The sequence below is a fragment of the Streptomyces sp. LE64 genome, assembly GCF_052606915.1.
Genome location: NZ_CP199708.1, coordinates 5918872 through 5974863 on the forward strand (window position 1 = coordinate 5918872; position 55992 = coordinate 5974863).

The 55992-nt window shown below is 70.8% G+C and carries 50 protein-coding genes, 1 tRNA gene and 2 pseudogenes; 13 read left to right on the forward strand and 40 right to left on the reverse strand.

Annotated features, from left to right (window positions below):
* Positions 1–94: 94 nt before the first annotated feature.
* Both ACSMX9_RS26455 and ACSMX9_RS26460 read left to right on the forward strand, forming a co-directional pair.
* Positions 95–1681 carry an MFS transporter gene (locus tag ACSMX9_RS26455; RefSeq protein ID WP_445397633.1) on the forward strand — a complete coding sequence of 529 codons (1587 nt, stop codon included), beginning with the start codon at positions 95–97 and terminating at the stop codon, positions 1679–1681.
* Between the two features lie 228 nt (positions 1682–1909).
* The gene (locus ACSMX9_RS26460; RefSeq protein ID WP_445397635.1) at positions 1910–2821 is read left to right on the forward strand and encodes a zinc-binding dehydrogenase; all 912 of its coding nucleotides are present in this window, start codon (positions 1910–1912) and stop codon (positions 2819–2821) included.
* A 58-nt stretch (positions 2822–2879) separates the two neighbouring features.
* On the opposite strand, the gene ACSMX9_RS26465 is transcribed toward ACSMX9_RS26460, so the two are convergent.
* Both ACSMX9_RS26465 and ACSMX9_RS26470 read right to left on the reverse strand, forming a co-directional pair.
* Positions 2880–3800 carry a transketolase family protein gene (locus ACSMX9_RS26465; RefSeq protein WP_445397636.1) on the reverse strand — a complete coding sequence of 307 codons (921 nt, stop codon included), beginning with the start codon at positions 3798–3800 and terminating at the stop codon, positions 2880–2882.
* Between the two features lie 18 nt (positions 3801–3818).
* Positions 3819–4460: a transketolase gene (locus ACSMX9_RS26470; RefSeq protein ID WP_445403107.1), complete on the reverse strand. Its 642-nt coding sequence runs from the start codon at positions 4458–4460 to the stop codon at positions 3819–3821.
* 235 nt (positions 4461–4695) lie between these two features.
* Between ACSMX9_RS26470 and ACSMX9_RS26475 the strand changes: the two genes are divergently transcribed.
* Positions 4696–4769, forward strand: a tRNA-Pro gene (locus ACSMX9_RS26475).
* Between the two features lie 183 nt (positions 4770–4952).
* Here the strand turns inward: ACSMX9_RS26475 and ACSMX9_RS26480 are convergent.
* The 3 genes and pseudogenes from ACSMX9_RS26480 to ACSMX9_RS26490 all read right to left on the reverse strand — a co-directional run.
* Positions 4953–5789 carry an SAM-dependent methyltransferase gene (locus ACSMX9_RS26480; protein WP_445397638.1) on the reverse strand — a complete coding sequence of 279 codons (837 nt, stop codon included), beginning with the start codon at positions 5787–5789 and terminating at the stop codon, positions 4953–4955.
* Entirely contained in the window at positions 5786–6166 is a 381-nt protein-coding gene (locus ACSMX9_RS26485) for a hypothetical protein (RefSeq protein WP_445397640.1), read from the reverse strand. The genes ACSMX9_RS26480 and ACSMX9_RS26485 overlap by 4 nt, the downstream gene beginning before the upstream one ends.
* Before the next feature lie 308 nt (positions 6167–6474).
* Positions 6475–6603: pseudogene (locus ACSMX9_RS26490) on the reverse strand (VOC family protein); the annotation flags it as partial.
* Positions 6604–7021: 418 nt separating this feature from the next.
* On the opposite strand from ACSMX9_RS26490, the gene ACSMX9_RS26495 reads away from it, so the two are divergent.
* Positions 7022–7813, forward strand: coding sequence for a class I SAM-dependent methyltransferase (locus ACSMX9_RS26495; protein WP_445397642.1), 792 nt, complete (start codon positions 7022–7024; stop codon positions 7811–7813).
* Between the two features lie 127 nt (positions 7814–7940).
* Here ACSMX9_RS26495 and ACSMX9_RS26500 read toward each other — a convergent pair whose 3' ends face one another.
* Together ACSMX9_RS26500 and ACSMX9_RS26505 are read right to left on the reverse strand one after the other, a co-directional pair.
* Entirely contained in the window at positions 7941–9053 is a 1113-nt protein-coding gene (locus tag ACSMX9_RS26500; RefSeq protein ID WP_445397644.1) for a fatty acid desaturase family protein, read from the reverse strand.
* A gap of 7 nt (positions 9054–9060) precedes the next feature.
* Positions 9061–10116, reverse strand: coding sequence for a ferredoxin reductase (locus tag ACSMX9_RS26505; RefSeq protein ID WP_445397646.1), 1056 nt, complete (start codon positions 10114–10116; stop codon positions 9061–9063).
* A gap of 86 nt (positions 10117–10202) precedes the next feature.
* On the opposite strand from ACSMX9_RS26505, the gene ACSMX9_RS26510 reads away from it, so the two are divergent.
* Positions 10203–11342 carry a PucR family transcriptional regulator gene (locus ACSMX9_RS26510; RefSeq protein ID WP_445397648.1) on the forward strand — a complete coding sequence of 380 codons (1140 nt, stop codon included), beginning with the start codon at positions 10203–10205 and terminating at the stop codon, positions 11340–11342.
* 183 nt (positions 11343–11525) lie between these two features.
* Here the strand turns inward: ACSMX9_RS26510 and ACSMX9_RS26515 are convergent, their stop codons facing one another.
* From ACSMX9_RS26515 to ACSMX9_RS26555, 9 genes and pseudogenes are all read right to left on the reverse strand, one after another.
* Complete coding sequence (locus ACSMX9_RS26515; protein ID WP_445397650.1) at positions 11526–13058, reverse strand: cation:proton antiporter; 1533 nt, start codon at positions 13056–13058, stop codon at positions 11526–11528.
* A 1-nt stretch (position 13059) separates the two neighbouring features.
* Positions 13060–14268, reverse strand: a complete 1209-nt coding sequence (locus tag ACSMX9_RS26520) for an acyl-CoA dehydrogenase family protein (protein WP_445397652.1) — start codon at positions 14266–14268, stop codon at positions 13060–13062.
* Positions 14265–15905, reverse strand: a complete 1641-nt coding sequence (locus tag ACSMX9_RS26525) for an amino acid adenylation domain-containing protein (RefSeq protein ID WP_445397654.1) — start codon at positions 15903–15905, stop codon at positions 14265–14267. The genes ACSMX9_RS26520 and ACSMX9_RS26525 overlap by 4 nt, the downstream gene beginning before the upstream one ends.
* A complete protein-coding gene (locus ACSMX9_RS26530; RefSeq protein WP_445397656.1) occupies positions 15902–16666 on the reverse strand; it encodes a thioesterase II family protein in 765 nt (254 codons plus the stop codon). The genes ACSMX9_RS26525 and ACSMX9_RS26530 overlap by 4 nt, the downstream gene beginning before the upstream one ends.
* Positions 16667–16677: 11 nt before the next feature.
* Entirely contained in the window at positions 16678–16944 is a 267-nt protein-coding gene (locus ACSMX9_RS26535; protein WP_445397658.1) for an acyl carrier protein, read from the reverse strand.
* Positions 16945–16965: 21 nt separating this feature from the next.
* Entirely contained in the window at positions 16966–17919 is a 954-nt protein-coding gene (locus ACSMX9_RS26540) for a chlorinating enzyme (RefSeq protein WP_445397660.1), read from the reverse strand.
* Between the two features lie 1377 nt (positions 17920–19296).
* Positions 19297–20562 carry a benzoate/H(+) symporter BenE family transporter gene (locus tag ACSMX9_RS26545; protein ID WP_445397662.1) on the reverse strand — a complete coding sequence of 422 codons (1266 nt, stop codon included), beginning with the start codon at positions 20560–20562 and terminating at the stop codon, positions 19297–19299.
* Between the two features lie 290 nt (positions 20563–20852).
* Positions 20853–22190: a glutaminase gene (locus ACSMX9_RS26550; protein ID WP_445397664.1), complete on the reverse strand. Its 1338-nt coding sequence runs from the start codon at positions 22188–22190 to the stop codon at positions 20853–20855.
* 396 nt (positions 22191–22586) lie between these two features.
* A pseudogene (locus ACSMX9_RS26555) lies at positions 22587–22811 on the reverse strand (3-deoxy-7-phosphoheptulonate synthase); the annotation flags it as partial.
* A 393-nt stretch (positions 22812–23204) separates the two neighbouring features.
* Here ACSMX9_RS26555 and ACSMX9_RS26560 point away from each other — a divergent pair.
* On the forward strand, positions 23205–24023 hold the full coding sequence (locus ACSMX9_RS26560; protein ID WP_445397666.1) for a mycofactocin-coupled SDR family oxidoreductase: 819 nt from the start codon (positions 23205–23207) through the stop codon (positions 24021–24023).
* Between the two features lie 14 nt (positions 24024–24037).
* On the opposite strand, the gene ACSMX9_RS26565 is transcribed toward ACSMX9_RS26560, so the two are convergent.
* A complete protein-coding gene (locus ACSMX9_RS26565) occupies positions 24038–24679 on the reverse strand; it encodes an HAD family hydrolase (protein WP_445397668.1) in 642 nt (213 codons plus the stop codon).
* Between the two features lie 77 nt (positions 24680–24756).
* Here ACSMX9_RS26565 and ACSMX9_RS26570 point away from each other — a divergent pair, with 77 nt between their 5' ends.
* The gene (locus ACSMX9_RS26570) at positions 24757–25620 is read left to right on the forward strand and encodes a MaoC/PaaZ C-terminal domain-containing protein (protein ID WP_445397670.1); all 864 of its coding nucleotides are present in this window, start codon (positions 24757–24759) and stop codon (positions 25618–25620) included.
* A gap of 21 nt (positions 25621–25641) precedes the next feature.
* On the opposite strand, the gene ACSMX9_RS26575 is transcribed toward ACSMX9_RS26570, so the two are convergent.
* Both ACSMX9_RS26575 and ACSMX9_RS26580 read right to left on the reverse strand, forming a co-directional pair.
* Positions 25642–26619, reverse strand: coding sequence for a GDP-L-fucose synthase family protein (locus ACSMX9_RS26575; protein ID WP_445397672.1), 978 nt, complete (start codon positions 26617–26619; stop codon positions 25642–25644).
* Positions 26620–26627: 8 nt separating this feature from the next.
* Positions 26628–27896 carry an acyltransferase domain-containing protein gene (locus ACSMX9_RS26580; RefSeq protein WP_445397674.1) on the reverse strand — a complete coding sequence of 423 codons (1269 nt, stop codon included), beginning with the start codon at positions 27894–27896 and terminating at the stop codon, positions 26628–26630.
* 126 nt (positions 27897–28022) lie between these two features.
* On the opposite strand from ACSMX9_RS26580, the gene ACSMX9_RS26585 reads away from it, so the two are divergent.
* Positions 28023–28574, forward strand: a complete 552-nt coding sequence (locus ACSMX9_RS26585; RefSeq protein WP_445397676.1) for an AAA family ATPase — start codon at positions 28023–28025, stop codon at positions 28572–28574.
* A gap of 62 nt (positions 28575–28636) precedes the next feature.
* Here the strand turns inward: ACSMX9_RS26585 and ACSMX9_RS26590 are convergent, their stop codons facing one another.
* The 17 genes from ACSMX9_RS26590 to ACSMX9_RS26670 form a co-directional block, all read right to left on the reverse strand.
* Positions 28637–29752: a hypothetical protein gene (locus ACSMX9_RS26590; RefSeq protein ID WP_445397678.1), complete on the reverse strand. Its 1116-nt coding sequence runs from the start codon at positions 29750–29752 to the stop codon at positions 28637–28639.
* A 4-nt stretch (positions 29753–29756) separates the two neighbouring features.
* A complete protein-coding gene (locus tag ACSMX9_RS26595) occupies positions 29757–31007 on the reverse strand; it encodes an MFS transporter (protein WP_445397680.1) in 1251 nt (416 codons plus the stop codon).
* Positions 31008–31064: 57 nt separating this feature from the next.
* Positions 31065–32189 carry an inositol-3-phosphate synthase gene (locus ACSMX9_RS26600; RefSeq protein WP_445397682.1) on the reverse strand — a complete coding sequence of 375 codons (1125 nt, stop codon included), beginning with the start codon at positions 32187–32189 and terminating at the stop codon, positions 31065–31067.
* Positions 32190–32263: 74 nt separating this feature from the next.
* Positions 32264–33256 (reverse strand): Gfo/Idh/MocA family protein, encoded by a 993-nt coding sequence (locus ACSMX9_RS26605; RefSeq protein WP_445397684.1) that lies wholly within the window; start codon positions 33254–33256, stop codon positions 32264–32266.
* Entirely contained in the window at positions 33253–34548 is a 1296-nt protein-coding gene (locus tag ACSMX9_RS26610) for a glycosyltransferase (protein WP_445397686.1), read from the reverse strand. The genes ACSMX9_RS26605 and ACSMX9_RS26610 overlap by 4 nt, the downstream gene beginning before the upstream one ends.
* Positions 34549–34573: 25 nt before the next feature.
* Complete coding sequence (fabG, locus tag ACSMX9_RS26615) at positions 34574–35314, reverse strand: 3-oxoacyl-ACP reductase FabG (RefSeq protein ID WP_445397688.1); 741 nt, start codon at positions 35312–35314, stop codon at positions 34574–34576.
* Positions 35311–36354 (reverse strand): hypothetical protein, encoded by a 1044-nt coding sequence (locus ACSMX9_RS26620; protein WP_445397690.1) that lies wholly within the window; start codon positions 36352–36354, stop codon positions 35311–35313. The genes fabG and ACSMX9_RS26620 overlap by 4 nt, the downstream gene beginning before the upstream one ends.
* Positions 36351–36641, reverse strand: coding sequence for an acyl carrier protein (locus ACSMX9_RS26625; RefSeq protein ID WP_445397692.1), 291 nt, complete (start codon positions 36639–36641; stop codon positions 36351–36353). Before ACSMX9_RS26625 ends, ACSMX9_RS26620 begins: the two co-directional genes overlap by 4 nt.
* A 53-nt stretch (positions 36642–36694) precedes the next feature.
* The gene (locus tag ACSMX9_RS26630) at positions 36695–38053 is read right to left on the reverse strand and encodes a class I adenylate-forming enzyme family protein (protein WP_445397694.1); all 1359 of its coding nucleotides are present in this window, start codon (positions 38051–38053) and stop codon (positions 36695–36697) included.
* On the reverse strand, positions 38050–38805 hold the full coding sequence (locus tag ACSMX9_RS26635) for a 3-oxoacyl-ACP synthase (protein ID WP_445397696.1): 756 nt from the start codon (positions 38803–38805) through the stop codon (positions 38050–38052). Before ACSMX9_RS26635 ends, ACSMX9_RS26630 begins: the two co-directional genes overlap by 4 nt.
* Positions 38805–39929, reverse strand: a complete 1125-nt coding sequence (locus tag ACSMX9_RS26640) for a beta-ketoacyl synthase N-terminal-like domain-containing protein (protein WP_445397698.1) — start codon at positions 39927–39929, stop codon at positions 38805–38807. The genes ACSMX9_RS26635 and ACSMX9_RS26640 overlap by 1 nt, the downstream gene beginning before the upstream one ends.
* Complete coding sequence (locus tag ACSMX9_RS26645; RefSeq protein WP_445397700.1) at positions 39926–40183, reverse strand: acyl carrier protein; 258 nt, start codon at positions 40181–40183, stop codon at positions 39926–39928. The genes ACSMX9_RS26640 and ACSMX9_RS26645 overlap by 4 nt, the downstream gene beginning before the upstream one ends.
* On the reverse strand, positions 40183–41418 hold the full coding sequence (locus ACSMX9_RS26650; RefSeq protein WP_445397702.1) for an aspartate aminotransferase family protein: 1236 nt from the start codon (positions 41416–41418) through the stop codon (positions 40183–40185). Before ACSMX9_RS26650 ends, ACSMX9_RS26645 begins: the two co-directional genes overlap by 1 nt.
* 73 nt (positions 41419–41491) lie before the next feature.
* Positions 41492–43231, reverse strand: a complete 1740-nt coding sequence (locus ACSMX9_RS26655; RefSeq protein ID WP_445397704.1) for an N-acyl-D-amino-acid deacylase family protein — start codon at positions 43229–43231, stop codon at positions 41492–41494.
* Positions 43224–44168: an FkbM family methyltransferase gene (locus ACSMX9_RS26660; protein ID WP_445397706.1), complete on the reverse strand. Its 945-nt coding sequence runs from the start codon at positions 44166–44168 to the stop codon at positions 43224–43226. The genes ACSMX9_RS26655 and ACSMX9_RS26660 overlap by 8 nt, the downstream gene beginning before the upstream one ends.
* A gap of 14 nt (positions 44169–44182) precedes the next feature.
* Positions 44183–45217: a GDP-mannose 4,6-dehydratase gene (gmd, locus tag ACSMX9_RS26665; protein WP_445397708.1), complete on the reverse strand. Its 1035-nt coding sequence runs from the start codon at positions 45215–45217 to the stop codon at positions 44183–44185.
* 46 nt (positions 45218–45263) lie between these two features.
* A complete protein-coding gene (locus tag ACSMX9_RS26670; protein ID WP_445397710.1) occupies positions 45264–45803 on the reverse strand; it encodes a hypothetical protein in 540 nt (179 codons plus the stop codon).
* Positions 45804–46150: 347 nt separating this feature from the next.
* On the opposite strand from ACSMX9_RS26670, the gene ACSMX9_RS26675 reads away from it, so the two are divergent.
* The gene (locus ACSMX9_RS26675; protein WP_445397712.1) at positions 46151–47299 is read left to right on the forward strand and encodes an ISAs1 family transposase; all 1149 of its coding nucleotides are present in this window, start codon (positions 46151–46153) and stop codon (positions 47297–47299) included.
* Between the two features lie 197 nt (positions 47300–47496).
* Here ACSMX9_RS26675 and ACSMX9_RS26680 read toward each other — a convergent pair whose 3' ends face one another.
* Positions 47497–47649 (reverse strand): hypothetical protein, encoded by a 153-nt coding sequence (locus ACSMX9_RS26680; RefSeq protein WP_445397714.1) that lies wholly within the window; start codon positions 47647–47649, stop codon positions 47497–47499.
* A gap of 132 nt (positions 47650–47781) precedes the next feature.
* Positions 47782–48648: a streptomycin biosynthesis protein gene (locus ACSMX9_RS26685; protein WP_445397716.1), complete on the reverse strand. Its 867-nt coding sequence runs from the start codon at positions 48646–48648 to the stop codon at positions 47782–47784.
* A gap of 545 nt (positions 48649–49193) precedes the next feature.
* On the opposite strand from ACSMX9_RS26685, the gene ACSMX9_RS26690 reads away from it, so the two are divergent.
* From ACSMX9_RS26690 to ACSMX9_RS26705, 4 genes are all read left to right on the forward strand, one after another.
* Positions 49194–50405 carry a 4-hydroxybenzoate 3-monooxygenase gene (locus ACSMX9_RS26690; protein ID WP_445397718.1) on the forward strand — a complete coding sequence of 404 codons (1212 nt, stop codon included), beginning with the start codon at positions 49194–49196 and terminating at the stop codon, positions 50403–50405.
* 338 nt (positions 50406–50743) lie between these two features.
* Positions 50744–51829 (forward strand): S-(hydroxymethyl)mycothiol dehydrogenase, encoded by a 1086-nt coding sequence (locus ACSMX9_RS26695; RefSeq protein WP_351243995.1) that lies wholly within the window; start codon positions 50744–50746, stop codon positions 51827–51829.
* On the forward strand, positions 51829–52458 hold the full coding sequence (locus ACSMX9_RS26700) for an MBL fold metallo-hydrolase (protein ID WP_445397720.1): 630 nt from the start codon (positions 51829–51831) through the stop codon (positions 52456–52458). The genes ACSMX9_RS26695 and ACSMX9_RS26700 overlap by 1 nt, the downstream gene beginning before the upstream one ends.
* A 244-nt stretch (positions 52459–52702) precedes the next feature.
* Entirely contained in the window at positions 52703–53722 is a 1020-nt protein-coding gene (locus ACSMX9_RS26705) for a carbon-nitrogen hydrolase family protein (RefSeq protein WP_351243991.1), read from the forward strand.
* Positions 53723–53952: 230 nt separating this feature from the next.
* Here the strand turns inward: ACSMX9_RS26705 and ACSMX9_RS26710 are convergent, their stop codons facing one another.
* Positions 53953–54753 carry an endonuclease/exonuclease/phosphatase family protein gene (locus tag ACSMX9_RS26710; protein ID WP_445403108.1) on the reverse strand — a complete coding sequence of 267 codons (801 nt, stop codon included), beginning with the start codon at positions 54751–54753 and terminating at the stop codon, positions 53953–53955.
* A gap of 456 nt (positions 54754–55209) precedes the next feature.
* Complete coding sequence (locus tag ACSMX9_RS26715) at positions 55210–55974, reverse strand: nicotinamide mononucleotide transporter family protein (RefSeq protein WP_445397722.1); 765 nt, start codon at positions 55972–55974, stop codon at positions 55210–55212.
* Positions 55975–55992 lie beyond the last annotated feature (18 nt).

The window sequence follows — 55992 nt, forward strand, 5'->3', positions numbered from 1 at the left end:
CCGCGGCCACCTGGCATCATCCGCACAGGGGTCGGAGGACCCCAGGGGACAAGGGACCGCGGACCCGGGGGAACTGGGGAGGGCACGGACGGCGATGTCAGCGATATCGATCGGGTCCGACGCATCGGGTTTCTCCACGGGCGGAGGGCGACGAGGGAAACCGTCCGCCCGCCGAAGACGGGCGGACGGCCCGGCGCTCCGCCGTCCCGCGCCCGGACGACTGCACCGGACGGCCGGGGACGGAACGCCCGCCGGTGGTGACCGACCCGCCGCGGAGGACGCCACCGGGCCGGGCGCGCCCGTCCCCACCCGGCGCCCTCGCCCCGGTACCGGCCGCGGAGCCGGAGGCGGCCCCCACCAGGGCGGCGAGTCGCGCCCCCGCCTCTGGTCCTGGAACTTCAACCTCTTCTTCACCGCCCGCGCGGTCGCCAAGCTCGGCGACACCATGCTGCCCGTCGCCCTCGCCGCCGGTCTCCTCCAACACGGCTACGGAGCGGGGGCGGTGGGCCTGGCGATGGCGGCCTCCGTGGCCTGCTTCGCCGGCCTGGTCATCTTCGGTGGGGTCTTCGCGGACCGCTTCAGCCCCCGGTTGCTGATGATCGGCTCCGACGTGCTGCGCCTGGGCACCCAGGCCCTCACTGCCGGCCTCTTCTTCGCCGGGCACGTCGTCCTGTGGCAGATCTGCGTCATCGGCGCGGTCAACGGCGCCGCCGCGGCGATCTTCCAGCCCGGCGTCGCCAGCACGGTCCCCCGGCTCGCCGCCGACGTGCAGGCCGCCAACGGCGCGATCCGCGTCGCCGAGTCCACCGCCCACCTCGCCGGCCCCGCGCTGGCAGGGCTGCTGGTCGCCGTCTCCTCGGCCGGTGGGGTCTTCGCGGCCCACGCCACGACCTACGGGGTGAGCGCCCTCTGCCTGGTGCTGATGCGCCTCCCCGCGCCAGCCCCGGACGACCGCGGCCACCCCCACGGCTTCCGTGCCGACCTGGTCGAGGGCTGGCGGGAGTTCCGGGCCCGCACCTGGCTCTGGGGCGTGATCGCCATCTGGTGCGCCTACTCCGTCGCCGTCGCCGGTCCCGCCATCCCCCTGGTGGCCACCGAGGTCATCCAGGACCACGACCCCCGCGCCTACGGCCTGGTCAACTCGGCGCTCGGCGCCGGCACGGTCATCGGCGGACTGATCGCCCTGCGGCTGCGTCCCCGCCGCATGCTGCGCGCCGGGTCGATCGCCCTCTTCGGGTTCGCCGCCCACCCGGCGACCGTCGGCGCCAACCTGCCGGTGTGGGCCATGTGCCTGGGCGCCGCCGTCGCAGGTGCCGGCGGTTCGTTCTGGGCCGTGATGTGGGCCACCAGCGTGCAGACCCAGGTCCCGCCCGACGTGCTCAACCGCATCCACGCCTACGACGTGGCGGGCTCCCTCGCCATGATGCCGGTCGGCCAGGCCCTCGCCGGCCCCGCCGCCACCGCCACCGCCGCGGGCGGGGACGGCGTCCTGCTCTTCGGCGCGGCCATGGCCGTGGCCGTCCCCGCGACCCTGTTGCTCGTCCCGGCGATCCGGGGGCTGGTCCGCGCCGATCCGCGGCCCGCACCGGTGATCGCCGGCGGCCCCGGCAGCCTGCCCGACCAGCCCCCGGCGGTCCGCCCCGGGGGCGGTGCCGGCCGTCGGGGGCCGGCAGAGGGCTAGGCGGCGCCGGCCGGTGGCCACAGGAGTGCCCGGCCGGCCCAATCCGTCAACTGCGCCCAGGGGGCGTAGGGTTGATCGGTGTAGGGGAGGGCGGGCGCGACGTGACCTCGACGCCTCGGCCCTCATCCGTTTCGTTGCACCGGGTGCCGAGGTCCGTGCGGGCGACGTCCACGACGTCGGTGGTACCGGCGCGGTCACGGTGTCCGACCGATGAGGAGGCTGAGCCCGATGCGCGCGCTGGTCGTCGACCGAGAGGCACCCGGAAGGTTGCGGCTGACCACCGTCCCGGACCCGGCCCCGGGGCCGGGCGAAGTCCTGGTGAGAGTCCACGCGACCTCCCTCAACTACGGGGAGATCCCCACGGAACTGAACACGGCGCCGGAAGGCGCCGTCCCCGGCTGGGACGCGGCGGGCGTGGTCGAGCGGGCCGCCCCTTCGGGCGGGGGCCCCGCCCCCGGTGCCCGGGTCGTCACCTGGGGGCGGTCGGGAGGATGGGCCGAACTCCGCACGGTCCGCGTGGACGACCTGGCGGTCCTCCCGTCCGAGGTGTCCTTCGCACAGGCCGCGGCCGTGCCCGTCGCGGGGTTGACCGCGTTGCGCTCCCTGCGCCAAGCGGGCGTGATGCCCGGGCAGCGGGTGGCGATCACCGGGGCGTCCGGCGGCGTCGGGCACTTCGCCGTGCAACTGGCGCGCCGGCTCGGTGCCGAGGTCTACGCCCTGGTGGGCAACCCCGCGCGGGGAGCCGGCCTCGTCGAACTGGGGGCGCACCACGTCCTCGTCGACCCGAAGGAACTCGACGCACCGCTCGACGTGGTGCTGGACAACGTGGGCGGACCGCAACTGGCCGAGATCCTGGGGCACATGGCCCAGGGCGGCACGGTGGTGTCCATCGGCGCCACCTCCTGGCAGGACACGCCCCTCGCGCCCTACCAACTGGTCAAGGGACAGTTGAGGCTCATCGGCTTCCAGCCCGGTGACGGCTTCGCGGCCGACCTCTCCCACCTGGTCGGCCTGGTCGCCGCGGGGCAACTGGACCCGGGAGTCGGCAGCGTCACCTCGTGGCACGAGGCGGGGTCGGCGATCGACGACCTCCTGGCGCGCCGGCTACGCGGGAAGGCGGTGCTGACGCTCGGACCGTGAGGTCGCCCCGCCGCCCCTGCCGCGGCGCGCTGCGCCGGTGCCGAACACCCGACTCGGGTCACCGACCGTCGCCCAGGAAGCCGGTGATCCGCTCGCGCAGCGAGCGGGGGTCCAGCCCGTGCGCGGCCACGTGCTCCTCGACCGTTCCGTAGCGGCGCAGCTCCCGGCGGCCCACGCCGAGCCCCAGCACCCGGTGGGGTACGTCGGCCAGTGCGTCGTTGGCGGCGGTCGTGGACGTACCGGCGAGGTACGGCTCGACCAGGACGACGTCCGGCGTGCCGTGCGGTCCCGCGGCGGCCAGCGCCGCCCGGTGCAGCGCCGTCGCGTCGAAGGGGCGCACCGTCGTCGCGTACAGGACGGTGACGTCCAGGCCCTCGGTGGCGGTCAGCACGTTGCCGAGGGTCGGTCCCACCGCCACCACGACCCCCCGCCCACCGTCGCGCACGGTGAGGAACCGCTCCCCGTCGACGTCCCACGCCCGCGGGTTGGACTGCACGGACAGGCGCACGTACACCTTGTCGTCGCCGGCGGCGACGGCGTGCCGCAGCAGGGTCTCGGCCTCGTCGGGGTGCCCGGGGACGTGGACCGTCCAGCCGTCCAGCGTGTCCAGCAGCGCCACGTCGCCCGGCGACATGTGGGTGAAGCCGCCCGACGGCCAGTCGAAGGAGGCCGCCGCGCTCACCAGCACCCCGCCCACCCCCTGGTGGCCGAAGTCCAGCTTGATCTGCTCGAACGGCCGCTCCACCAGGAAACTCGCGAAGGTGTGCACCACCGGCCGCAGTCCGGTCAGCGCCAGCCCCGCGCCCGCTCCCACGAGCAACTGCTCGCGGATGCCCACGTCGATCACCCGCTCCGGGTGCCGGCGTGCGGCCTCCGCGAAGCTGTCCGAGCCGATCACGGCGAGCACCACGGCCACCCGGGGGTCCTCGTCCAGCAGCTCGGTCAGCACGGGTGCGAAACGGTCACGCATCGTGTCCATCGATCAGCCTCTCCGTGCTCAGACGTCGACCCGGGCGACGACCGCGTGCGGGCGTCCCGGGTGCGGGGCGGTGAAGGCCGCGTACAGGGCGGCGTGGTCGCGTCCGTCGACGGTGACGGTGGACCAGCCGCCCGCCTCGAACCGGGCGGCGATCCCGCCGGGGCGGGACCGGCTCGCCGAGGCGTTGTCGATCACCACGGTGTGGAGCCGGTCCAGGGCGGCCGGCCCGGCGAAGGCGATGGCCTCGTGGTTGCTCCCCTCGTCCAGCTCCCCGTCCCCGATCAGCACCCACACCGCGGGGTCGGCCAGCCCCTGGGCGCGCAGCCCCAGCGCGGTGCCCACGGCCAGCGGCAACCCGTGCCCCAGGGAGCCGCTGCCGATCTCCACCCCCGGCACCAGCATCCGGTCCGGGTGGTGCCCCAGCGGGGACGCGTACTCCCCGAAACCGGGCAACCACCCCTCGGGCACGAACCCCTTCGCCGTCAGCACCGCGTAGTACGCCATCGGCCCGTGCCCCTTGGACAGCAGGAACCGGTCCCGGCCCGGCGCTTCTATGGTGGCCGGGTCCACCCGGAGCACCCGGTCGTACAGCACCCAGAGCACGTCCAGGGTGGAAGTCGCCGCAGTGTCGTGCTTCTCGTCCCCGGCCAGCAGCCCCATGAGCCGCTCCAGATCCCCGTACCCGTGCGTTCCCCCCTGCACCCCGGTCTGCTTCCCCGCCCGTTCCCCGGGCCTCTCACGCCAGCTGGCGTCGGTCGCCTTGGTCATGCGTCCCACTGTGCAACCTCAAGTGGGCTTGTGGTCAACCGGGCGCGACGTGCACGACCAGGGCACGGAGTGCGGTATGGTTTCCCTGCACGTTCGGCCGGGGGAAACCCCAGGTCAGGGCGGGCACCGGGACGTGGCGCAGCTTGGTAGCGCACTTGACTGGGGGTCAAGGGGTCGCAGGTTCAAATCCTGTCGTCCCGACTTGTGTTTTCGCAGGTCGTAGGCGGTATCGGAGGAATCCGGTACCGCTTTTTCGACCTTTCGGTGTTCTTGGGGACCGGTCGGCGGGGTCGCGGGCGTGCTGAGGGTGCCACCGGGCGAGCGCTGCAAGGCCGAGCAAGGTGTCCGGGTGGCCGCGCTCGCCGTCACGGCAGTCCGTTCTTCTCAGGACGCGGCGGTGATGCGCTCCAGGTGGTCGGCGTTGAAGGCGTCGTGGAGGATGTCGGGGTTGCTGATCGGCCGTTCCTTCAACGGCGGAATGTAGAGGGTCCCGACCTGGAGGCCGCGAGCCAGCAACCGAGCGAGCTCCCCCAGGGGAAAGGTCTCCTTCAACGGTTCCAACAACGCGTAGGTGGAGCTGAGGACCATGGTGACCTCGTGGTCCGCCGGATATGTGCGCAGCAGGTAGTCCTGGAGCCGCCGGTACCGCTCGGCGTTGCCCCGCTTCGTGGTGTACATGGCCGTCTCGACGGCTGACACCTGCCACAGCAGACAGGGCACCTCCGGCTGCAAGGGCCGCTCGCGCGCCAGGAGGTCGGTCGCCTCGTACATCTGGAGGCCGTGCGGACCCGGGTCGAGGCTCAGGTCGGTGATGATCGTGTCCAGGGCCGAGATGCCCGGCAGGACCCTGACCGTCAGACCGAGCAGTGACGCCGCCTGCTCGATCAGTTGACTGGGATACACGTAGATCTTCGGGTGCCCGTAGGTGGCGAAGCAGACCGGAGCGTCGTCCACCGCGGCGTCCACGACCTCCGCCGCCATCGCCCGGTAGGTGCGCAGCCGGTCGCCGCCCTCCTCGTAGTGGTCCAACATGCTGCGCACGTCCGGACACAAGGTCCTCAGGAACTCGTCGATGCCGAAACCGGCGTCCACGGTGAAGACCTTCTTGCTCAGGCGCACCGCCTGCTCGGCCTCGCGGGTGATCTGCTGGACGTTGCGGATGCCGAGGCCGACGATGTAGATGTCGACCGGCCGACGCACGCTCTTCTCCTGGGCGTTCACACGTACTCCATCAGTTCTTCGAGCTTGGCGCGGCGGGCCGAGCCGCTCAGCGTCTCGATCTCCGCCACCAGGTCCCGGCGTTTCGCCTCCGCTTCGGGGCCCTTCGGGCCGCGGACCAGCTCCGAGAACGAGTGGTAGGTCAGGTGCATGGGCTCGGTGAGTGTGGTGGGCGGGAGCGTCATGGACAGATCTCCGCCAGCGAGCGCGGGGACCAGATACCGGTAGAGGTCCCAGTCGAGGCGCCTCAGGCTCTCCAGCTCCCCGGTGCTCAGGTCGTAGTCGGCAGCGGCGCTGTCCGGGTCGGTACGTGCCAGTTCAGCGAAGGCCGCGTCGCGTTGCGCACGCAGCAGCAGGTCCCTCATCGAGTGCGCGGTCATGGCGCCAATGTGGCCGGGCCCCGACCCGGATGTGCGCAGGCGTGTCTGTGGGCATCCGGTGATTCCCTCCGATGGTAGACACGGGACCACCCCGCATCCGCGGGAGCGGGCCGCGCGGCGGGTGTCCTCGACTCCACCGTGCCGTGGCCGAGGGGGAGGAGCCCCTGGTGACGCCGGCCGAGGTCCGGAGGGCGATCGTGTACGAGGCGATGAACCGGGCGCTGGACGCCCCGGGAAACGCGGGGCGCGGCCAGTCGGCCGCCCGGTCGGGCGCGCTGCTGCGGGCGCCCGACCAGGTCCTCCCTCCGCTACAGATACGGGCGGGTGATCAGCTCGATCGCGTGACCGGCGGGGTCCTTGACGTACACGCCTCGACCGCCGTGCTCGTTGTTGATCTCGCCTGGACGGCGCATCTGAGGGTCGGCCCAGTGCTCGATGCGGACTCGCGGTGCGCGAGTGCCGGGAGGTCCGCGTGCCGAACTGAGGGGGTGCGTCCTCTGCACCCGTCGTGCGATCAGCCCCCCACCGGGTGGCCAATCCGTGCGTGGCGTAGCGCCGGTCCGGTGTTCACGTCGGGCGACCCTAATCGATCGGACCGACTGTCACAACAGCGAAGCGAGGGGCTGTAGTTGGCTCGTCAGGCGGCCTGGGTCGGGTAGCCGGTCGATGCATCGGATCGGCGAGTCCTCGCCCGGCTGCCCGGCTCTCGGCGGGGTCCGTGTGGCGAACGGAGGGATTCGTCGAGGTGCGGAGGTCCGGCAAATCCTGTTGAGCCGCGCTCAGTGATCGTGTTGGCTGGCGACGTCGAACTGTCAGTACCGCGGGTGTACGCCCGGCCGAAGCAGGGAGTCGCACGTGCAGGACGTGGTGGCCGACCCCGCTGCCCACAATCGGGCAGCCTGGGACAAGTACGTCGAAGAGGGTAGCGAGTGGACGAGGCCGGTGAGCGCTGAGGTCATCGAACGCGCCCGCGCGGGAGACTGGTCCATCGTTCTCATCGGGCATGAGCCGGTCGACCGCTCCTGGCTGCCGGCGGATCTGACCGGCAAGGAGGCGTTGTGCCTGGCCTCCGGCGGTGGCCAACAGGCTCCGATCCTCGCCGCCGCGGGGGCGCGGGTCACCGTTTTCGACAACTCACCCCGGCAGCTCGACCAGGATCGGTTGGTGGCGGCGCGCGACGGGCTCGAACTGCGCACCGTCCTGGGCGACATGCGCGACCTCGGCGCCTTCGACGACGCGACGTTCGACCTCGTGTTCCATCCGGTCTCCAACCTGTTCGTACCGGACCTGGCGCCGGTGTGGAGTGAGTGCTTCCGCGTCCTGCGACCGGGCGGAACCCTGCTCGCGGGCTTCCTCAACCCCGATGCGTACTTGTTCGACCAGGACGCGCTCGACGAGCGCGACGAGTTGATCGTCGTGCACAAGCTGCCCTACAGCGATGTCACGCACTACTCCGCCGAGCAACGCGCCGCGAAGTTCGGTGCGGATGCCGCTCTTGAGTACGGCCACACCCTCACCGACCAGATCGGCGGGCAACTCGCCGCGGGGTTCGTCCTCACCGGCTTCGCGGAAGCGCCGCACCACTCCGACGCGTCCGCCCCGTACATGTCGAGCTACTTCGCGACGCTGGCGGTCAAACCGGGTTGACCGCGGGGGACGACGTCGGCCGCGCGCGCTCGTGGACCGCGGGGGCGGCGGCGCGGTCAGCGACCCACCGCGTCCACGCCGCCCACGGTCCGGTGCCGCGGCCGACAGGTCCGCACCCGTACCGGGATCAGGCCGCGAGGAGCTCGCGGTCCGGCGTCTTGACCTTGGGCTTCCTGTTGGGCAGGGAGAGCCGGAAGACCTTGCACCACGCGGAGAACACCTGCTTGGGCAGCGGCCCGGTGACGTACTCCAGCTCGTACTTCTCGAACAGCGCGCGCACCTTCACGGCGACCTCGGCGTACCGGTTGCTCGGCAGGTCGGGGAAGAGGTGGTGCTCGATCTGGTGCGACAGGTTGCCGGTCATGAAGTGCATGGCCCTGCTGCCGCTGATGTTCGCCGAGCCCATCATCTGGCGCAGGTACCACTGGCCGCGCGTCTCGCCCTTGATCGACCGGCGCTCGAAGACCTGCACGCCCTTGGGGAAGTGCCCGCACATGATCACCGAGTGGGACCAGAGGTTGCGGACCAGGTTCGCGGTGAAGGTGGCGGCGAGCGTGGAGAGGAACGACGGGCCCGACAGCAGCGGGTGGATCACGTAGTCCTTGAGCACCTGCTTGCGGATCTTGCGGCCCACGGCCTTGGCCCGCGCGCGGAACTCCGGGTCCTTGCGGCGACGCTTGTGCAGGTTCTTGCCGAGCTCCAGGTCGTACGCGGCGATGCCGTACTCGAAGAAGCAGGCGTTGATGAAGTTCCACAGCGGCTGGCCCAGGTGGAACGGGTGCCACCGCTGGTCCTCGTCGACGCGCATGATGCCGTAGCCGAGGTCGTTGTCCTTGCCGATCACGTTGGTGTACGTGTGGTGCAGTTCGTTGTGCGAGTGCTTCCACTGGTCGGCCGGCGAGACGTGGTCCCACTCCCAGGTGGTGGAGTGGATCTTCGGGTCCCGCATCCAGTCCCACTGGCCGTGCAGGACGTTGTGGCCGATCTCCATGTTGTCCATGATCTTCGCCACGGACAGACCGACGGTTCCGATCACCCACGCGGGCGGGAAGAGGGAGAACAGCAGCACGCCCCGGCTGACCAGCTCCAGCCTGCGCTGCACCGAGATGACCTTGCGGATGTAGGCGGCGTCCTTCTCGCCGCGGCTGGCGAGCACCTCGTCGCGGATCGCGTCCAGCTCGCGGCCGAGCTCCTCGATCTGCTCCGCGGTCAGGTGGGCGGTGGGGTCGATGGCGGTCACGGTGCTCCTACCGTTCGATGTCGCAGGGGCCCGCCGCGGCGGACACGCAGGTCTGGATGAGGACGCCCGGCGCGGACTCGGTGATCTCGCCGGTGCGCAGGTCGCGGACGGCGCCCGCCTTGAGCGGCGTGACGCAGCCGAAGCAGATGCCCATGCGGCACCCGGAGGGCATGAGCACGCCGGCCTCCTCGCCGACGTCCAGCAACGGCGTGGCGCCGTCCGCGTCGACGCTCTTGCCGGTGGTGCTGAACGTGACCTCGCCGCCGTCACCGACGACGGTGACGGTGGGGCGGAAGCGTTCGGTGTGCAGGCGCTCGGAGAGGCCGTGCCCGGCCCAGTGCTCCTCGGCGGCGTCGAGCAGGCCCGCGGGCCCGCAGGCCCAGGTCTCGCGCTCGGCCCAGTCGGGCACGAGTGCGTCGAGACGGGCGATGTCGAGCATGCCGTCCGTGTCGGTGTGCACCTCGGTGAGCCGGAGTTTCTTCTCCGCGACCAGGTCGTGCAGATCGCTGCGGAAGATCACGTCCTGCGACCGTGGCGCGCAGTGGACCATGACGGCGTCGTCGAACTCGGTGTCGCGCAGCATGCCCATCACCGGCGTGATGCCGCTGCCCGCCGTCAGGTAGAGCACCTTGGCGGGCCGGGACTCCGGCAGCACGAAGTCACCGGTCGCCTGGTCGAGCTGGACCAGCGTGCCCGGTTTCGCCCTGCGCACCAGGTGGTTGCTGACCTTGCCGTCCGGGATCGCCTTCACGGTGATCGTGACGCGGCCGTCCCGACGGTTCGTCGGCGAGGTGAGGGAGTACGCGCGCCACAGGCGCACCCCGTCGACGTCGACCCCGATCCGCACGTACTGGCCGGCCGTGTGGCCGCGCCAGCCCCGTCCGGGCCTGATCACGATGGTCGCGGCGTCACTCGTCTCGGGGTGCACGGCCTCGATGCGCCCCCGCAGGTCGGCCCCCGTACGCAGGGGGCTGACCAGGTCGAGGTAGTCCGACGGCAACAGCGGCGTCGTGACCATCTCCAGCAGTTTCCACGCCCTACTGCGGAGGGCTGCACTCGTCATGGCTCCAGCTTGATGTGCCTCCGCGCGTAAAGTCTTACCCGTAGGACGTGAATCTGGTCGGCTGATTTGTTTGCTGGGAACAAAACATGGGGTACACCATCCGGAGGGCCACCGAGCTGGCCCTGGACGAGGCGACGGTCACCGCACTTCGGGCCGCGCTGAAGAGCACGGCCGACGAGGTCGTCCAGGCGATCATTGATGAGGTTCCGCCGTACGCCAACGCCCTCTCGGGCCGGATGGGCGGCACCATCCGTCGATCGGTCCGCACCGCCCTCGGGCACTACCTGGACCTCGCGAGCGGGAACGTCACGGGCGGCGACGCCGGTGACGCGGCCTACGAGCTGGGCCGCGGCGAGGTGCGCGACGGCCGTTCGATGGACGCCCTGCTCAGCGCCTACCGCGTCGGTGCCCGCGTGGCCTGGCGATGCCTGGCTGCGGGTGCCGTTCCCGCAGGTCTGCCCGCGGCCGAGGTCGCCAAGTTCGCCGAGCTGACCTTCGCCTACATCGACGAGCTCTCCGCTGCGAGCGCCGCGGGCCACGCCGACGAACTGGCCGCCCGCGGCCGGGCCCACGAACTCCACCTGGAACACCTGGCCCGCGACCTCCTCGCCGGCGCCAGCCCCGACGTGCTGCTGGCCTCCGCCCAACGCGCGGGGTGGCAGCCTCCGGTGTCGCTGACCGCGGTCCTGCTGCCCGCCGCCCAGGCCCGGCCCGCCTACCGCACGCTCGACCCGAGCACCCTCGTCCTCGACGACGTGCCGGACGCCACCGGTGTGCTGCTCGTCCCCGATGCCGACCGGCCGCACCTCCTGAACCAGCTGACCGACCGCACCGCCGTGGTCGGTCCGGCCCGTCCGTGGACCCGGGCGTCCGCCTCGTACGCACGGGCCGTGCGCGCGCGCTCCCTCTCCCCGGACGTTCGCGACACCGAGGACCACCTGCCCGAGCTGGTGCTGAGCGCCGACGCGGACGCGTTCGCGGACCTGCGGGCCCGAGCCCTCGCACCGTTGCGGGCCTTGCCCGTCGCGACGGCACGGCGGCTGGAGGAGACCTTGCGGGCGTGGCTGCTGCACCAGGGCAGACGGGAGGAGGTGGCGGCGGCGCTGTTCGTCCATCCGCAGACGGTCCGGTACCGGATGTCGCAACTGCGGGAGCTCTTTCCGGATCTCGCATCGCCGCATCGGGTCCTCGAACTGACGCTGGCGGTCGGTCTCCGGGCCGACTGACGCCGACGTCGACCTTCCACGACCGCGTCCGTGAACGATCCGGGGACGTGCGGGGGCCTGCTCCGGCTTCCTGCCGCCCGCCGAACGGGCGCCGAACGCCACCGGACGGCGGCGCACGACCCCCCCGGCCCGTCGCCGGGAGTCGGAGGGCGTGCGCCGGCGGGCCGGGGCGTCAGCGCCTGGTCACCGGGTGCGGGCGGGGCCGGGCGAGGGGCCCGTGACGGGTCCTTCCACGGCGGACGTCAGTTCCTGGGACGGCGGGCCCGGTCCGTCGCCCGGCGCTGCCGTCCCCGACGAGGTCCGGGCGCGGCCGCCGGGCCGCTCGTCCCCGCCCGCCTTCAACAGGTGCAGGAGGGGACTGGCCATCATGGTGGTGCTCAGGGCGACGAGAGTGAGGACGGCCTGCATCCGGGAGTCGATGATGCCGGCGTCGTAGCCGATCTGGATGACGATGAGCTCGGTCAGTCCCCGTGCGTTGAGCAGCACGCCGAGCACGATCGCGGGGCGCGGCTGCATGCCGGACAACCACGCGGCGAGGCCGGGGCCCGCGACCTTGCCGAAGACGGCCAGCGCCAGGAGCGCCAGGAACACCACGACGAGCGGGGCGCCCCACTCCAGCGCACTGAGGTCGACGGTGAGGCCGAATCCGAAGAAGAAGAACGGCAGCAGGACGGTTCTGGCCGTATCGATCAGCTGCTCGATGCCCGGGCCGATCCCGGACGCCCCCTCACGGCGGACCGGCCAGGCGAGTCCGACCAGCAGGGCTCCGATCAGTTGGTGCACCCCGATCGCGGCGGTGAGGGCCGCGATGGCGGTCACCCCGACCACGACCATCAGCACGCCGACTTCACCACTGCGCTTCCGCTCCGCCCAGTGGGCGAGCAGACGCTTCACGGGCCCGAGGAGCAACGCGACCACGGCGACCGCCATCACCCCGTTGAGCAGCAGCGCCGTGGGGTCCCCGCCGTGTGTCACGGCCAGGATCGCGGCGAGGACCAGCCAGATCGCGCCGTCACCCACCGCCGCCGCGAACAGGCTCAGCCGCCCGGCCTCGGTGCGGGTGATGCCCAGGTCGGCGAGGAGCCGGGCCAGGACGGGGAACGCGGTGATGCTCAGCGCACAGCCCATGAACAGGACGAACACGATGCCGTCCCCGTGGGGTCCGGCGTAGTGCGCGACCAGGGGGACGCCGACGGCTGCGCCCAGGGCGAAGGGCACCAGCGTCGACGACTGGCTGACGATGAGCATGCGCGTGGCCGCGCCGCGCAGCCGCATGCCCGCCAACTCCTGCCCCACGCCGAACATGAAGAGGACCAGACCGATCTGGGCCAGTCCGTTGATGGGACCGAGCACGCTGTCAGGGAACAGCCAGGCCATGGTGCCGGGAGCCAGATTCCCGAGGAGGGTCGGCCCCAGCGCGAGGCCGGCGCATATCTCGCCCACGACCCGGGGTTGGCCGAGCCGCTTCAGCAGCGCGCCTCCGAGGTGGGCGGCGGCCACCACGACGGCCGCGGCGAGGAGGAAGTGCCCCGTGGCCCCGAGGTGCGGGCCGGTGGCTCCGTCGCGTGCCGTCGAACCGGACGCGTCGCCGGAACTGCCCTCGGCGATCACCATGACGAGGACGATGACGACGAGCGGCAGCACACCGGTGAGAGCGACGGCCGCCCAGGACCGGCGACGCGTCGAACGCTCGGGTGCGGAGGAGCGTGCGGCCATGTCAGTTCCCCTCGAAGATCATGTCGCGCAGCAGCTCGCTGGCTCCCGCGGCGATCGTCCCGGCCGTCGCGTCACGGTGCACACGGGCGGCGTCGGCCCCTTCCTGCTGGCCGAGCGCCCCGTGGTACTGGGCGCACACCTGTGCGGCGGTCACCGCCAGCTCCGTGGAACGCAGCTTCAGCACCGACGCCGTGCGGGTGTCCAACCGCCCCTGTGCGTGCAGCCACGCCGCGTGGTGGGCGTACCGGTGCACCATGTCGAACTCGCCGTAGAGTTCCGCGAGTCGATGTCGCACCGCTTGGTGAGCCCCCAGGGGCACGCCCTTGACGTGCCGTGTGCAGACGTGGGTGTCGAGCAGTTCGAGGGTGTACCGCACCCCGCCGACCGCCAACAGGCCCGCGACCAGGCGCTCGAAGTCGAGTGCGCGCATGAGCTGGAGCAGGGCGCGGTGGCGGCGTCCGAGCAGCCCCGTCTCGGGGACCTCGACCTGGTCGAAGTCGATCTCCGCGATGTCCGCGGCCCGCCAGCCGGCCATGGGCTGGGGCCGGCGGGTCACACCGGGACTGTCGGCGTCGACGAGCAGCATGCTGGCGTTGGCCAGCCCGCGTCCGCCGCCCGTACCGGCGGTCGCGCCGTCCGGGTGCCGGGTGCGGGCCAGGACCACGAGCAGACCGGCCCGGGTGCCGTTGGCGACGTAGCTCTTGCGTCCGTCGAGCACGAAGCCGTCCGCCCCGTCGGACGGCCGGGCACGGGTGCGCAGGTCGCGCAGGTCCGATCCCGAGTTCCGCTCGCTGATGGCCAGTGCGGTGACCGACTCGCCGCGGTGGGCGGCCGGAACCCACGCTTCCCGCTGTTGCGGAGTGCCGAACAACAGGACGTACGAGAGCGCCATGTAGGCGTGCACCCCGACGGACGCCCTGATGCCCGCGTACCCGGTGGCCCCGAGTTCCTCCAGGAGGACGGCGCTGTGCAGGAAGTCGTCGCCGCTGTGGCCGACTTCGAGGAGGCCGGCCGCGCCGAGGGCCTTCCAGCCCTCCGCGGCGATGCGTCCCTGCCGTTCCCACGCCTCGGCGTGCGGCAGGACGTGCTCCGCGAGCCGGGCGCGGACCAGCGCCCGGAAGGCATCGTGCCCGTGGTCGAAGAACGGGAAGTCGTGGGCGAGCGCGCGCTCGGTGAGGAGGCGGCCGACCGGGGGCGGGGAGACGCTCATGACGCTCCTTCCACGGCGGCGGAGGGGGCGTCGAGGTCGGCGAGGAGCGCACTGCGGTCCACCTTGCCCGTGGCGGTCAGCGGCAGGTCGGCCCGGAGCCGCAGGACGGTGGGGACGAGGTAGTGCGGCAGGCGCTGGCGCAGGCGGGCGCGGAGGGTCTCGGGGTCGCAGTCGGCCGTGTCCGGCACGACGAAGGCGACCAGTTCCCGACCGCCCTGCCGGTTCGGCCGGGTGGTGACGAAGCTGCGGCGCACGGCGGGTTGCGCGTCCAAGTGGTAGGCGACCTCGCCGAGTTCGACACGGAATCCGTTGATCTTGACCTGGTCGTCGAGGCGGCCCTGGAACACCAGGTGCCCGTGCTCGGAGAGGAAGGCCCGGTCACCGGTGCGGTAGAGCCGTTCCGGCACGCCGTCGACCTCCGCATCCACGAAGTGGCGCGCGGTGGCCTCCGGCAGCCCCAGGTACCCGGGGGAGAGACCGGGGCCGGCGAGCAGCACCTCCCCCGGATCGCCGGGCGGGCACAGGTGCCCGTCCCGCACCACGTAGGCACGGGTGTTCTGGATGGGCCGGCCGATGGGGAGGCTCGACTCGTCCCGGTCGAGGGCGCGGACCGGGTGGTAGGTCGCGAAGGTGGTGCACTCGGTCGGTCCGTAGACGCTGACCACGCGATCCGGCCCGTAGATCCGCAGCGCCGCGGCCATGTGGGTGAGCGAGTGCGCCTCGCCGCCGGTGAGGACCGTGCGCACGTCGGCGAGGGTGTCCGGCGCCTCGTCGACGACGGTGTTGAACAGCGCGGTGGTGAGGAAGACCGCGGTCACCCGGTGCTCGGTCAGGACGCGGTGGAGTCGGCCCAGGCGCACGAAGGACGACGGGTACAGCACCAGGGTGGCGCCGTGGAGCAGGGCCCCCCAGATCTCGAAGGTGGCCGCGTCGAAGGAGACCGGGGCCAGTTGCAGGAGGACGGACTCCTCGTCCAGGCGGCAGTACCGGGTTCGGTGGACCAGACGCACGATGCTGCGGTGGCGGATCGGAACGCCCTTGGGGACGCCCGTGGAGCCGGAAGTGAAGTTGATGTACGCGATGTCGTCGGGCGAGCCGCGGTGCGCAGGGGCTTGCTCCCGCTCGGTCAACCGGTCGCGTTCGACGGGCAGGAACCGCCGACCGGGCAGCCGCGCGGCGAGGGCGTCGAGATCGCCGGCCCGGCCGAGGACGTGTACGGAGCCGGTGCGGTCCAGGAGGGCGCGCAGTCGTTCGTCCGGCCAGTCCGCGTCCGCGGGCAGGTAGGTGCCGCCGCACTTGATGGTCGCGAGCAGGGCGATGATCAGCTCGGCCGAGCGGCCGATCAGCACGGTGACGGTGTCACCGGGACGGACGCCCGCGCTCCGCATCGTCTCCGCCAGGTCGTTGGCGAGGCCGTTCAGCGCGGCGTAGTCGAGTCTGCCGCCCTCGTGGACCAGGGCGGTGGCACGGGGGCGGCGGGCGGCCTGTGCTTCGAACAACTCCTTGACGCCGAGGTCCGGGTAGGGGGTGTCGGTGTCCTGGTTGAGGGCCCGGTGGGCGGCCAGGGCGGCCGGCCCGGCCTCGATCCGCAGGGGTGCCGCTGTCGGCGCGGCCGACCGGTCGGGCGCGGTGGTCATACGCTGCTCACCAGCCTTGCGTTGATCGTTTCCAGTAGGAGTTCGCGGTGCGTGTCCAGGAAGAAGTGGCCCGCGGGCAGTTCCAGCAGCTCCGCCTCCCGGCGGGTGTAGAGCGTCCAGTCGCGCATCGCCGTCCGTCCGTCGACGGGGTCGTCCCGCCCGTACAGCGCCGTGATGGGCACGTCCAAGGGGGAGTTCCCGGGACGGTCGCCCCACAGTTCCGCCAGGCGCATGTCGCTGCGCATGGTCGGCAGGAACAGCCGCATCATGGCCCGGTTGTCCAGGACCTCGGCGGGGGTCCCGCCCATGGCACGCACGGCTTCGACGTACCGTTCCTGCGGGAGTTGGTGCAGGTACGGCCGGTGCTGGGGGCGATTGGGACTGCGGCTGCCGGCGACGAACAGCCGCCGGGTGGCGCCCGGCCGGGCGTCGGCCGCCAGGCGGGCCGTCTCGTAGGCCAGCCGGGCGCCGAAGCTGTGACCGAAGAAGGCGTGCGGGTCGGTGAGGCAGCCGGCCTCGGACAGCGCCCGGTAGGTGTCCCTGACCAGCGGTTCCCAACTCTCGTAGAGCGGTTCCCGTAGCCTCGGTCCCCGGCCGGGCAGCCTGACGGCGAACAGTTCGACCCCGTCGTCCAGGCCGTCCGCCCAGGTTCTGAAGAGGTCGGGGCCGCCGCCGGCGTACGGGAAACAGATCAGTCGGATGCGACGGGTCCCCGAGGCGGGCCGGATCAGCGGTACCCACGTGTCGCCGGCAGACTGCACGGCCGGTCGCCTCATGTCCGCGTGCTGCGGAGTATCGTGGCGGCGATCTCCCGGATGCTGCTGCGGGCGAAGAGGTCCTCCGGGTCGAGGGCGTCCTCACCGAAGCCCTCCTCCGCCTTGGCGATCAGTCGGATCGCCGTCAGCGAGGTGCCGCCCGCCCCGAAGAAGTCGGAATCGGCGTCCTCGGCACCGAGCCCGATGTCCCGGCAGGCGCTGAGGACCCACTGCTCCAGTTCCTCCTGGCTCGGAGTCCTGCTGCTCTGCGTGTTGTTCGACACCGTGGTAGTCCTTTCGGCGGGTCAGCGGGTCCGGAACGGGTGGCCGGTGACCGTGCGGTCGACGAAGCGGTTGTGGCCGTGGGTGTCCTGACCGGTGGTGAGGACGTTGCCGAACTGGGCGAGGCTCGCCTGGCCGCCGAACTCCTCCAGATCGGTGGAGTACGGGTAGACCTTCACCGAAGTCGGCAGGTAGCGGGCGGCGAAGCCGAGACGCATCTGATCGGTGAGGCCCGAGTGCGGGTGCGAGGCGTGCATCAACGTCGACCAGAAGACGATGAACTGGCCCTGGCGCATGACCTGGGACACCGCCTTGGACTCGTCGGGGCTCCAGTTCGGGTCCTTCTGGAGCTGACGGTAGTCATGACCGAAGAACCCCCGGCGGACACCGTTCTTCTCCGTCCGGTTGATGGCGTCCGGGTCGTAGTCCATGGTCTTGGACTCGTCGTAGTTCATCGTCTTGTGCGAGCCGGGGATGAACTGGAGGCAGCCGTTCTCCACGCTGGCTTCGGTGAACGCCGTCCAGACCGTGATGGTGCCGCCGAAGTCCGCGTCCTCGGGCCAGACGATCTGCGGATGCTTGGAACCGGCGACGTTGGAGAAGTTGTCGGCCTGGTGCCAGTCGGTGCCCTCGTCGCCGGGGTACTTCGGGAAGAACTCGCTCCGCCAGCACAGGGTGTCCGGGCCGAGGATGCTGGAGACCCGGTCGACGATCTCGGGCCGGGTGATGTGGTCCGCGAGGAAGTCGACGTCGAGGTGCCGGTCGTAGTTCGCCAGGTTGGTGTTTCCCGAGACCGCCTTTCCGCTGCTGTAGATGGCCCTCTTCGTGTTCAGCAGCTTGGGGCGCAGGGCCTGGAGGTTCGCCTCCATCTCGTCCTTCTCGTAGAGGTCGAACGGGCCGATGTAGCCGTCCTGGTGGAACTTCCTGAGCTCCTCGGGGGTGAGGGAGAACGTCTTGGTCCGCGTGGGCTGACTCATGTCTCGACTCTTTCTCTCGGTGGTCTGTCGGGTTGGGGGCACCGGGAAGGCGTGCGCGGACCCGGTGACACCGGTCGGTGGGTTTCGGACGCCGGGTGGGAGCGCGTCTGAGGTGAGGTGGGACGGGTTCCGGCCGGCGGCGCTGCCGGCGGCACCCGTGACGCGGTTGGTCGGCTCCTGGGTGCGGGGTGGGGCGGGCCCGTTCCGGGCACGGTGATGCCGAGCACCACCGGCACGGCGCCCCTGCCTGCCGCGGGCAGGAGGTGCCGAGGTGGACCTGGGAGACGTGGAAGACGCGGGAAGACGGACACGTGTAGGTGGGGGGACCCCGGGCGTCGGTCCGGGAGTACGGGGAAGCGGGCTCAGCGCTGCGTGGAAGGGGGAGGCGGTACCGGAGCCGGGGCGTCGCGAGGTGCGGGGGTCATTCCCCTCCGTGATCCGTGCGTCCGGGCAGGGGCGTCACGAGCGGCGGGAAGAGCGCAGGTGGAGGCCGTGGTGCGACGGTTCAGCGGTGGGCGGCGAGGTGGGGCGGCTCCTCCGGGTGCGGCGGGGGAGCGGGGCGGGCTCGACCGGGCCCGGGACTCCTGCCGGCACCGGGCGACCGCCACGGCCGCGGACTCGCGACCCGATGCCCGGGCGGTGCCGCGCCGACGGTGGCGACGGCGCGGGACGACGCGCCGGTCGAGGAGTGAGGCACGAGGGCCTGACTGCCGGCGCGGAACGGGGGGAGCAGTCCGCCGCGGAAACATCGGTGGAGCTTCTGGAAATCGACCGGGCAATGACGGATCGGTCCAGCGATGGACGCCGACCGGCTACCCGGGGGAATGTGTTTGCGTCCTGACGTGAATGCGCCTAAGCCGTGCATGGGGCTCCCTCTGCTGAAATAGCCATGGAGCAATGACGGACGACCAGCCCCGTGACGGGGCCACGCACTGACCCATCCGGGTTTCGGATGGGGGGACTTGAGACGACTGCACGACCACCGTCTGCGGGGTTACGCTGCGGCTCGTGTCATCGACGCATGACATTGGCATGTGATCGACACGCTTTTCAAGGGGGTCTACTGGGGAGTTCGCCGAAATTCTCGAACACTCGCACGTCAGAGGGTGTTCAGGGGCTCCGGGAGGCGTCCAGATGGTGAGACATCGCCCCATTGGGTCGTCATGTGCGTCGCCGTAGGAAGTCGTGTGAAGTGCCTTGTTCTATAGGGGAGTTGTCTCCGCTTCTCGCTCCCGACGAGGACGACCGCTCACCCCTCGCGGAAGAAAGTGGCGCGTTCCTTTCCACGCGCGAGGCGGGAGAGGTGGAGTGTGGCGGCCGGGCGCACTCTTCCTGCCGCCGGCTCGGGGGCGGTGCTCCTGCCCTCCGTGCGCCGTCTCAGCTCGACGGGCGGTGGGCGGAGTCCTGCGGCGGGCGGGAAGGAGTGGTGGAGGGGGACGGCGCGGCGGGGGGACGGACGGGGCGTCGACCCCGGTGCGTCACCGCGAAGGTCAGCACCCCGGCGAGCAGGCCCCAGAACGCCGAGCCGATTCCCCACAGCGTCACGCCGGACGCGGTGGCCAGGAACGTGACCGCGGCGGACTCCCGGAAGTCCTCGTCCGACAGCGCGGAGAGCAGGGAGTTTCCGATGGTGCCGAGCAGGCCGAGCCCGGCGATGCCCAGGACGAGCGCCGGGGGCAGCAGGGTGAGCAGGGAGCTGACGGTGCCGCCGAGCACGCCCACGCACAGGTAGAAGACACCGGCCCAGACGCCGGCCAGGTAGCGCCGGTCCGGGTCCTCGTGCGCCTCGCGGCTGGTGCATATCGCCGCGGTGATGGCGGCCAGGTTGAGGCCGAAGCAGCCGAAGGGCGCCAACACGGTGCTGACGGCTCCCGTGGTGGTGATCAGCGGGGACACCGGCACCCGACCGTATCCGTCCGCTGTGAGCACCGCCACGCCCGGGAGGTTCTGGGAGGCCATCGTGACGACGAACAGGGGCAGCGCCACGCTCAGCACGACCGACCAGGAGAAGTCGGGGGCGGTGAAGACCGCCTCGGCGAAGCCGAGTTGGATGCGGCCCGGTTGCAGCGAACCCTGAACGGTGGCGACCAGGACGCCCACGGCGAGCGAGGCCACGATCGCGTACCGGGGCACCAGTCGACGGCCCACGAGGTACGCGGCGAAGAGGGAGAACGCGACGGCGAAGTCGTTCTCCATGCTCGCGAAGAGCCCGGTGCCGAACTGTACGAGAACGCCGGCCAGCAGCCCCGCCGCCAGCGGCACCGGAATCCTGCCCATCGCCCGCTCGAACCAGCCCGTCAGCCCGCTGAGCACGATCAGCGCCGAGGAGACCAGGAACGCGCCGATGGCCTCCGGCAGGGTGACGCCGTCCAGTCCCGTCGTCAGCAGGGCCGCCCCGGGCGTGGACCAGGCGGTCACGACCGGCGCCCGGTAGCGCAGGGACAACCAGATGCAGGTGACTCCCATGCCGACCCCGAGGGCCAGCATCCAGGAGGTGATCTCCTTCGGCCCGGCACCGGCCGCCTTCGCGGCGGTGAAGACGATAGCGGCGGAACTGGTGACTCCCACCAGTACGGCGATCAGTCCGGCGGTGACGGCGGAAGCCGGTGCGAACCGGCGTACGTACCCGTGCTTGTCGCTCATCGGAGCGATTGTGGTGATGGCTGTCGGCTCCCGACAACCCGCGTTCCAGGATCCGAGACCGGGTGGACCCGTCGCCGCCGCGAACGGGGCGTCATGGCGGCGCAATGTCCTGATGAGCCATCAGGAACGTTTCTCGTCAAGGGGGTTGGTGTGACCGATGCGGTCCTCCCTTCCCTCCGGTCGCACGAGGACATCCCGCCCGCTGGTATCCGGCACCGCACCGCGACCGCCGCGGGGCACCGGCGGCGGACGCGCTGATGTCACGAACGCGGCGACCTGCTCGCCGCACATCATGAGCCAGGCACCCCTCCCCCCTCTTCCGGACGGCCTCTGCGCGGGGCCGCCTCGCGCGGCGGAACCACGCCCTGTCCCACCTCGCTGACGACGGTGACTCGGCCGCCGTCGCCCGGATCGGGATCGGGCATGATCGCATCCGGGTCGACGAGGTAGACCTGGTGACCGTCCAGCGTGAGTCGACGCACGACCTCCAGCAACATGCGCCGTGCCACGTCGTCGACCACATAGACCATCGTGAGGTCCAAAGCCACCCTGGTCTCCGTGGGGGCGGTGGTCACTGCTTCCCGGACGACCCTCTCGGCTCCGGCGAACCCGATCCCCCCTTGCAGTTGGAGGACCCGGACCGCATCCGGACCGCTGCCGACGACGTGGTTGGACCGCAGGGTGGCGCGCGCCGCGGCTGGCACCTCCATCACGTGCAGCCCCATGTCCGAGGAGAACCGCTCGAACAGCGACACCCCGCGCACGCTGTTCCCGTGGGGGTCCAGTCGTGGCGAGAACGTGGCGATGCCGATCTGGCCGGGGAGCGCGCCGATCAGACCCCCGGCCACGCCGCTCTTCGCCGGGATGCCGACCTGGGTCGCCCAGTCCCCGGCCGCGTCGTACATTCCGCAGGTGGACATGACGCTCAGTACCTGACGCACCACCGGTTCGCTGACCACGCGCTCGCCGGAGAGGGGGTTCACGCCCCGATGGGCCAGCGTGGCGGCCATCATGGCCAGATCTCGCGCGGTGACGAGCACGGAGCACTGGCGGGTGTAGCCCTCGACGACGACCCTGGGGTCTTCGATGAGGATGTCATAGCCGCGCAGCATGTACGCGATGGCGAGGTTGCGGTGCGCGTGCTCCATCTCCGACACGCACACCCTCTCGTCCACCCGCAGCCCGCGACCGGCGAACGCCGACAGGCCGCGGACCACGCGCTCCACGCGCTCCTGCGGATCCATGCCCGCAGGGCCAGCCAGCGAGTGGGTGGTGATCGCACCTGCGTTGATCATCGGATTGAAGGGGCGCCCGGTGTCGCTTTCGAGGGAGATCCGGTTGAACGCCTCTCCCGACGGCTCGACGCCGACCTTGGCGAGCACGGGGTCGAAGCCCCGGTCCGTCAGGGCCAGTGCGTACACGAACGGCTTGGAGATCGACTGGATGGTGAACTCGGTGTCGATGTCGCCGGCGCCGTAGACCTCGCCGTCGACGGTGGCGAAGACCGCCCCGAGGAGCTCCGGGTCCGCCGTCGCGAGCTCGGGGATGTAGTCCGCCGGTTCTCCGGAGGTGTCCGACTCGACGTCCCCGAGGGCCTCGGCCAGGTAGTCCGGGATGACCGACTGCATGCGTCCACCTCCATGCCTTTGGGCCGAACGTGCTGTGACGCGCGCTGGGGGCCGCCGTGGTGCCCGTGGGGCGGCGCGCCACGGGCGGCCGGTGACCCGTGGCGGTCCTTCACGTTCGACGTTTCGGCCGGTGTGCTGTTGTTCCCTGCGATGACGTACCCCGTGTGGGCGTCCCGTACGGGATGCTGAGATCGACGTCGACGCATGCTCCTGATCCGAGCATTCACCAGCTGAATCCGTGTCGCACGCCGAGCGGCCAGCCGCCGGCCCCGCCACCTTCAGCTCGACGCCCCTCAGCCTCGGCTCGTGCGCACATCGCCGACCCGCCCCGCCGGGCCACCCGGAACCTGCTCGACCGGTTGGCCGGCGAGCCTGCCGACCCGGGACCACCGGCAGTCCGGCCGTTGGGCTGAGAACTGCTGCCATGCGGTGCGGGGTGCCGGCCGTGGCTGCGATCGAGTGCTCGGCCGTCCCGGCGAACGTCTCGGCGCAGTCGCCGTCCTGGCGGAGCAATGCAGTGTCGCCGGCCACCGCGGCCAGCTGGGTCCGCAGTCGGTCGACCTCCTCCGTGCTCACAACCGGCGCCACGCCCTCCAACACGGCCCCGCACCTGCGCACGGCCTCGGAGTCTGGTCACGGGGCTGCTGGGCGACCGGACGGGCCAGCGCGCGGTCCACGGCGGAACTGAGACGGTCCGGTAGGGGTCGGCCCGGTGGCGGTCGGTGCGGTACCGAGCCGGCCGGTCCGGGACGAGGAGCCACAGGCGCTTGTCAGTTCAACGGTCTCCCTCGTGCGACCCGGCACGGTGAGGTGCGAGTCGATGGAGTCATGTGCGGAGTCGGGCGAGAAGCGAGACAGGAGGTGGTCCTTCGACCTTAGCGCTCTTGCCCCCCTGTGGCGAACGCTGTCTGAACGGGCCGAGTCGATGGACCTGGACACCGTGAACAAAGTCGTGCGGCTCGCTAGCGTGGGTGAGGTCGAAACCCTGGGGAACCGCTCGGGAAGGGACAGGCCGTGAGTGGATTGATGCGGGGCAAGGTCGTGCTGGTGACCGGTGCGGCCCGTGGGCAGGGCCGGGAACACGTCGTCCGGATGGCGGTCGAGGGCGCCGACGTGATCGCCCTCGACCTATGCGCCGCGTTGCCCGGCGGCGTGGCCTACGCCTCGTCCGAGCCGACCGACCTCGATGCGACCGTATCCCTGGCGGAGGAGTCAGGACAGCGGGTGATACCCCTGATCGCCGACGTCCGCGACCTGGCCGGTGTGCGCGAAGCCGTCGACGGCGCCGTGGAGAAACTCGGGCGGCTCGACGCCGTGGTGGCCAACGCGGGCATCTGCATGCCCCGGGCCTGGGACGAGGTCACCGAGGACATCTTCCGCGACACCATGGACGTCAACGTCACCGGAACGTGGAACACCGTGATGGCCACCGCACCCCATCTAGTGACGGCGGGCGGCGGCTCCATCGTGTTGATGAGTTCGTCGGCCGGTCTGAAGGTGCAGCCGTTCATGATTCCGTACACGACCAGCAAGTTCGCGGTACGCGGCATGGCGAAGGCATTCGCCGCCGAACTCGCACGGTTCGGGATCCGGGTGAACAGCGTGCACCCGACCGGAGTCGACACCGCGATGGGTAGCCGTGCCATGCTCACCCAGGTCGCCAAGGCGAGCATGGCCGATCCGCGGCTGCGCGGCATGCTGGTCAACATGCAGCCAGTGGACGGGATTTCGGTCGAGGACGTGGCGAACGCGGTGCTGTTCCTGGTCTCTGATGCCTCCCGCCACGTCACTGCGCACGCCATGGCCGTCGACGCCGGGGTCAGTGAATTCTGAGAAGCGGAGGTCGGTCAGCCTCGGATCGACGGCACCAGGCTCTCGATGGTGCTCCGCAGGCGGGTGCGCAACTCCTCGGGACTGGTGATGTGCAGGGTGGGCATGCCGAGGTTTCGAGCGGCCGCGACGACGGTCGCGCGGTCGTCGACCATCAGTGCCTCGTGCGGATCGGCACCGCAGCGGCCCAGTGCCTCGGCGAAGTACTCGGCGGAAGGCTTGACCTGGCCCACGCGCCACGACGAGCACAGGTGGTCGAAGAGCTCGTAGTGGCCGTGGTGACGGTCCTTCAGATGATCCCACTGCTCGGCCTCGTTGTTGGCCAGGACCAGGGTGAGCTCCGGGCGATCGCGGGACACCTCGTTCAGTGCTACGACGTTGGAGCCGTAGCAGCGCACATGAGAGGCGTACAGGCGGTCCACCCACTCGTCGTCGTAGGACTCCACGACGGGGCTGCCCGCCTCCTCCAGGAGGCCACGCAGCACATCGTGCGCGTCGCAGGCGCCGCTCTCGTAGGCATGGGCCGACGACAGCACGGCGGCCAACAGACGGCTTTCGTCGACGGCGTAGCGGCGTGCGATGTCCGGGAGGAAGGAGGTCTCCTCGTTGATGTTGTTGAACAGAATTCCCCCTGCGTCGACCAGGAGTACTCGAATCATTTCGTCAACCCCGTCTCGGTGGGCTTCGGACGCTGTATATACGGTTTCGGTCAACACGTCATTCTTGGAGCTGAGCGATGACGCTCTACCATGATCTCGTCGGACGGGCCTGGGATTCCGGAACCCGGAGGTGGTCGTTCTCGGACACATTCCTGTATGCCCTCGGAGTGGGCGCGGGTGGCGATGATCCTTGCCATGAACTGGAGTTCACCACGGAGAATTCCGGGGGAGTCGCGCCCTCGGTACTGCCAACGTTCGCCGCCACCTTGCCCTCCCGGCGGGCCGAGCCCGTTCTGGGGGACTTCGACGTAGTGCAACTGTTCCACACCCAGCAGTCCCTGACGCTGCACGGACCGCTCCCCGCGGACGGGTCCGCGGCCACGACCTCGCGGCTGACCGCGCTGTGGGACCGGGGCAACAGCGCGCTCGCGGTGTTGGAGTCCTCCTGTGTGGACCCCACGACGGGCCGGCCGCTCGCCGAGGTACGCACCGGACTCACCATCAGGCGCGAGGGCGGCTTCGGCGGAGAGCCGGGCGAGGACGAGCCGTGGGAGCGCCCGCAAGGGGCGCCTGACCACACCGTCGACTACCGGACCGCTCCCAACCAGGCTCTGCTGTACCGGCTCAGCGGTGACCCGAACCCGCTGCACTACGATCCCGCGATCGCCGCACGTCTGGGCTTCCGCAGACCGCTGTTGCACGGGCTCTGCACCTTCGGCTTCGCCGGCCGGGCGCTGCTGCACAAGCTCTGCGGAGGCGACCCGGCTCGGTTCGGGACGATGTCGTCGCTCTTCACCTCGCCCGTGTTTCCGGGACAGGAACTCACCGTGCGGATCTGGGAGCGCGGGGAACGGGCGCTCTTCGAGGTGCGGTCGCAGGGCAGGATCGTGGTGGACCGGGGCGTCTTCGCCCTGCGGGGGACCGGTCCGGCAGCAGAGTGAGTCGGAGGGCATTCCCGCAGGTCATTGACCACGCGGACGCTCGTCCGTCGTCGGCGAAGCGTCGGCGTACCAGCGGACCGTGCTCCGGATGCCCTCCGCCAGCCCGATCCGCTGCTTCCAGCCCGTGGCCAGTAGCCGTGAGACATCGAGCAGCTTGCGCGGGGTCCCGTCCGGTTTGCTCGCGTCCCAGGTGATCCGGCCGGCGAAGCCGGTCGCCTCCGCCACGAGGACGACGAGGTCCGCGATCGTGAGGTCCTCGCCGACGCCGATGTTGACCGGTGAGGGGTCGTCGTAGTGCGCGAGCAAGTGCAGACACGCCGCCGCCAGGTCGTCGGCGTGGATGAACTCGCGCCGTGGCGCCCCGGTGCCCCAGACGATGACCTCCTCGGCGCCCGAGCGCACCGCCTCGTGGAAGCGGCGGACCAGCGCGGGCAGAACGTGCGAGCGGGTGGGGTGGAAGTTGTCGCCGGGGCCGTACACATTGGTCGGCATGACGGAGATCCATCGGCGGCCGTACTGCCTGCGGTAGGACTGCACCGCGACCACCCCCGCGATCTTCGCGATGGCGTACGCCACGTTGGTCTCCTCCAACGGACCGGTGAGCAGGGCGGATTCCGGGATGGGCTGGGGGCTGTGCTTGGGGTAGATGCAGGAGGAGCCGAGGAAGAGCAGTCGGTCCACGTCCGCTGCGTGGGCCGCCGCGAACAGGTTGGTTTGGATCCGGAGGTTGTCATCGAGGAACTCCACCGGCTCGGCGTCGTTGGCGGCGATGCCGCCGACGCGCGCGGCCGCGTCGATCACCACGGCGGGGCGGAGGGAGGTGAGGTAGCCGAAGGTCGCCCGAGCGTCCGTGAGGTCCACGTCCGAGGAGCGGATGCCGACTGCGGAGGTGAATCCCTCGGCTCGCAGGCGGCGCATGACGGCGGAGCCCACGAGGCCGGAGGAGCCCGCCACGAGCACCGTCGCGGAGCGGTCGAGGGTGGGGAGGGGCACGGGCATGGGCCTTCTCATCCTAGGTCGGCGGAAGCGATGCGGTCGTCGGACGGGAGCTCAAGGCCCCGGCAGTGCAGCGCCCCCAGCAGACGCAGCAGCGATACGGACTCGCGAGTGCCCCGCTGGCCCGAGGCGATGACGAGCGGATCGTGGACCCCCGCGGCCTGCAGGGTCTCGCGGATCGGAGTGATCAGGACCGGGTGCGGACCGATCTCCACATAGGCCCGGATGCCTCGGCGGGCCAGTGTCGACACCGCCTGGGTGAAGCGGACCGGCTGGCGTAGGTTGCGCGCCCAGTAGTCGGCACCGCCCAGCCCGGCCGGGTCGCGGTCCGCGTCGACCGTCGAGATCCAGGGGACACACGGTGTCGCAGGAGTGAGACCGGCGAGTTCGGCGCGGAGCTGGGGCAGCACGCCGTCGACGAACGGGCTGTGAGACGCCGCGTTGATGCGGATCAGCCGGCACCGCACCCCCTCGGCCTCCAGCGCACCCACCAGTGCCCGTGTCGCCTCGTTCTCGCCGGTCACCACGGTCTGCCTCGGTGCGCTGTGAGCGGCGACCACCACTGTCCCGGGGATCTGCTCGCACCGACGTGCGACGGTGTGCCGGTCGAGGTTGACCGTGGCCATCGCTCCGCCGCCCGCCGCCTTCGCGAGGAGCCCAGAGCGCACGGTCACAACTCGCGCCGCCTCTTCAAGGGTGAGGGCACCGGCGACGTGGGCGGCGGCGACTTCGCCGAGACTGTGTCCGACGACCGCCTCCGGCCGCAGGCCGAGCGACCGTAGCCACTCGGCGGTCGCCACCTGGACGGCGAAGATGAGTGGCTGCGTGGTGTCCGGCGGGCCGAAATCGCCGTCCGCCGCGTTCGTCAGCGGTTCGATCACTCCGTTGGGCAGCAGGGCGTCGAGTGTCGTCAGTACGGTAGCGGCCTCCGGTGACCAGCCGAGCAGGGCGCGGCCCATGCCGGGCCACTGGCTGCCGTGGCCGCCGAAGCACCAGGCAACCCGGGAGGCGGCACCGTCGGCGCGCCCTGCCGTCCAACGCGCACTGGCCAGTCCCTCGGCGAAGAACGACAGCCCCTCGATCAGGCCCGCCGGGTCCGCCGCCGCGACGGCCAGGCGTTCCACGTCTCCGCTCGTACGGGGCTGCACCGCTTCGGGCCGTGCCCCATCGACGAGTAATGCGGCTGCTGTTCGGGCGGTATCGGCCAAAGCGGCCGGGTCGGTGGCGGAAAACGTCAGCAACCACGGCGGGGAAGGTGGCATCACATCGATGAGGGGCACACAAACTCCTTGGTTACCCATAAGGGGATCGGACAGGTCGGCGGTAGTTGTACGATCGCTGGCCTGGCAATATTGGACCGTCCTGCAGACCGTTGGCCGACAACTCGATAAAGGAGCAGAGGAAGCATGCCGGAAACCTCCTTCCAGGGCCAGATTGTTGACACCGAACCCGCCTCCGACGTATTTCTCGTCATCGGCATCCCCGGGTCCGGGAAGAGTTCGGTGTCGGCGGCGCTGGCCCGCCGTTTCCCCCTCGGCGCGCACATCGAGGGCGACCACCTCCAGGACCTCATCGTCGCGGGCGGACATCTGCCCTCGCCGGAGGAGGACCTGGAAGCGGACCGTCAACTGTTGCTGCGAGCCCGCAACGCGTCGGTCCTGGCGCGCAGTTTCCACGCCGCCGGTGTCGTGCCGGTCATCGACGACGTGGTGGTGCGGCGGGCGCATCTGGATTTCTACTTGGCGGAGTTGGAGGACCTGCCGCTGCGGCTGATCGTGCTCGCCCCGGCGGCGGACGTCGTCTCCCGCCGGGTCGCCGAGCGGGACAAGGTCCTGGCGGACGACTGGTCCTTCCTCGATGACGCGCTGCGCAGCGAACTCGACGGTGCCGGAACGTGGTTCGACAGTTCTGACCTGACCTTGGAGGAGACGGTCGACGCCGTTCTGGCGAAGGACTGAGCGGCAGGTGAACGCGTCTGGCGCGGGCGGTTCCGGGAGGGGCCGCGCCGGACGCGTTGTGCTCAGCCTCCGTCGACGCGGCGCACCGCGGCCAGCCAGGTGCGCATGAGGTAGGCGCTGCGGTGCAGGAACGCCCTCGCCTCCGGCGACCAGGCTCGCCCGCTCGCCTGCTCGGCGAAGTCCTCCAGACCGTGGCTGAGCGAGGCATAGGCTTCGCGGTAGTCACCGCCCTGGAGCTTGAACTCGGTCAGCCAGGCGAGGAGTTCGTCCATGAACCGGATCGCGGGCAGTTCGATGGCGAGGTCGTTGAGCAGATCGTGTTCGTTGCGCTCGTGGTTGACGAGGGGGCCGCCGAATCGGACTGAATGGCCGAGGTGCTTGGCGCAGGCGGTGACGAAGTACCCGCTGAAGATGTCACCGAAGCGCTCGACCGCGGCCCCGCCGATCGGCTGGCCCATCCGCAGGAAGTAGTAGGCGGGTAGGGCGTCGCGGTGCACGGCGGTGTTCTGCGAGTTGACCGGGCACCAGGTGTCCCGGGCCAGTACGACGGGCTGCCCGTCGTAGGCGGTCACCCGGGGCCGGACCGCGAGTCGGGTCACCGCGTCCACGTCGGGGTCGTCCAGCCACAGGCCGGCGTTGACGCGCACGTCGGACACTTCCTCGGTGCTGGTGACCTCGGTCGTTGCTTCCCTAGGTCCGTAGGGGAAGCCGCGCGGGAAGACCCGGCAGGGGCTCACTTCCAGTAGGTCGCACGCGTTGAACCAGCCGTTGCCGGCCGACACCGTGCGGTGTAGCGCCGGGCCTTGCAGCACCACGCGGTGCTCGTCTAGGAAGGGCCTGTCGATCGGCAGGTTGTCGTCGTCCATGGAGACCGCCATCGCGCTGCCGTGGAGATAGGACAGCAGGTAGCCGATGTTGCGGCGGTTGTCGGAGTCGTACGGGATCAGATCGGGGACACCGAGTGCGGAGAGCAGTCGGTCCTGCTCCGCCACGTCGGGGGAGAGGACGGTGGCGCCTCGGCCACGGGCCTTCTCGCAGGCTTCGTAGAACGACCTGGGGGTCTTCCGGTCGGGTATGACGACGAGCCGGGCGCCCGTCTCGGCCAGGGTGTCGGCGTAGTGCTCCAGGAACGACCCGGAACCGATGGTTGTGATGACGATGTCGGTCGTCTCAGACATGTGGTCACTCCACGGTAGGAATGTCCCGCCAGTACCGCAGTTGGGAGCAGGCGGCGATGAGCGGGGCACTGAGCCAGAGGAACATCACGACGGCCAGCCCGACCCTGGGGCCGAAGAGAGTGCCCAGCCCCCCACCGAGGAGGCCGCCGAAGAAGAGCATGCCGCGGCTGATGAACCGGACGCAGGCGACGGTCCGTTGCAGGAGCTCGGGTGGCGTGAGCAGTTGCACGAGGGTGGCCTGGCCGACCGTGAACACGGAGAAGCCGGCGTGGCAGAGCAAGGCACCAACCAAGAAGAGCAGGAGCCCGGATCCCGGTTGGGCCAGCGGCAGCAGCAGTCCTGCGGGTGCGAGGACGGCGGCCGGGATCCACACCGTTCGGGCCGTGCCGAGGCGGCGACTGATGTGGCCCGCGCTGAACGCGCCGATCAGTCCGCCGATGCCCACCGACCCGAGCAGCATCCCGAGGGTGCCTGGGGCGACTCCGACGTCGTGGGCCAGGAAGATGATGACGAGGGCCTCGTACGCGGCGAAGCAGCAGTTGCCGACGGCCGAACCAGTGATCGAGGCGAGGATGACGGGCCGCCGGGTGATGAAACGCATGGCCTCGGACAACTCGGCCCACATGCCCTTGGCGCCGGACGTCGTGGAGTGGGCCTCGATGCGGGAGCGCATGAGGAGGTTGCAGGTCACGGAGGCGCCGAAGCCCACCGAGTTGAGCAACGGAGCGTGCTCCGGGCCGAGCGCCTGCACCGCGAAACCCGCCAGTGTCGGCCCGAAGGCGAGCGAGACGGCACGGGCGATCTGGAGGCGGATGTTGCCGTAGACCAGTTTGTTCTTCGGCAGCATCCGCGGGGGCATGGACAGGTACACGATCTCGTAGAACACGGTCGCGCAACTGACCAGCACGTTGGACAGGTAGAGGTGCCACAGGGCCAGGTGTCCGGTCGCTGCGAGGATCGGCACCATGGTGACGATCAGCGCACGGCTGAGGTCGGCCAGGAGCAGCATGGTTCTCGGCGGTAGCCGCCCGCTGTACACCCCGGCGGGCAGCGTGAGGATCAGCCAGGGCAGGTACCCCGCCGCCGTGATCAGACCGACCTCGCCTATCGAGGCCCCGAGGGTCTGCGCGGCGAGCAGGGGGAAGGCGACGACCGTCGACATTCCGCACAGCTGGCTGATGCCGCTGCCGATCCAGAGCAGCCGAAAGTCCCGTTCGCGGACGGACTCGGTCGCCAGGGTGACGGGACCGGACATGGCGCGTGCCCCTCCTTCTCGGTCCGCGCGGGTCCCGCTCGGGGAGCCCGCGGTCGGTCACGGGTGTGCTTGTTCGTCGGGGGATGTCAGGGTGACCGGGGCCGGGGACGCAGGGGCGGTGGCGATGAACGCTTCGACCGCGTCGAAGGCGTCCGAGTCGCGGTACTGCTCGGGCGGTGACTTCATGAAGTACGAGGACGGCGCGAGGAGCGGCCCGCCGATGCCCCGGTCGAGGGCGATCTTGGCCGCACGCACAGCATCGATGATGACGCCCGCGGAGTTCGGTGAGTCCCACACTTCGAGCTTGTACTCCAGGGACAGCGGCACGTCGGCGAAGCCGCGCCCTTCGAGGCGCACGTAGGCCCACTTGCGGTCGTCGAGCCACGGCACGTGGTCCGATGGGCCGATGTGCACGTCGTCCTTCCCCAGGGTGTGGTCGATCTGCGAGGTTACCGCCTGGGTCTTGGATGTCTTCTTCGACACCAGCCGTTTGCGCTCGAGCATGTTGCGGAAGTCCATGTTGCCGCCCACGTTGAGCTGCATGGTGCGTTCGAGGTGGACACCGCGGTCCTCGAAGAGGCGGGCCAGGACACGGTGCGTGATGGTGGCGCCGACCTGCGACTTGATGTCGTCGCCGATGATCGGCACCCCGGCTTCGGTGAACTTCGCCGCCCAGCGGGGATCGGAGGCGATGAAGACCGGAAGCGCATTGATGAAGGCCGCGCCGGCGTCCAGGGCGCACTGGGCGTAGAACCGGTCGGCCTCCTCGCTGCCGACGGGCAGGTAGGAGATCAGGACTTCGGCCCCGGAGTCGCGCAGTACGGCGACGACATCGGCCGGGTCTTCGGGAGACTCCCTGATGGTCTCGCGGTAGTAGTGGCCGAGTCCGTCCAGGGAGGGCCCGCGCCGCACCGTGACGCCGGTCGGTGGGACGTCGCAGATGTGAACGGTGTTGTTCTCCGACTGGGTGATGGCGGCGGAGAGGTCCTGGCCGACCTTCTTGGCGTCCACGTCGAACGCGGCGACGAACTCGAGGTCGCGCACGTGGTAGCCGCCGAACTCGACGTGCATCAGGCCGGGGACGCGCTGTGCGGGGTCCGCATCGGCGTAGTAGTGCACTCCCTGCACCAGCGAGGCGGCGCAGTTGCCGATGCCGGCGATGGCTACACGGATCTTGCCCATGGCTTTCCCTTCACGGACGCATCAAGGATCACTGGTCATCGGTCGATCGGGGTCGTTCACCTGAGTGCCGCGGATCAGAGCGTCACCGGCACGGAACCCGCCCTGGCCGAGCGTTCCGCTGCCAGGGCACAGCGCAGCGCTTCGTGCGAGTCGCGCCAGCCGCCCGCCGTAGCGGTGGCGGGGCCTCCTGCGGCCTCGGCCAGGAACGCCCGCACCTGTTCGCGGTAGGCGGTGGTGAATCGGTCCCAGTAGCCACGGAACCGCGCGGTCGGGACACTGCCCGCTCCCGGTGGCTGCGCGCCGGTCAACCCGGCCTCCAGATTGCCGCTCTCGCCCAGCACTTCGGCTCGCACGTCGTAACCCACCGGCTGCCACCGGCCCGCCGAGAGGACGGCGAGCGCGCCGTCGTCGAGACGGACCGCCGCCGTGACCGTGTCGAAGTCGCCGATCTCCGCGAGGCCCGCGCCGGACAATGCCGCGCCGTCCGCGACGACCTGGACGATACGGCGCCCGGTGAGCCAGCGCACCATGTCGAAGTCGTGCAGCATGAGGTCGGTGAAGATCGAGCCGCTCTCGCGCAGCCGCGCCAGGGGCGGCATCGACACGTCGTGCGAGACCAGGCGGAGCAAGTGCACCCGTCCCAGTTCCCCGCCCGCCGTACGGGCCTGTAGATCGGCGAATCCCGGGTCGAAGTGGCGTTGGAAGCCCACCCACAGTGGCACCCCGAGCTCCTCTGCACGGGTGCCCAGCGCCTCGGTCCTGGCGAGGTCGACGGCGAGGGGTTTCTCGCACAGGGTCGGCACCCCGGCCTCGATCAGCGCGTCCACCAGCTCCGGATGGCTCGTGGTGGCGGCCGTGACCAGCGCCGCGTCGCAGCCTTCGGCGAGCAGTTCCTCGACCGACTCGGCGACGGTCCGTGCGGCCGCACCCCGGGCGAGCTTCTCGGCGCGAGCGCGGTCCGCGTCCACGCAGACCACCTTGTGGGGGCCCAGCGCGTCGAGGTGCTCGGCGTACATCGTGCCGATGTGACCGCAGCCCACGAGTCCCACGACCGCTCCCGCGCTCATCGGCGCTCCTCCCCTGCACTGGAGGAGGCGGAGTGGGCCAGGGCCACCAGGTCCGTCGTCGCGCGGCACTCGCGCAGTCGGGCGCCCCAGTGCGCGGCCTGCTGGGTGTAGGCAGCATCGCCGAGCACCTCGGCGATGCCCTTGCGGATGTCGTCCACGCCTACGCATGGCTGGCCGGACGGGCCGGAGTAGCGGTCGCTGAAGGTCAGCCGACCGTAGGGGTTGGTCGCACTGGTCCGGAGCAGGACGCCGGAGCCGGTCTCCTCGACCAACTGCCGCCCGTTCATCTCCTGTTCGGACATGTAGGGCATCACGACCTGCGGTTTGCCGTGCAGCAGAGTGGCGAGGACCGTGGCCGAGCCTCCGTGGTCGACCACCACGTCCGCCCACTCCAGTGGGGTGTCCAGGCCGGTGAAGCCCGTCAGTACGGCGTTTCCGGGTACGTTCAGGTCGCCCTCGAAGGCGAATCCGCTGGACACGTACACGCTCCACGGCTGGTCGGCACAGGCGTCCAGCACGTTCTGCAGTGCCGGACGGCCCACCGTGCCGCCGCTGCCGATGGTGACGTAGACCCTGGGCCGGTCGGTGCGCGGCGGAGCGGGTGCGCCGGAGTGCACCGGAGGGTTCCAGTACATCGGTCCGACGAAGTGCAGCGCGCCCCGGTGCGGCGGCCCGTCGACCGGTTCCAGGGCGGCCAGGCTGGACACGAGGGTGACGTCGCCCCACAGCAGGTGCTCGGCGCGGGTCACCCGGCCCAGCCCCAGCTCGCGCGAGAGCCGGTCCCACACCGGCAGGCTCGACGGATGCGGCAGCAGGTCGCGCGGCGCGACCGTGGACCACGGCATCCAGCCGTTGGCCCGGGGCGTGATGAAGTCGGCGTCCGCGAGGGAGACCACGGGGAGGCCGGCGGCCCGGGCGGCCAGGGCCGCGGTGGGACACATGTCGATGACGACGAGGGTCGGTCGGTACGCCTCGATCAGCCGGGCGTCGGCGGCGAACCGGCGCTGGACCCGCTCGACGCGGTGATAGGTCGCGGCCACCGCGAAGACGCGCTCCACGTCCGCGAAGGGCAAGTACGGCGGCATCGGATGCCGGTCGGGCGGGCGCGGCGCCTCGGGTGCGGAGTCCAGGAGCGGGAAAGCCGCTTCGCGCACCATTGCGTTGATGCCGCAGTCCGCGAACGCCACCTCGTCACCCGCCTCGGCCAGCACCGAGGCCAGGGCGAGACAGCGGCCGGTGTACGCCGCACCGCCGCCCCAGCCCCAGGGGAAGAACAACACTCGCTCGGTCACGCGTCCTCCTGTTCGTCAGTCGCCTTCATGCCGTCAACCCGCCGTCCACCGCAATCACTTGTCCCGTGACGTAGGACGCCGGAGGCGAACAGAGGAAGGCCACCACGGAGGCGATCTCGTCGACCCGGCCCGCCCGACCGAGTGGGGTGCGCTTGAGTACGCCGTCCAGCGCCTTCGCGTGCAGATGCTGGTGGGCGGGGGTCTCCGCGATCAGCCCAGGGGCCACACAGTTGCAGGTGATCCCGTACCGCCCGTACTCCCGGGCGGTCGTCCAGGCCAGCCCGTGCAGGCCGGACTTGGTGGCCGCGTACGCTGCCTGGCCAGGTTGTCCGCGCAGGCCCGCCACCGACGAGACGAGGACGATCCTCCCGCCTCTGTGCCGTGTCATGGCCTTCACTCCGGCTTTCAGACAGCGGAAGGCGCCGCTCAGATTGACCGCAAGCTGGTCATGCCACTCGTCCTCGGCGATGTTCAGGAGCAGCCGGTCGTGGTGGACCCCGGCGTTGATCACCAGCGCGTCGAGCCGGCCGAACTCCTGTACGACCTTCGTCACCAGGTGCTCGCCGCTACGAGGGCGGGACAAGTCGGCGGTCAGGCTGAGCGCAGCCGCACCCGCCGCGCGCAGATCGCCGACAGCCGCCGCCGCGGCCTCCTCGTTGCGGTGCGCGTGCACCCCCACCGCGTACCCCGCCAGGGACAGGGACCGGGCGATCGCCCGGCCCAGAGGTCCCGAGCCCCCGGTCACCAGGGCCACCGGCGCGCTCATGACGCCGCTTCCTCGGGGACGGGGAAGCAGGTGCTCTGGATCCGCCCGAAGCGTTCGCGCAGTCGGTCGGCCGCGCCGGGCTCGGCCGGCCCCTCCTGCCCGCCCGCGTCGACCAGGGCGCCGCGCAGCCGGTCGAGCGCGGTGCGCAGTGGCCGTCCCAACTCCAGGACGCGGGGGTACACCGCGAGCGGGTCTGGCTTCTCGTGCGCCGCGATCAGCGCGATGCCGAGACGCTTGGCGTGCACCCGGGCGTCGAGTGCGGCTTGCCGCACGGCCGCCAACTCCGCTGGCAGGGCAAGGGGCTGACCGGAGGCCGGAGCCACGGCCAGCGCGTTGGCGTAGATGAACAGCTGGGGCTGGATGTCGCCCAGGACCAGGACGTGCAGGGCCCTGGCTGACACCGCGCCGAGCCCGGCCACGGCGAGTTCGTCGAGGAGAGTGCCGAGGGCGTCCGCGCCCACGGAGAGCAGTGCGGTGTCGCGGTGCAGCCGCTCGGCGAAGTACTCCTGCGGGTCGCGGTGGTCCGGGGCGCCGGTGACCGTGACCGTGCCCACCCAGGTGAACAGGGCTCCCAAGGCGGGCGTCAGCGTCCAGTGCCGTCGGAAGCCGTCAGCCGGATCGGCGTCGGTGTCCAGGACGGTCAAGACGCCGTCGGGCGGCGCCCAATCGACCGCCAGCACTGCGTGGTCGTGGAAGTGGAAGCGGCCCTCGTACACGTCGCCGGGCAGGTGGAAGCGGTCCGGCAGTACCATGACCGGCTCGCCCGCGCCGACCCGCTCCAGGACGAACGGCACGTTGCGGCTGCCGTCGTCGAACTCGGTGCGGTAGGCCACCCGGCAGCCGTCGAAGTCGTTCGCCAGATCGCGGCCCACCGGGTCGAGCGGACCATTGAGCGCGCGGGCGACCGCCAGCGGGTCCAGGCCCCGGAAGCGCAGCACGGACTCGATGCAGCGCAGGACGCAGTTGAGCCCGTCCAGCGCCCGGTCTTGCCACCCCAGCGCCCCCAGCCGGTGGAACCGCGGGGCCGTCGTGGCGGTCACCTCTGCTCTCGCCCTGCGGTCCGCGCACGGGCCACCAAGGTGTCGGCCAGGTGCCCCAGGTTGTGGAAGGCGGTGCCGTCGGTCTCCTCCCCGCTGTAGGGAACACCCCACTTCTCCTCGAAGCGGGAGAGGACCACGATCAGGTCGAGCGAGTCCATCCCCATCTCCTCCAGGGTGGTGTTCTCGTCGAGTCGGTCCGGTAGATGGGGGCGTTCGGCGAGGACCGCCGTGATGAGCTCCAGGACGTCCTCGCGGTCGATCGGCTGTGCGTCGGCACTGTTGGTCATGCTGTTCTCTCCTTGTCGCCGTGGTAGATCGGTGGGTAGTGGGGCGCGGTGCGTCAGATCTCCTCCTCCATCAGCAGCCCCCGGCGGATCTTGCCGCTGCCCGTGCGGGGCAGCCGGTCGAGCCTGCGGATCACCGAGGGGACCTTCACCGTCATCAGGAGTTCGCCCGCCCGGCGGCGCAGCACCGCCGCGTCGAACCCTGCGGCCTCGGCCTCGACGAAGGCCCACACCTGGTTCTCTCCCGAGGGCCCGGGCCGGCCGACCACGACGCAGTCGTCAACTCCGGGCAGGGTGCGCAGGACGTTCTCCACCTCCAGGGGGGAGACCTTGTTGCCGCCGATGTTGATGACCAGGTCGCTGCGGCCGGTCAGCCGCAGCCCGTGGTCGTCGAGCACCCCGAGGTCACCGGTGGCGACCCAGCCCTGGTCGTCGGCGAGCGGTACAGCCCTTCCCTCCTCCATCCGTACGGGCGACAGGCCGGGGAAGCGTGCGAGCACCGGACCGGGACCGTCCCCGCCCGCCTTGAGCTCAACGCCGGGCAACGGCTGTCCGACGCTGCCGCCGCCTCCGGCGGGGTGCAGGGTGAGCTGGCCGAGTTCGGAGTTGCCGTAGTGGTCGTAGACGGCGATGTCCGCGTCGTGCCAGGCGGCGACCGCCTGGGCCGGGAGAACTTCGCCCGCGCTGACGCACCGCTGCCAGGAGCAGACCCGCGGCACCCCGCTCCGACCCCACCAGTCCAGGACCAGGGGGACGCTCTGCAGGACGCTGGGTCGGTGGCGCGCGACGAGGGCCGCGGCCCGCGCAGGGGTGAGCAGCCCGGACGGGACCACCTGGCATGCCCCTGCCGATAGCACGGCCAGGGTGCCCGCCTCGATCGCGTAACTGTGCCCGAGCGGGCTGGTGGTGAGCACGACGTCGTCGGCTTCGATGCCGAGCCCCCGCGCGAAGACGGCCGAGTTGTGCAGGGTGCCGGACCACTCGCGGCAGATCACCTTCGGACGGCCGCTGGTGCCCGAGCTCGTGACCGCGAAGGCGGGCTCGTGCGGGCCGGACCCGGGCGGCCGTAGCCGGGCTGCCCCCGAGGCGTCCAGGCTGAGCTCGGCGCCGAAGTCGGCCAGTGCGGCCGAACGCTCGGCCGCGCCCGCACGGTCCTGGAGCACGAGCAAGGACGCGTGCAGGGAGGTCGCGGCGGCGAAGTCGACCACCGAGTCCAGCGACGCCGTCAACACGACGCCGGTCCGGGTCCCGGCGCCGACGCCCGCCGACCGCAGCTCCCGCACCCGAGCGGTGACTTCGCGCTCCAGTTCCGCGTACGTCACCGAGCGCCGCTGGTCCACCAGGGCCGGGCGGTCGCCGCGCCCGGCCCGCCGGTGGCCCGCGAGGACGTCCACCAGTGTGTCGTCCACGGTCATCCCTCCCTGTGCGCGGTGCAGCGGTAGCCGTGCCGGTGCCCGGCCACCGTTACGGTCGTCGTGGCGGGTGCGCCGTCGTCGGTGAGGAGTGCGGCCAGTTCGGTGAGGGGAGCGGTGGCGCGCGGGTCGGCCGATGGCTTCGGCGGCGGGCAGGTCTGGACGGGGCCGAGCCGGGCGAGGGCGCGGGCGCCCCGCTCACGGGCCCCGGCAGCCGCCTCCACGACGAGGAACGCCGCCCAGCCGGTGACCGGCTCGCCGCCTCGGGCGCGCGCGGCGGCAGGGCTGAGCATCTCGTACGCGCCGCACAGCACCGGGCTGTCGCCCGCGAGGCTGAGCCTGCGCTGCGCGAGGAGGAGGGACTGAAGACCCGCGCCCGGTCCCAGCACGGTGGCGCAGTAGCCGCCCAGCCGGTGGCGCAGACAGATCAGCGATGTGACGCCGTGCGCGTTGAAGTAGAGGAAGGACTCGGGCGCCAGTGACGAGCGGGCGTCGGCGTCGAGCCTGGCGCGCATGGTCTCGGCCACGTGTCCCGCCCCGTACACCGAGCCGATGACACAGGCGGTCCCGTCCAGGTTCACACTGCCCGCCCCGGCGAGCGCGCGGCCTGCCAGCTCGGCGATGCGCTCCGGCAGTTCCCGGGTCCACTTGTTGACGTCTTGCCAGCCCTCGGCGCCCGCGGCGTGCGCCTCCCACAGCGCCGCCGTATCCACCTCGCCCGAGGCCACGGCGGTGATCACGACCTGGTCGTCCATCAGGGCCTCCGGAAGACGAGTGCGGTGTTCATGCCGCCCAGGCCACAGGAGACGCTGAGCGCGGTACGCAGGCCGGGCAGCGGTCGCGGAGCGTTCTCTAGGACCAGGTCGAGGTCGGCGCAGATCGGGTCGACCGGTTCGGCGCCCCAGGTCGGGGTGACCGCTTCGTGCACCAGTGACAGCACGCAGGCCATGGCCTCGACGGCACCCGCGCCGCCCTGGAGGTGCCACAGAACGCCCTTGACGCTGTTGACCGGGATCTCGGACAGCCGGGGTCCGAACACCGCGCGCAGGGCCGCGATCTCGGCGGTGTCGCCCCGTCGGGTGCCCGGCCCGTGGGTGTTGACGAAGTCGACGTCCTCGGGAGAGAGCCGCGCGTCGGCCAGGGCGAGGCGTATGGCGAGCTCGATGCCGTCGGCCCCGGGGGCGGCGAGGTGGCCGGTGGCGTTGGTCAGGCCGCAGCCGGCCAGCACGGCCAACGGTGCGGTGCCGCCCGGCCCGGTGCCGTGGAAGGGTTCGAGGCGCAGAACCGCGGCACCCTCGGACACGCCGATGCCCCGTCGCTGAGTGCTGAAGGGCCGACAGCCCTCCGGGCCGAGGGTGCGCAGTGAGTTGAGTCCGAGGAAGGCCAGGTCGGTGACCGCGTCGGCGCCACCGACCACGACCGCGGGCGCCTCGCCGAGGGCCACCAGGTCGCGGGCGACCGCGATGGCGGCGGCGCCCGAGGCGGAGGCGTTGGCGATGGTCAGGGCCTCGCCGCCGAGCCCCGTCCGTTCTGCGCATGCCCCGGCCAGGTCGCCGGTGAAGTACCCGGGCCTGGGCGGCACCACACCGGGGTCGGTGGTGCCCAGGACGAGGGCGACGCGCTGGCGGTCGATTCCGTCGAGCGCTTCGCGCACGGCCGTCTCAGCGAGGTCGAGGGCCCGCCAGACGCCGTCCCCGCCGCTGTGCCCCGGCACCCGGCCCGCCGCCTTCAGGGTGGCCCCGGTCGCGTCGAAGGCGGTGACGGGCGGGCGGTGGGCCTCTCCGGTGGCCAGCGCCTCCCACAGTGCGGGCACGCCCACACCGCCCGGGCTGCACACCCCGAGACCGGTGACGGCGACTTCGGCGCGGGTGCCGCTCATCGGTACTCTCCCCGGGTCAGCGCGGTGGCCAGCGAGCTGATGCTCGCCGACTCCAGCACCGCGTCATCGGGCAGAGTCACACCCAACTCCACCTCCAACTGGCCTACGACAGCGATGAGTTCTACCGAGTCGATTCCGGCGGGCGCGAGCGGCTCGGTGTCGCTGAGCCACGGCAGGCTCGGTTCCTCTCGCAGCTGGTGCGCGAGCTTTGCCCGCACCCGGGCCCGCATCGCCTGCTGGGTGTCCATGCTCATCAGGCCACCTTCGCCACGGCGCGGAACGCCTCGTCGCAGGCCGTCAGGGTGTGGTCGAGGTCCGCCTCTGTGGTGGCGGCGCAGATGAACCAGTGGTGGGTCGGGTGCAGCAGCACACCCCGACGGGTGGTGTTCGTGAAGAACGTGTCCTGCATCAGCCGGGCGCGGACCGGATCGGGGTGGGAGAAGGTGAGGAACGGCATTTGCGGCACGCCACGCACCTGGGCCGGGACACCGTGGCGCTGGATCATCTCCTCCAGACCGCTCTGCAGCCGGACACCCAGGCGTTGGACGTGCTGCAAGGCGGTTCCGTCGGCGAGTCGGTCCATGGTGGCCACCGCCGCCGCCATCGCCACGGTGTTGGAGTAGAACGTGGACGAGATGTGGGTGCGCCCCACCATGGCCATCACGTCGGCCCGGCCGGTCAGTGCGGAGACCGCCCAGCCGTTTGCCATCGCCTTGCTGAAGGTGGCCAGGTCCGCCCGGACGCCGAACAACTCCTGCGCCCCGCCGAGGGCGACCCGGAACCCGGAGCGCATCTCGTCGAAGACCACCAGCGCCCCGTGTTCGTGCGCCAGGTCGACGGCGCCCTGGAGGAATCCGGGCGCGGGGCTGTCGAGTTCGAACGGCATCAACAGCAGGCACGCCACCTCGCCGGGGTGCGCGCGGAAGACCTCGCGCAGGCTCTCCAGGTCGTTGTACCGGAAGGTGTCGACCTGGGTGCGTACCGTGTCGGGAATCCCGCCGGGGCGCTGGGCGGCCCAGTCGTGCCAGCCGTTGTAGCCCCAGCGCACCACGCGGTCGCGCTCGGTGTAGGCGCGGGCGAGGCGGACCGCCGCGCTGGTGGCGTCCGAGCCCGTCTTCAACAGGAACACTCGCTCGGCACCCGGGACGATCTGCACCAACCGCTCGGCGAGCTCGATCTGCGTCCGCTTGCGCAGAGTAATCGAGAAGCCCTCCTCGATCTCGCGCAGGGCGGCCTGGGTCACCGCCGGGTCCGCGTGCCCGAGGATGATCGTGCCGTAGGCCAGGATGTAGTCGAGGTACTCATTGCCGTCGGCGTCCCAGATGCGGGCGCCCTTGGCCCGTTCGCCGTAGACGGGGTAGGCGCCGTCCACCAGCCGGTCCCGCTCGATCACGTAGTCCTTCTCGGACAAGGTGGCGTCCACGAGTCGGCCGCGGGCGAGCAACTTCATGGAATTGTCGAGCCGGAGCGCATCGGAAACGTCGGTCACGGCGTGGTCCCCTCGGTAGCTTGACGTCCTGAGGTGTCGGTCCGGCCCGGCGGCACTGCACGGAGCCGGGCGTTCACCGCGCTGTCCCGGCCTTGCGGGTGCCGCGGACGAGCCTGCCGGGCAGTGCGCCGGTCGCCTCGCCGCCGCGGAAGGTGATCTCGCCCGCGACCATGGTCGCCACGTAGCCGTCGGCCTTCTGGATCAGCCGTCCGCCCCCTGCGGGAAGGTCGTGGACGAACTCGGGAGAGCGCAGAGTGAGTCGGTCGAGGTCGATGATGTTGACGTCCGCCCGGTAGCCGGGGCGCAGCAGGCCCCGGTCGCGCAGCCCGTACAGCCGCGCCGGCTCCCAGGTCTGCTTCCTGACGACGTACTCCAGCGGGAGTCGCTCGCCCCGGCTGCGGTCACGGACCCAGTGGGTGAGCATGGACGTCGGGGTGCTGGCGTCGCAGATGAGCCGGCAGTGCGCGCCGGCGTCGCTGAGGCCGAGTACGGCCTGGGGGTGCAGCAGCATCTCGCGGATCGGGTCGAGGGTGTACTCGGTGTACCCGAGCAGCGGCCGGAAGATCATGCCGCTGGTCTGCTCGGAAGTGAGGAAGTCGTAGATGAGAGCTTCCGGGTCCTGCCCGGCGCGTCGGGCCAGCGCGTGGAAGGACTGGTCCGCGGCCGGTTCGTAGTCGGGTGCGGCCGCGGACATCGGGAAGTGTCGCTCGTAGCCCTGCGGGAACAGCGCGGAGCGCGGGTCGGAGTTCTCCGGCTGCTCGGCGAGGATCCGCTCGCGCAGTGCGGGGTCCCGCATAGCCACGCGCCGCTCGAGCGCGGGCAGATGGGCGATCCTTTTGTAGGAGGGCCGCTTGTGGAAGGGGTGGGTGGAGTCCAGGCTGACGATGACGCTGAACGGGCGCCCGGCCACCTGCGGGTGCAGATCCGCGCCGTCGGCCACCGCGTCCTCGGCGATCTGTAGCAGCTCCCGCCACCCGTCGGGGGCGTTGTCGTTCTGGAACAGCCCGAAGGTGATCGGTCGCCTGACCGCGGCCGAGAGTCGGCGCATCCACTTGATCTCGCCGAGCGGATCGTCGACCTTCTCGCCGCCCGCGCCCAGCGGCACCAGTTGGAACACCCCGGTCCCGGCCTCGCCGAGCACCCCGCCGAGCGCGAACAGTTCGTCCTCCGCGGCGAAGGTGCCGGGCACCGGGACGCCGGTGATGGCAAGGTGGGTGAGGGTGCGCGAGGTGGAGAAGCCGATGGCGCCCGCGTCCAGCCCTTCACGCACCAGTGCGCACATCCGGCGCAGGTCGTCCTCGGTCGGCGCCTCGTTGTCGGCGCCCCGCTCGCCCATCACGTACGCGCGTAGGGCGCCGTGCGGGACCTGCGCGGCCACGTCGAGCACCCGTGGTACGCGCTCCACCGCGTCGAGGTAGTCGGGGAAGCTCTCCCACTCCCAGGTGATGCCCTCGGAGAGCGAGGCGCCGGGGATGTCCTCGACGCCCTCCATCAGGCCGATGAGCCAGTCGTGGCTGCCGGGCCGGGCGGGGGCGAAGCCCACCCCGCAGTTGCCCATGACCACCGAGGTGACTCCGTGCCAGCAGCTCGGGGTGAGTTGGGGGTCCCAGCTCACCTGTCCGTCGAAGTGGGTGTGGATGTCGACGAAGCCGGGGGTGACCAGGTGGCCCTCGGCGTCGATCTCGGTGCGCCCCCGTTCGCTGACCCGTCCGACCTTGGTGATCACGCAGTGATCCACGGCGATGTCGGCGACGCGTGCGGGGATGCCGGACCCGTCGCACACGGATCCGTTGCGGATGATCAGATCATGCATGGCGATGCGGACTCCTCGTGTCGGATGTGTGCCACAGACCGGCCGGCGCGAAGAGCAGGTTCTGGTACTCGTAGTGCTTCTGCGGCCGGTGGGGCACAGGGATGCCGCCGCGCAGTTCCCACGGCTCGTACGCGGCGGCGGTCAGCGTGTCGACCAGCTCGCGGCTGGAGGGCGCGCCGGCCACGTCGAGGTCGCCCACCTCCAGGGAGATGACGGGTCGTTGTGCGTGGAGCAGCTCGTGCATGCCGGCCAGGACGTGAGCCTCCGCGCTCTCGGTGTCGATCTTCACGAAGTCGACGGTGAGGTCTTCGGCGCGTACGTAGTCGTCGAGGGCGAGCGCCTGGACGGTGAAGGGCTCGGAGGGGATCCTTGCCCGCACGGCTTCGGGCAGACGTGCTTCGAAGGCCGAGTTGTAGGCGCTGTAGCCGAGGCCGTGGTCGAAGAGGACGAGCTCTTCCTTCCTGGACCACGCCGCGGCGGCCACCACCGAGGCGTTGGGCAATCGTTCGGCATTGGCACGCAGCACCGAGAGCGTGGAGGGGGTCGGCTCGAAGGCGACCACCGTGCCGGCGGGGCCGATCAGGTCGCTCGCCCACATCGTGTAGTAGCCGATGTGGGCACCGACGTCGAGCACGGTCGCGCCGGGGCGCAGATGCGAGAGCAGGAAGGCGGTGAGGTCGTAGTCCACGAAGCCGTGTCGGTGCAGCGAGATGGACACCTCTTCGGGGAGCGCGATGGACATCTCCCGGCCCCAGAAGGTCTTGGTGGTGGACGGCGCGCCCTCGCCGCGGTGGCGTCGCGCGCGCAGGGCGCGGGTGGTGGGGTAGGTGGTCCGGACCGGATGGCGCAGACGCTGGGTGAGACCGCGGAGGCCGGCCGTGTGCGAGCGCTGGTCGAGCGCGGCCCGCCAGGCGGCGCGGTCGGGGGGTGGGGTCACAGACGGCTCCGAGTCTAATCGCGGGGGGCCCAGGAATCCGTGAAGGACAGGGGGTGCACCGGCTCCCGGCCGCTGGCCCCGAGCCGGGCGAGCTCGGCGTCCACCATGATCTGGGCGAGGCGCTGCACCGAGGTGCGCGCGCTCCAGCCCAGCACGGTACGGGCCTTGGAGGCGTCGCCGATCAGCGAGTCGACCTCGGTGGGACGAAGATACGCCTCGTCGTAGCGCACGTGGTTCTGCCAGTCGAGGTCGACGTGGGAGAAGCAGTGATCGGCGAACTCCCGCACCGTGGAGCCAATTCCGGTGGCCAGGACATAGTCGTCCGGCTTGTCGCGCTGGAGCATGCGCCACATGCCCTCGATGTACTCGGGGGCGTATCCCCAGTCGCGGACGGCGTCGATGTTGCCCAGGTAGAGGTGCTTCTCCAGCCCGCTCCTGATACGCGCCGCAGCACGGGCGATCTTGCGGGTGACGAAGGTCTCGCCGCGCCGGGGCGATTCATGGTTGAAGAGGATGCCGTTGGCGGCGAACAGCCCGTAGGCGTCACGGTAGTTGCGCGTCATCCAGTAGCTGTAAACCTTCGCGGCGCCGTACGGGCTGCGCGGGTGGAAGGCGGTCCGCTCGTCCTGCGGTGGCGGGGCGGCCCCGAACATCTCCGAGGACGAGGCCTGGTAGTAGCGGATGTCCCGGTTGGTCATGAGGATCGCTTCGAGGAGTCGGGTGGTGCCGATCCCGGTGATGTTGCCGGTGTTCTCCGGTTCGTCGAAGCTCACCCGCACATGGGACTGCGCGGCCAAGTGGTAGACCTCGTCCGGCCGGATGCGGGCCAGTAGGGTCACCAGCCGGCTCGCGTCGCTGATGTCGCCGTAGTGCAGGATCAGTCGTCGTCCCGCGTCGTGCGGGTCGCGGTAGATGTGGTCGAGCCGACGGGTGTTGAACGTGGAACTGCGACGGACTATGCCGTGGACTTCGTAGCCCTTGTCCAATAGGAGGTCGGCGAGATAGGAGCCGTCCTGACCGGTGATTCCGGTGATCAGCGCGCGTTTCACTCCGATTCGCTTCGGAATGGGGATGCGTCGGTGGAATTCATGTCCGTCAACCGTCCTTCTCCATAGGATCCAGGGATTCGCGGGATTCGAGGGGGACGAATCGAGGATTGAACCGTTCGTGCACGTACATTCGGCCCGCGGTGCCACAGTCAATGATGTATTCTTTGCTGACGCAGGCGGGTGAATTTTCGTCGAGTGGCCAGATGTCCCGTGAGGCGGCGATCAGTTCGCGTTTTAACGCCAGCCCCACCTTCTTGAGATAGGGGCCCAGGAGTTCGTCCGGCGGGGGGACCAGGCGGTCGCTCTCGCGCCCTGCGATGACGACCCGGTTCACACTGACGACTTCCTTGCCCGGGATGAAGATTCTGGTCTGGCGGTCTACCACCAGGACGTCGGGGGCGATGCCGAGAATGTGGCACCCGATGCGCCGGACCCGAGCTGCGGGGACCTGTTGCTGGTGATCGACTCGCACGCTCAGCTGCTCGCCGACCAGGGCGTTGAGTAGCAGGGTCGTCGATCCGTCCGTGCAGATGAGCATTCTCGTCTGCGGTGGAGCCGAGGAGAATTGATTCAGTCGTTCCGTCATATCACGACCGTTCCACGACGTAGGGCGGACCAGGAAACGGAAATCGGGCTGCTGATTCGTTCGATATCACTCGGCAGAAGGCTATGAGCGAGATAAGTCGATGGTCAAGCGGTGTTCGACTGCACAACGTTGTGCAGTCGAACACCTGAAACCTTCGGGAGGGGACTGACCCAGGGGCCGTTGCATGATCGCGTTTGGTCCGGAGTGCCGCGCTGGCCCTGGGACACCCCGGTTTGGGCAGGAAGCGGACGCAGTACAGGCACGGTCTCGGTGATCATGTGAGTGTCGAAGTCCCATGAACACCTGGCGGGTCCGTGCCTGCTCCTGCGTCTTCTCCCCTGCCCACCATGCTGGCCCAACTGGGCCGGGCTGCCGCGCCGGTCCCTCTGGCGGATGCGGTCGCACTGTCCGGCTTCCTGGATCTGGTGCCCGACCCGCGGGGCGTCCGTGGCCGCCGCTACCGGTTGTCCGCCCTGGTCGCCGCGGCCGCGGCGAGTGTCCTGGCCGGTGCCCGCTCCCTGACCGCGATCACGGAATGGATCGGCGACGTCCCCGCGTGGGCCTGCCGGGTTCTCGGCTTCCCCACCGATCCGCTCTCCGGCACCGTGTCCGTCCCGCATCCCCACACCCTGCGCCGTCTGCTCGTCCAGCTCGACGGCGACGCCCTGGACCGGGCGATCGGCGCCTCCCTCACCGCCCGCGCCACCCCGGCCGGCCCCGGACTGCGGGCGATCGCTGTTGACGGCAAGGCCCTGCGCGGCTCGCGCACCCGCGTCACCGGGCACGTCACCCTGCTCGCCGCGATGGGCCACACCGGTCACGTCCTGGCACAGCGCCAGGTCGCCGACAAGAGCAACGAGATCCCCGCCTTCCGGCCCCTGCTGGACAGCGTCGACCTGACCGGCACGGTCATCACCGCCGACGCGCTGCACACCCAGCACGCTCACGGCACCTACCTCCACGGGCGCGGTGCCCACTACATCGCCCAGGTCAAGGCCAACCACCCCGCCTCTTCACCGCGTCCGCCGCCTGCCCTGGCGCGAGATCACACTCGACCACCACGACCGCACCCGGGCTCACCACCATCTAGATCCGGCGGCTCAAGACCGCCGCTTTCGCCACCTCGACTACCCCGACGCCGTCAGGCCCTGCAAGTCGTGCGCTGGAGGAAGGACTTCACCAGCGGCAAGCTCACCGTCGAGCGTGTCTACCTGATCACCAGCCTGCCGCCCGGCGGGGTCACCGGCGCCCAACTCGCGGACTGGATCAGAGGCCACTGGAAGATCGAAAATCTTCTGCACCACGTCCGCGACCGCACGTTCCGCGAGGACGACGCCAAGATCCGTGCTGGTCATCTCCCGCGCATCATGGCCGACCTACGCAACCTCGCCATCGGCGCCCACCGTCAGGACGGCCACGCCAACGTCGCCGCCGCCCTACGTCACACCGCTCGCGACTGGCGCAGGCCCCTGACCGCCCTCGGCACTACCGGATGAGTCCGAACAGACCTCAATCATGCAAGGGACCCTAGGGCCCGACCTGATCCTGGCACCGTCATTTCTGTTGTGGCGGTGAGGAATTGCTGAGGGCCGCCAAGAGTGGTGGTGCGAAGTCGCTGCTCCGACGTGGCGGAGCCCGGTGTGGTGGTCGGGTTCTGCGCGGCCCTTGGGGCCCCGGTGGGCAGGGTTTGCGGTCAACCGGCCGGACGGGGCAGCGGGGTGAGGCGATGACGGAACGAGGGCCCGGCCGGCAGGTCGATCGAGGCGAGGCTGCATTCGAGCCAGACGGTGCCGATGCCGAAGTAGCGGGAGGGGCGATCGCCACGGGAGGGGACCTCGGGACGCAATCCGAGCCAGCGCGGAGGAAGCGCCCTCCGACCGGGCCGAGAGAACCCTTCAGCGAGGTTCATCGTCCCGGTTCAGGAGGGCACTCTGCGTTTACACGCCAAAGCTATCCGTATTCGAGCGAAACCGCGGGGCTAGCGCTGTTCGAGTTTCTTCGCGAACTCTTCGAGGTGCGCCATGCACACCCGCATCGCGCTGGCCGTGATCGCGGAGCAGTGCTCGGGAATGCTGTCCACGATGACGGTGTGGTTCTTGCTGACGGCCGCGGTGAGCCGCAGCCACTGCACCAGCATGCGGCCCGTGTCGGTGTGCCGCACGGACGGGTCGCGGGCGAGGACTTCAAGATGACGCAGTTGCTCAGGGGCGGGGTCCGGCCTGGCCATCGGGGAGGGGGTCGGTTGCCGACGTGCCTGGGGGTCCGGGGAACCGCGCTGGAGCATGGCGCGTCGCCTTACGTCCTGGGCAGTCGAGGGGGAAATGTTCGCCGCTCGGGCTATCTCCCGGAGTGAGGCGTAGGGGTTCTCCTGGAGGAACTCTTCGGCGATTCGGCGGTTCTCTCTGGGGTTGACGGGTCGGGCGCGCCCGTCGACGCCGATGCGGGCCTCGCTGGACTCGGTGGGAGGAAGTCGGTGGCGAATTCGGGCGACGGTCTGCTGGGCGAGCCCGGTGAACTTCGCCAGCGCCCGGTCGGACATCGTCGGAAAGGACTTGATGATTCTCTCCGCAGCGGCCCTGCGGTCCTCCCGGGTCAGCGGAAGGCCGTGTTGCGTATTGCATTGGACGGCGAAGAGGAAAGCCTTGCTGTCGCTTCCGGTGAAATAGCGGGCCTGGATGGTGGTGTCACCGCGCTCGGCCCGGGCTCGCAGACGGTGCATTCCGTCGATGACTCGCAGGGACTGCTGGTGCACGATGATCGGCTGGAGTTCGTCGTCCAGCTCCGCGATGAGCCGCACGTGCTCCGTGCTCTCGCCGTTGAGGCGGGGGGAATCGGCAGGCAGCAACGATTCTATGGGTAGGGAGACGCAGTGCTCACTCACGTACCGCTGGAGTGGAAGGAAGTGATCGGCGCGATCCTCGTTCGCTAATTCAGAAACTGTCGACATGATCCCCCATGCGATGCTGGCAACGGTTTCGGCGATGATGGTGACGGTATCATTTCGGTCACTGCCGACGCGGATGGCCGCCTGTCGACGTGGTAAGCCGGGTGCCCTCGCACCGGTTGCTTGCCGCGCTCGGGTGGGCGACCCGTGGAGGCAGTGGAGATCACTGAGCCACGCTTTCGCATCGGTGAACCACATTCAACCTTCATGGAGGCATGGAGGGGGGGCAAGTTCCGATTCGGACAGTTCTGGTCACCAGGGGCAACCGGATTTCTCTTCGACCGATGACGCGGAGCAGCGGGCCAACGCGGGCGGAAGCTGTCCGCCCGTGGACAACCGGACGGCTGCCAAGGGTGATTAACCTTTTGCGCGGCGCGACTTCGCCCGACGCGCGATACGCGTCTGGTGGCCGAGCACGGCCTCCGTTCGACTTGAAGGGACGAGCCATGCCACACCCGCCCACCCGGACCGCGGTCGGCATAGTCGGCGCGGGTCCGGCCGGACTGATGCTCTCGCACCTGCTGGCCCGTGCCGGAATCGACTCAGTGGTGGTCGATCACCGTACCCGCGCCGAGATCGAGGGCACCAGCCGCGCGGGCATATTGGAGGCCGACAGCGCCCGACTCCTCTCCGACTCCGGGGCGTCGGATCGGGTCTACCGCGACGGCCGCCGGCACGACGGGGTCGAACTGCGCTTCGCCGGCGAGAGCCACCGCGTGGACTTTCGAGCACTGGTGGGGGAGGGTGTGTGGCTCTACCCGCAGACCGACGTGTTTGCCGACCTCGCCGATGCCCGTGCCCGCGACGGGGGAGACGTACGCTTCGGCGTCTCGGGGACCCAGGTGGTCGACCTGACTGCCGAACGCCCCGGCATCCTGTTCACCGATGCCGAGGGCGTGGCCCGGGAAGTGCGCTGCGACATCCTGGTCGGCGCCGACGGCTCGCGCGGGGTGTGCCGCTCCGCCGTCCCCACTGCCGAGTGCACCCACTTCTTCCGCGAGTACCCCTACGCCTGGTTTGGCGTCCTGGTCGACGCCCCGCCCAGCGCTCGGGAACTCGTCTACGCTCACTCCGAGCGCGGCTTCGCCCTCATCAGCCAGCGCACGGAGTCCGTGCAGCGCATGTACTTCCAGTGCGACCCGGACGAGGACCCGGCGGCCTGGCCGGACGACCGGATCTGGGCGGAACTGCAGGCACGGGTGAGCGGGGTGGACGGTTTCTCCCTTGAGGAGGGCCCGGTCACCGACCGTTCGGTCCTGCGCTTCCGCAGCTTCGTATGCGAGCCGATGCGCTACGGCAACATGCTCCTGGCAGGCGACGCCGCCCACACCGTGCCGCCCACGGGTGCCAAGGGCCTCAACCTGGCGCTCGCCGACGTGAAGTTGCTGGCCGAGGCATTGCAGACCGCCCTGACCAAGCACGACCGTACCGCCCTCGACGCCTACGGTCCCCGCGCGTTGCGCCACGTCTGGCGTGCCCAACACTTCTCGTACTGGATGACCACGATGCTGCACCGCGCCCCCCGCACTACCGACTTTGACGAACGCCGCCAGCTCGGCGAACTGAGGGCAGTGGTCGACTCCACGGCGGGCTCCACTTATCTCGCTGAGGCGTACACGGGGTGGAGCGAGGCCAGGTCGGCCGGTCGATGCGGGTAGGGCCCGGGTGCGGGGTTCCCCAGATGGTCGGAACGCGCGCGGCGCGCCCGGGCGGCGAGCCCACCGGGCTCGGCCGTACGGCGCCGCCGGGCCCGGTGGCGGCGGGGGTACCGCCGTTCCCCCACCTCGTTCGCGTTCCCGGCCTTCGGCCGGCTCCGGGGCCCATCCGCCCCGAGAGCAGCAGGACGTCCGGGGCGGGGAGTCACGGACGGGGGACCGGACGTCCCACCCGCCCCCGTCCGCGACCAGTCCTCGTGGCTACTGTTCTCGACGACGGGTGATCGTCGCGCAGCGGGGTACCGATCCGTCGTCTTCCCACTGGCTGATAGGACAATGGAATGGCCCAACAAGTGCAAGGCGTCGTCGCTCGGGGCAAGGGTGAGCCGGTGAGCGTCGAGACCATCGTGATCCCGGACGTCGGCCCCGGCGAGGCCGTGGTGCGGATCCAGGCGTGCGGGGTGTGCCACACCGACCTGCACTACCGGGAGGGCGGCATCAACGACGAGTTCCCCTTCCTCCTCGGCCACGAGGCCGCGGGTGTGGTGGAGTCCGTGGGGGAGGACGTCACGCACGTCGCCCCCGGTGACTTCGTGGTCCTCAACTGGCGAGCGGTGTGCGGGGAGTGCCGGGCGTGCAAGCGCGGTCGCCCCTGGTACTGCTTCGCCACCCACAACGCCACCCAGCGCATGACGCTCCTGGACGGCACCGTCCTCGCCCCGGCCCTGGGCATCGGCGCGTTCGCGGAGAAGACGCTCGTCGCGGCCGGGCAGTGCACCAAGGTCGACCCCGCCGCCTCGCCGGCCGCGGTCGGGCTGCTGGGCTGCGGCGTCATGGCCGGCCTGGGCGCGGCCATCAACACCGGTCACGTCGAGCGGGGCGACTCCGTGGCCGTCATCGGGTGCGGCGGAGTGGGCGCGGCGGCGATAGCCGGAGCCCGCCTCGTCGGCGCCGGGACGATCATCGCGGTGGACCTGGACGACCGCAAGCTGGTCACGGCCCGCGGCCTGGGTGCCACGCACACCGTCAACGGCCGTGACGCCGACGTCGTGGAGAGCATCCGCGAGCTGACCGGCGGGTTCGGCGCGGACGTGGTCATCGATGCGGTCGGACGCCCGGAGACCTACGAACAAGCCTTCTACGCACGGGACTTGGCCGGCACCACCGTGCTGGTGGGGGTGCCCACTCCCGAGATGAAGCTGAACCTTCCGCTGCTGGACGTCTTCGGGCGGGGCGGATCGCTGAAGTCGTCCTGGTACGGGGACTGCCTGCCCGAGCGGGACTTCCCCGTCCTCACCGACCTCTACCTCCAGGGGCGGCTGGACCTGGACGCCTTCGTCAGCGAGACCATCGCCCTCGACGAAGTCGAGTCGGCGTTCGCCAAGATGCACCGCGGAGAGGTGCTGCGTTCCGTGGTGGTGCTCTGATGGCGCCCCGCATCGAACACCTGGTCACCTCGGGCAGCTTCTCGCTCGACGGCGGTACCTGGGAGGTGGACAACAACGTGTGGATCGTCGGTGACGACCGCGAGGTCATCGTGATCGACGCCGCCCACGACGCGGAGGCCATCGCGGCCCGGGTCGGGGACCGCACGGTCCGCGCCGTCGTCTGCACCCACGCCCACAACGACCACGTCAACGCGGCGCCGGCGCTGGCCGACCGCACGGACGCCCCGGTACTGCTCCACCCCGACGACCGGGTCCTGTGGCAGGCGTGCCACCCCGACCGGGAGCCCGACGGCGACCTCGGTCACCGACGGCGCCTGACGATCGCCGACACGGAGGTGATCGTGTTGCACACGCCGGGCCACACGCCCGGTGCGGTCTCGCTGTACGTACCGGAGTTGACGGCCGTCTTCACCGGGGACACCTTGTTCGCGGGCGGCCCCGGTGCCACCGGACGGTCCTTCTCCAGCTTCCCGACCATCCTCCGTTCCCTGGAGGAGGAGTTGCTGGTCCTGCCTCCGGAGACCGTGGTGCACACCGGGCACGGGGAATCCACCACCATCGGTGCCGAAGCGCCCCACCTGGAGGAATGGCGCGCCCGCGGATACTGAGGAACGAACGACGTCGGCCCCGCCGGTGGTGCTTCCCCTCGCCGGCGCGGGGAGCCCGCGCCCCCGGCGGGGCCGACGGCTCCTCACGCGTTCCGGCGGAAGCGGCCGGAACGGGCGCGTGCTCCTGCGCGCGGTGGCACACTCGTGTGACCGGCCCGTCGGTCCGACCGCATCCGGACCGGGCGGTCCCGACGCCGCGCCACGGCGTTCCCGTCGGCACCCCACTCCCCAGGAAGACCCAGACATGCCAGCTGCCACTTCCACGAAGCGGACCGTCGCGGCGGTGCACGCCGCTCCGGTCTTCATGGACACCGAGGCGACCGTCGACAAGGTCGTCGGCTTCGTCGAGCGGGCCGGCCGGGAAGGCATCGACCTCCTGGTGTTCCCCGAGACCTTCGTGCCCGGCTACCCGTACTGGATCGAGGCGTACGCCCCCTTGGACCAGCAGGGCGCCAACGCCGCCTACGCCGAGGCGTCCGTGGAGGTCCCCGGACCGCAGGTGGCCCGGGTCCAGACCGCCTGCGAGCGGGCCGGGGTGGGGGTCGTACTCGGTGTCAGCGAACGGCTCGCGGGGACCCGCACGTGCTTCAACAGCCAGGTCTTCATCGAGCCGGACGGCACGCTCCTCGGGGTGCACCGCAAGCTCCAGCCCACCTACGCGGAACGGATCGTGTGGGCCCAGGGCGGTGGCGCCACCCTCAGCGTCTTCGACAGCGCCCTGGGTCGGATCGGGGGTCTGGCCTGTTGGGAGCACACCATGAACCTGGCCCGGCAGTCCCTGATCCTCCAGGGCCAGCAGATCCACGCGGCGGCCTGGCCCGGGCTGTCCACCATGGCCGGCTTCGAGGCCGTCGCCGACATCCAGATCGACGCCATGATGAAGACCCACGCACTCACGGCCCAGGTGTTCGTGGTCTCCGCCGGGAACCCGGTGGACGAGTCCTGCCTGCGGTGGATGGAGTCCGCCGTCGGACCCCAGGGGCACATCACCGCCGGCGGGGGCTGGTCGGCGGTGATCCACCCCTTCAACCAGTACCTCGCCGGCCCGCACACCGGCATCGAGGAGAAGCTCGTCACCGCCGAGATCGACCTCGCCGACATCAACGCCGTCAAGGTCTGGGTCGACTCCCGCGGCCACTACGCACGACCGGAGATCCTCGGCCTGCGGGTCGACCGACGTCCGCTCTGGCACGACGAAGGGCAGCGCCCGTGGCCCCTCGCCCCGAGCGACGGCACCGCCGATCCGGTCGGCGAGACCACCTGAGCACCCCGGGGAGAGCGGACGGTCTCCGCACCCCCGGCCCACGGCCGTGCGGATGAGCCGTGCGCTGATGGACATGCTCGTCCACCCGAACGAGACCCCGATGCGCGAGGACGAGCGGCTGCGCGCCCAGTGGTGTGGCAAACGCCGCGGTGTCGCTACCGCCACCGTCGAGAGCGAGAAGCGGCCGTGGCGGAGCGACGTGGTGACCGTGCCGCCGGGGCCGGGAGGAGTCAGGCGGTGCGCAGGTCGGAGCGCACCAGGTGGTGGTCCGAGTACGCGCTGGGGTGCACACCGTGGTCGAGCGGGGCGAGGCCCCGTAGGAAGACGTAGTCGAACTTGCTCTGCCAGTCGGTGGTCGGCGGGCAGGAGCCGGCGGGCGAGGCGGCGCACCGGGGGTCGACCTCCGCGGCCTGTTCCCACATGTCGGCGAGTTCCGGTGCCTGGGGCACGGCGTTGAAGTCGCCGAGGACGACCGCCCGTTCGTGCCGGGCCACCTCCTCGGCGAGCACACCGACCTGGTCCGCGCGGACCGCGCCCTGCTGGAACTGGGCGAGGTGGGTGTTGAAGACCCGGACCGGCCGGCCGTCCACCAGGGTGGTGACCGCCATGTACCCGCGGTCCTCGGAGCCGCCGTCGGGGTACTCCACGCTCACCCGGTCCGTCATCGGAGCCGCCGAGAGGACGGCCTGGCCGAAGGCCCCCGGGTGCCAGGGGGCTCCGCCGCAGCGCCCCCAGTCCCTCAGGACCGTCCCGTACTCGACGTGGTAGACCAGCCCGTAGTAGCGCCTCAGGTAGTCCCGGATCCGCTCGACGTCCCGCACGCACGCCTCCTGCAAGCCGATGACCTGCGGTGCGTACCGGGCGATCTCCGCCGCCCGGTCGACGTCGCTCTCCTTGCAGGGGTTGCAGACGTTCCACGACATGACCCGGTTCGGCACCACGGTCTTGACGGCGTCCGCGGGCAGCGGCTTGGCGAACGGGATCCCGTTGGGCGCGCTGGGGCCGACGAGCAGGACGCAGGCCGTGGCCATGGCACCCGCGAGCAACCGCACACCCCTACCGAACACCGTGCCTCCTCGTCCTGGGCGCCCCCGGCACCCGTCGCCCACCGCACGAGGTTAACGCCGCCGGACCCGGCACCGTGCCCGATGCGTCCGCCCCCGCCCCCCTTCGAACAGCTGAAGGCCCGGTATCCGGCGAGCCCCCCCACGGTCCTGCTCCTGAACGACCGGCGTGGCTCACGGGCCGACGAAGGGCGAGGGCCCCGGGGGCGCCGTCGCGGGGAAGCGGACTCCCGTCGGCCGCATCGGCATCCACCCGGTACGACGACGTCGGTCTCCGCGACCACGACCGGGCCTTGAAGACCGACGTCGCGCAGCGTGCCCCGAACTCGCCGACGGCGCCCCGGGAACGGGGGGCGGGTCACCGCCTTCGTTCCCGGGGCGTTGGGTTCGCCATCGTCGACTGACTCGTGTCAATCGCGGTGGTCACCGATCCGCATCGACTCCTTTGGAGCCGCTCGCGGTGTCCGTGCCCACGCGGTCGGCCTTGGTCCCGGCCGTCGGGGCGGACTCGGTCCGGCCCTCCAGGACGACCGCCGGCTCCAGCGGGGAGGCGAGTTCCTGGTCCTTGCTGCGGGCCGCCCAGTCGCGGATGCCGATGAGGACCATCACGAAGAAGATCGCGTAGACGATTCCGGAGAAGTACAGCTCGGAGTGGATGGCCAGCGGCACCCCGACGAGGTCGACGGCCAGCCACACGAACCAGAACTCCACGTACCGGCGGGCCTGCGTGTACATCGCGAGGATGGAGCCGACGAAGATCCAGGCGTCGGCGAGGACCATCCACCAGGGGGCGCCGGGGTAGAACGAGGCGTCCGTCGCCTTGAGCAGCGAGGCGAACGCGAAGGTACCGGCGATCATGGCCACGAGCAGCGCGATCCGTTCCGTCCACGAAGCCCAACGGACGTTGATCGCACCCTCCCTCTCCCGGCTGCGCCGCCACGTCGCCCATCCCCACGACGCTGATATGATGATCACGATCTGACGTGCCGCGTTGCCGCCGAGGTCCACGTTGAGGCTGGCGATCAGCAGCAGGATCGAACCGGTGATCTGCACCGGCCAGGCCACGAGCGACCGGCGCAGGGCCAGCCATACGGTGGCGAGCGCCAGGATGTTGCCGAAGAAGTCAGACCAGTAGACGGGCAGGCCGAAGAAGCTGAATTGCTCGTTCAGCCACTCGAATGCGCTCATTGCTCACACCTTTGTTCG

Bases quoted from the DNA above. Each gene is read 5' to 3' on its own strand.
- ACSMX9_RS26455 (WP_445397633.1), top strand. From the start codon at position 95: ATGTCAGCGATATCGATCGGGTCCGACGCATCGGGTTTCTCCACGGGC.
- ACSMX9_RS26460 (WP_445397635.1), top strand. From the start codon at position 1,910: ATGCGCGCGCTGGTCGTCGACCGAGAGGCACCCGGAAGGTTGCGGCTG.
- ACSMX9_RS26465 (WP_445397636.1), bottom strand. From the start codon at position 3,800: ATGGACACGATGCGTGACCGTTTCGCACCCGTGCTGACCGAGCTGCTG.
- ACSMX9_RS26470 (WP_445403107.1), bottom strand. From the start codon at position 4,460: ATGGGGCTGCTGGCCGGGGACGAGAAGCACGACACTGCGGCGACTTCC.
- ACSMX9_RS26485 (WP_445397640.1), bottom strand. From the start codon at position 6,166: ATGACCGCGCACTCGATGAGGGACCTGCTGCTGCGTGCGCAACGCGAC.
- ACSMX9_RS26505 (WP_445397646.1), bottom strand. From the start codon at position 10,116: ATGACGAGTGCAGCCCTCCGCAGTAGGGCGTGGAAACTGCTGGAGATG.
- ACSMX9_RS26510 (WP_445397648.1), top strand. From the start codon at position 10,203: ATGGGGTACACCATCCGGAGGGCCACCGAGCTGGCCCTGGACGAGGCG.
- ACSMX9_RS26515 (WP_445397650.1), bottom strand. From the start codon at position 13,058: ATGGCCGCACGCTCCTCCGCACCCGAGCGTTCGACGCGTCGCCGGTCC.
- ACSMX9_RS26520 (WP_445397652.1), bottom strand. From the start codon at position 14,268: ATGAGCGTCTCCCCGCCCCCGGTCGGCCGCCTCCTCACCGAGCGCGCG.
- ACSMX9_RS26525 (WP_445397654.1), bottom strand. From the start codon at position 15,905: ATGACCACCGCGCCCGACCGGTCGGCCGCGCCGACAGCGGCACCCCTG.
- ACSMX9_RS26540 (WP_445397660.1), bottom strand. From the start codon at position 17,919: ATGAGTCAGCCCACGCGGACCAAGACGTTCTCCCTCACCCCCGAGGAG.
- ACSMX9_RS26545 (WP_445397662.1), bottom strand. From the start codon at position 20,562: ATGAGCGACAAGCACGGGTACGTACGCCGGTTCGCACCGGCTTCCGCC.
- ACSMX9_RS26550 (WP_445397664.1), bottom strand. From the start codon at position 22,190: ATGCAGTCGGTCATCCCGGACTACCTGGCCGAGGCCCTCGGGGACGTC.
- ACSMX9_RS26565 (WP_445397668.1), bottom strand. From the start codon at position 24,679: ATGATTCGAGTACTCCTGGTCGACGCAGGGGGAATTCTGTTCAACAAC.
- ACSMX9_RS26570 (WP_445397670.1), top strand. From the start codon at position 24,757: ATGACGCTCTACCATGATCTCGTCGGACGGGCCTGGGATTCCGGAACC.
- ACSMX9_RS26575 (WP_445397672.1), bottom strand. From the start codon at position 26,619: ATGCCCGTGCCCCTCCCCACCCTCGACCGCTCCGCGACGGTGCTCGTG.
- ACSMX9_RS26585 (WP_445397676.1), top strand. From the start codon at position 28,023: ATGCCGGAAACCTCCTTCCAGGGCCAGATTGTTGACACCGAACCCGCC.
- ACSMX9_RS26590 (WP_445397678.1), bottom strand. From the start codon at position 29,752: ATGTCTGAGACGACCGACATCGTCATCACAACCATCGGTTCCGGGTCG.
- ACSMX9_RS26595 (WP_445397680.1), bottom strand. From the start codon at position 31,007: ATGTCCGGTCCCGTCACCCTGGCGACCGAGTCCGTCCGCGAACGGGAC.
- ACSMX9_RS26600 (WP_445397682.1), bottom strand. From the start codon at position 32,189: ATGGGCAAGATCCGTGTAGCCATCGCCGGCATCGGCAACTGCGCCGCC.
- ACSMX9_RS26605 (WP_445397684.1), bottom strand. From the start codon at position 33,256: ATGAGCGCGGGAGCGGTCGTGGGACTCGTGGGCTGCGGTCACATCGGC.
- fabG (WP_445397688.1), bottom strand. From the start codon at position 35,314: ATGAGCGCGCCGGTGGCCCTGGTGACCGGGGGCTCGGGACCTCTGGGC.
- ACSMX9_RS26625 (WP_445397692.1), bottom strand. From the start codon at position 36,641: ATGACCAACAGTGCCGACGCACAGCCGATCGACCGCGAGGACGTCCTG.
- ACSMX9_RS26630 (WP_445397694.1), bottom strand. From the start codon at position 38,053: ATGACCGTGGACGACACACTGGTGGACGTCCTCGCGGGCCACCGGCGG.
- ACSMX9_RS26635 (WP_445397696.1), bottom strand. From the start codon at position 38,805: ATGGACGACCAGGTCGTGATCACCGCCGTGGCCTCGGGCGAGGTGGAT.
- ACSMX9_RS26640 (WP_445397698.1), bottom strand. From the start codon at position 39,929: ATGAGCGGCACCCGCGCCGAAGTCGCCGTCACCGGTCTCGGGGTGTGC.
- ACSMX9_RS26645 (WP_445397700.1), bottom strand. From the start codon at position 40,183: ATGAGCATGGACACCCAGCAGGCGATGCGGGCCCGGGTGCGGGCAAAG.
- ACSMX9_RS26655 (WP_445397704.1), bottom strand. From the start codon at position 43,231: ATGCATGATCTGATCATCCGCAACGGATCCGTGTGCGACGGGTCCGGC.
- ACSMX9_RS26670 (WP_445397710.1), bottom strand. From the start codon at position 45,803: ATGACGGAACGACTGAATCAATTCTCCTCGGCTCCACCGCAGACGAGA.
- ACSMX9_RS26675 (WP_445397712.1), top strand. From the start codon at position 46,151: ATGCTGGCCCAACTGGGCCGGGCTGCCGCGCCGGTCCCTCTGGCGGAT.
- ACSMX9_RS26690 (WP_445397718.1), top strand. From the start codon at position 49,194: ATGCCACACCCGCCCACCCGGACCGCGGTCGGCATAGTCGGCGCGGGT.
- ACSMX9_RS26695 (WP_351243995.1), top strand. From the start codon at position 50,744: ATGGCCCAACAAGTGCAAGGCGTCGTCGCTCGGGGCAAGGGTGAGCCG.
- ACSMX9_RS26700 (WP_445397720.1), top strand. From the start codon at position 51,829: ATGGCGCCCCGCATCGAACACCTGGTCACCTCGGGCAGCTTCTCGCTC.
- ACSMX9_RS26705 (WP_351243991.1), top strand. From the start codon at position 52,703: ATGCCAGCTGCCACTTCCACGAAGCGGACCGTCGCGGCGGTGCACGCC.
- ACSMX9_RS26710 (WP_445403108.1), bottom strand. From the start codon at position 54,753: ATGGCCACGGCCTGCGTCCTGCTCGTCGGCCCCAGCGCGCCCAACGGG.
- ACSMX9_RS26715 (WP_445397722.1), bottom strand. From the start codon at position 55,974: ATGAGCGCATTCGAGTGGCTGAACGAGCAATTCAGCTTCTTCGGCCTG.